This is a genomic window from Azospira oryzae, assembly GCF_004217225.1.
Lineage (GTDB): Bacteria > Pseudomonadota > Gammaproteobacteria > Burkholderiales > Rhodocyclaceae > Azospira > Azospira oryzae.
Genome location: NZ_SHKM01000001.1, coordinates 1 through 55,018 on the forward strand (window position 1 = coordinate 1; position 55,018 = coordinate 55,018).

At 67.1% G+C, this 55,018-nt stretch carries 56 protein-coding genes and 1 other RNA gene (1 of these 57 cut by a window edge); 33 read left to right on the forward strand and 24 right to left on the reverse strand.

Translation table 11 applies throughout. The features are described from left to right. The first annotated feature begins 283 nt into the window (after positions 1-283). The 11 genes from ffs to ybiB all read left to right on the forward strand — a co-directional run bounded on the left by ffs (position 284) and on the right by ybiB (position 11,080). Positions 284-382: signal recognition particle sRNA small type (ffs, locus tag EV678_RS00005), an RNA gene on the forward strand. Positions 383-441: 59 nt separating this feature from the next. After that, complete coding sequence (gene dnaX / locus EV678_RS00010) at positions 442-2,088, forward strand: DNA polymerase III subunit gamma/tau (RefSeq protein ID WP_130458056.1); 1,647 nt, start codon at positions 442-444, stop codon at positions 2,086-2,088. A gap of 15 nt (positions 2,089-2,103) precedes the next feature. Next, positions 2,104-2,427 carry a YbaB/EbfC family nucleoid-associated protein gene (locus EV678_RS00015; RefSeq protein ID WP_014236884.1) on the forward strand — a complete coding sequence of 108 codons (324 nt, stop codon included), beginning with the start codon at positions 2,104-2,106 and terminating at the stop codon, positions 2,425-2,427. Beyond that, positions 2,427-3,029 carry a recombination mediator RecR gene (gene recR / locus EV678_RS00020; protein ID WP_130458057.1) on the forward strand — a complete coding sequence of 201 codons (603 nt, stop codon included), beginning with the start codon at positions 2,427-2,429 and terminating at the stop codon, positions 3,027-3,029. The genes EV678_RS00015 and recR overlap by 1 nt, the downstream gene beginning before the upstream one ends. A 209-nt stretch (positions 3,030-3,238) precedes the next feature. Then, positions 3,239-3,835, forward strand: a complete 597-nt coding sequence (petA, locus tag EV678_RS00025; protein WP_014236886.1) for a ubiquinol-cytochrome c reductase iron-sulfur subunit — start codon at positions 3,239-3,241, stop codon at positions 3,833-3,835. A 3-nt stretch (positions 3,836-3,838) separates the two neighbouring features. Then, positions 3,839-5,143 carry a cytochrome b gene (locus EV678_RS00030; RefSeq protein WP_014236887.1) on the forward strand — a complete coding sequence of 435 codons (1,305 nt, stop codon included), beginning with the start codon at positions 3,839-3,841 and terminating at the stop codon, positions 5,141-5,143. 13 nt (positions 5,144-5,156) lie between these two features. Next, on the forward strand, positions 5,157-5,870 hold the full coding sequence (locus EV678_RS00035; RefSeq protein ID WP_014236888.1) for a cytochrome c1: 714 nt from the start codon (positions 5,157-5,159) through the stop codon (positions 5,868-5,870). An 82-nt stretch (positions 5,871-5,952) separates the two neighbouring features. Then, entirely contained in the window at positions 5,953-6,549 is a 597-nt protein-coding gene (locus tag EV678_RS00040) for a glutathione S-transferase N-terminal domain-containing protein (protein WP_014236889.1), read from the forward strand. Between the two features lie 108 nt (positions 6,550-6,657). Beyond that, positions 6,658-7,077 (forward strand): ClpXP protease specificity-enhancing factor, encoded by a 420-nt coding sequence (locus tag EV678_RS00045; RefSeq protein ID WP_014236890.1) that lies wholly within the window; start codon positions 6,658-6,660, stop codon positions 7,075-7,077. Positions 7,078-7,299: 222 nt separating this feature from the next. Next, entirely contained in the window at positions 7,300-10,065 is a 2,766-nt protein-coding gene (locus EV678_RS00050; protein WP_130458058.1) for a nitrate reductase, read from the forward strand. Positions 10,066-10,096: 31 nt separating this feature from the next. Beyond that, on the forward strand, positions 10,097-11,080 hold the full coding sequence (gene ybiB / locus EV678_RS00055) for a DNA-binding protein YbiB (RefSeq protein ID WP_014236892.1): 984 nt from the start codon (positions 10,097-10,099) through the stop codon (positions 11,078-11,080). A 100-nt stretch (positions 11,081-11,180) separates the two neighbouring features. On the opposite strand, the gene EV678_RS16525 is transcribed toward ybiB, so the two are convergent. Next, complete coding sequence (locus EV678_RS16525; protein ID WP_328590238.1) at positions 11,181-11,603, reverse strand: tautomerase family protein; 423 nt, start codon at positions 11,601-11,603, stop codon at positions 11,181-11,183. A 46-nt stretch (positions 11,604-11,649) separates the two neighbouring features. On the opposite strand from EV678_RS16525, the gene EV678_RS00065 reads away from it, so the two are divergent. Continuing rightward, complete coding sequence (locus EV678_RS00065; protein ID WP_130458060.1) at positions 11,650-12,783, forward strand: ABC transporter substrate-binding protein; 1,134 nt, start codon at positions 11,650-11,652, stop codon at positions 12,781-12,783. Between the two features lie 93 nt (positions 12,784-12,876). Here EV678_RS00065 and EV678_RS00070 read toward each other — a convergent pair whose 3' ends face one another. Continuing rightward, positions 12,877-13,794, reverse strand: a complete 918-nt coding sequence (locus EV678_RS00070) for an alpha/beta hydrolase (RefSeq protein ID WP_130458061.1) — start codon at positions 13,792-13,794, stop codon at positions 12,877-12,879. Positions 13,795-13,919: 125 nt separating this feature from the next. Here EV678_RS00070 and EV678_RS00075 point away from each other — a divergent pair, with 125 nt between their 5' ends. Both EV678_RS00075 and blaOXA read left to right on the forward strand, forming a co-directional pair. Further along, the gene (locus EV678_RS00075) at positions 13,920-14,255 is read left to right on the forward strand and encodes a DUF1294 domain-containing protein (RefSeq protein ID WP_130458062.1); all 336 of its coding nucleotides are present in this window, start codon (positions 13,920-13,922) and stop codon (positions 14,253-14,255) included. 15 nt (positions 14,256-14,270) lie between these two features. Next, on the forward strand, positions 14,271-15,179 hold the full coding sequence (gene blaOXA / locus EV678_RS00080) for a class D beta-lactamase (RefSeq protein ID WP_130458063.1): 909 nt from the start codon (positions 14,271-14,273) through the stop codon (positions 15,177-15,179). A gap of 118 nt (positions 15,180-15,297) precedes the next feature. Here blaOXA and EV678_RS00085 read toward each other — a convergent pair whose 3' ends face one another. Continuing rightward, entirely contained in the window at positions 15,298-17,229 is a 1,932-nt protein-coding gene (locus EV678_RS00085; protein ID WP_165397421.1) for a sensor domain-containing diguanylate cyclase, read from the reverse strand. A gap of 455 nt (positions 17,230-17,684) precedes the next feature. Between EV678_RS00085 and nirB the strand changes: the two genes are divergently transcribed. The 5 genes from nirB (at position 17,685) to EV678_RS00110 (ending at position 22,203) form a co-directional block, all read left to right on the forward strand. Next, entirely contained in the window at positions 17,685-20,123 is a 2,439-nt protein-coding gene (gene nirB / locus EV678_RS00090; RefSeq protein WP_130458065.1) for a nitrite reductase large subunit NirB, read from the forward strand. A 73-nt stretch (positions 20,124-20,196) separates the two neighbouring features. After that, positions 20,197-20,505, forward strand: a complete 309-nt coding sequence (gene nirD / locus EV678_RS00095; protein ID WP_014236900.1) for a nitrite reductase small subunit NirD — start codon at positions 20,197-20,199, stop codon at positions 20,503-20,505. A gap of 211 nt (positions 20,506-20,716) precedes the next feature. Next, positions 20,717-21,085 (forward strand): sirohydrochlorin chelatase, encoded by a 369-nt coding sequence (locus EV678_RS00100; RefSeq protein WP_130458066.1) that lies wholly within the window; start codon positions 20,717-20,719, stop codon positions 21,083-21,085. A gap of 24 nt (positions 21,086-21,109) precedes the next feature. After that, positions 21,110-21,685 carry an ANTAR domain-containing response regulator gene (locus EV678_RS00105; protein ID WP_014236902.1) on the forward strand — a complete coding sequence of 192 codons (576 nt, stop codon included), beginning with the start codon at positions 21,110-21,112 and terminating at the stop codon, positions 21,683-21,685. A 122-nt stretch (positions 21,686-21,807) separates the two neighbouring features. Further along, the gene (locus tag EV678_RS00110; RefSeq protein WP_130458067.1) at positions 21,808-22,203 is read left to right on the forward strand and encodes a hemerythrin domain-containing protein; all 396 of its coding nucleotides are present in this window, start codon (positions 21,808-21,810) and stop codon (positions 22,201-22,203) included. A 45-nt stretch (positions 22,204-22,248) separates the two neighbouring features. Here the strand turns inward: EV678_RS00110 and EV678_RS00115 are convergent, their stop codons facing one another. Further along, the gene (locus tag EV678_RS00115; protein WP_165397422.1) at positions 22,249-22,848 is read right to left on the reverse strand and encodes a Yip1 family protein; all 600 of its coding nucleotides are present in this window, start codon (positions 22,846-22,848) and stop codon (positions 22,249-22,251) included. Between the two features lie 506 nt (positions 22,849-23,354). On the opposite strand from EV678_RS00115, the gene EV678_RS00120 reads away from it, so the two are divergent. From EV678_RS00120 to EV678_RS00130, 3 genes are all read left to right on the forward strand, one after another. Then, complete coding sequence (locus EV678_RS00120) at positions 23,355-24,632, forward strand: CmpA/NrtA family ABC transporter substrate-binding protein (protein WP_130458069.1); 1,278 nt, start codon at positions 23,355-23,357, stop codon at positions 24,630-24,632. A gap of 148 nt (positions 24,633-24,780) precedes the next feature. Continuing rightward, the gene (ntrB, locus tag EV678_RS00125; protein ID WP_014236906.1) at positions 24,781-25,671 is read left to right on the forward strand and encodes a nitrate ABC transporter permease; all 891 of its coding nucleotides are present in this window, start codon (positions 24,781-24,783) and stop codon (positions 25,669-25,671) included. Positions 25,672-25,673: 2 nt separating this feature from the next. Continuing rightward, positions 25,674-26,474, forward strand: coding sequence for an ABC transporter ATP-binding protein (locus EV678_RS00130; RefSeq protein WP_014236907.1), 801 nt, complete (start codon positions 25,674-25,676; stop codon positions 26,472-26,474). 187 nt (positions 26,475-26,661) lie between these two features. Here EV678_RS00130 and EV678_RS00135 read toward each other — a convergent pair whose 3' ends face one another. Both EV678_RS00135 and EV678_RS00140 read right to left on the reverse strand, forming a co-directional pair. Beyond that, positions 26,662-26,931, reverse strand: a complete 270-nt coding sequence (locus tag EV678_RS00135; protein WP_014236908.1) for a hypothetical protein — start codon at positions 26,929-26,931, stop codon at positions 26,662-26,664. Between the two features lie 140 nt (positions 26,932-27,071). After that, a complete protein-coding gene (locus EV678_RS00140; protein ID WP_130458070.1) occupies positions 27,072-28,268 on the reverse strand; it encodes a glycosyltransferase in 1,197 nt (398 codons plus the stop codon). A 242-nt stretch (positions 28,269-28,510) separates the two neighbouring features. Here EV678_RS00140 and EV678_RS00145 point away from each other — a divergent pair, with 242 nt between their 5' ends. Further along, a complete protein-coding gene (locus EV678_RS00145; protein ID WP_232058825.1) occupies positions 28,511-29,656 on the forward strand; it encodes an HD domain-containing phosphohydrolase in 1,146 nt (381 codons plus the stop codon). Positions 29,657-29,665: 9 nt separating this feature from the next. On the opposite strand, the gene EV678_RS00150 is transcribed toward EV678_RS00145, so the two are convergent. The 5 genes from EV678_RS00150 to EV678_RS00170 form a co-directional block, all read right to left on the reverse strand. Further along, positions 29,666-29,992, reverse strand: coding sequence for a DMT family transporter (locus tag EV678_RS00150; RefSeq protein WP_014236911.1), 327 nt, complete (start codon positions 29,990-29,992; stop codon positions 29,666-29,668). Between the two features lies 1 nt (position 29,993). After that, positions 29,994-30,758: a fused MFS/spermidine synthase gene (locus tag EV678_RS00155; RefSeq protein WP_014236912.1), complete on the reverse strand. Its 765-nt coding sequence runs from the start codon at positions 30,756-30,758 to the stop codon at positions 29,994-29,996. Positions 30,759-30,839: 81 nt separating this feature from the next. Then, positions 30,840-31,235, reverse strand: coding sequence for a hypothetical protein (locus EV678_RS00160; RefSeq protein ID WP_014236913.1), 396 nt, complete (start codon positions 31,233-31,235; stop codon positions 30,840-30,842). An 11-nt stretch (positions 31,236-31,246) separates the two neighbouring features. Further along, complete coding sequence (locus EV678_RS00165; RefSeq protein ID WP_130458072.1) at positions 31,247-31,441, reverse strand: hypothetical protein; 195 nt, start codon at positions 31,439-31,441, stop codon at positions 31,247-31,249. A 66-nt stretch (positions 31,442-31,507) separates the two neighbouring features. Continuing rightward, positions 31,508-31,930 carry a hypothetical protein gene (locus tag EV678_RS00170; protein WP_130458073.1) on the reverse strand — a complete coding sequence of 141 codons (423 nt, stop codon included), beginning with the start codon at positions 31,928-31,930 and terminating at the stop codon, positions 31,508-31,510. Positions 31,931-32,799: 869 nt separating this feature from the next. Here EV678_RS00170 and EV678_RS00175 point away from each other — a divergent pair. Then, entirely contained in the window at positions 32,800-33,120 is a 321-nt protein-coding gene (locus tag EV678_RS00175) for a hypothetical protein (protein ID WP_043798011.1), read from the forward strand. A gap of 61 nt (positions 33,121-33,181) precedes the next feature. Here EV678_RS00175 and EV678_RS00180 read toward each other — a convergent pair whose 3' ends face one another. The 9 genes from EV678_RS00180 to EV678_RS00220 form a co-directional block, all read right to left on the reverse strand. Further along, positions 33,182-33,835: a DUF47 domain-containing protein gene (locus tag EV678_RS00180; RefSeq protein ID WP_014236918.1), complete on the reverse strand. Its 654-nt coding sequence runs from the start codon at positions 33,833-33,835 to the stop codon at positions 33,182-33,184. Between the two features lie 11 nt (positions 33,836-33,846). Beyond that, entirely contained in the window at positions 33,847-34,890 is a 1,044-nt protein-coding gene (locus tag EV678_RS00185; RefSeq protein ID WP_014236919.1) for an inorganic phosphate transporter, read from the reverse strand. A gap of 101 nt (positions 34,891-34,991) precedes the next feature. After that, a complete protein-coding gene (locus EV678_RS00190; protein WP_130458074.1) occupies positions 34,992-36,152 on the reverse strand; it encodes a phospholipase A in 1,161 nt (386 codons plus the stop codon). 61 nt (positions 36,153-36,213) lie between these two features. Beyond that, positions 36,214-36,669: an arsenic resistance N-acetyltransferase ArsN2 gene (arsN2, locus tag EV678_RS00195; RefSeq protein ID WP_130458075.1), complete on the reverse strand. Its 456-nt coding sequence runs from the start codon at positions 36,667-36,669 to the stop codon at positions 36,214-36,216. After that, complete coding sequence (gene arsB / locus EV678_RS00200) at positions 36,653-37,708, reverse strand: ACR3 family arsenite efflux transporter (protein ID WP_130458076.1); 1,056 nt, start codon at positions 37,706-37,708, stop codon at positions 36,653-36,655. The genes arsN2 and arsB overlap by 17 nt, the downstream gene beginning before the upstream one ends. A 37-nt stretch (positions 37,709-37,745) precedes the next feature. Then, positions 37,746-38,225 carry an arsenate reductase ArsC gene (locus tag EV678_RS00205; protein WP_130458077.1) on the reverse strand — a complete coding sequence of 160 codons (480 nt, stop codon included), beginning with the start codon at positions 38,223-38,225 and terminating at the stop codon, positions 37,746-37,748. A 3-nt stretch (positions 38,226-38,228) separates the two neighbouring features. Further along, complete coding sequence (locus EV678_RS00210) at positions 38,229-38,612, reverse strand: ArsR/SmtB family transcription factor (protein ID WP_130458078.1); 384 nt, start codon at positions 38,610-38,612, stop codon at positions 38,229-38,231. A gap of 308 nt (positions 38,613-38,920) precedes the next feature. Continuing rightward, the gene (locus EV678_RS00215) at positions 38,921-40,345 is read right to left on the reverse strand and encodes an ATP-binding protein (RefSeq protein ID WP_130458079.1); all 1,425 of its coding nucleotides are present in this window, start codon (positions 40,343-40,345) and stop codon (positions 38,921-38,923) included. Between the two features lie 3 nt (positions 40,346-40,348). Beyond that, the gene (locus EV678_RS00220) at positions 40,349-41,038 is read right to left on the reverse strand and encodes a response regulator transcription factor (protein ID WP_130458080.1); all 690 of its coding nucleotides are present in this window, start codon (positions 41,036-41,038) and stop codon (positions 40,349-40,351) included. A gap of 215 nt (positions 41,039-41,253) precedes the next feature. Between EV678_RS00220 and EV678_RS00225 the strand changes: the two genes are divergently transcribed. The 3 genes from EV678_RS00225 (at position 41,254) to EV678_RS00235 (ending at position 44,458) form a co-directional block, all read left to right on the forward strand. After that, a complete protein-coding gene (locus EV678_RS00225; RefSeq protein ID WP_130458081.1) occupies positions 41,254-41,820 on the forward strand; it encodes a Spy/CpxP family protein refolding chaperone in 567 nt (188 codons plus the stop codon). Between the two features lies 1 nt (position 41,821). After that, positions 41,822-43,135: an alpha/beta hydrolase family protein gene (locus EV678_RS00230; RefSeq protein ID WP_130458082.1), complete on the forward strand. Its 1,314-nt coding sequence runs from the start codon at positions 41,822-41,824 to the stop codon at positions 43,133-43,135. 384 nt (positions 43,136-43,519) lie between these two features. Beyond that, positions 43,520-44,458, forward strand: coding sequence for an EF-hand domain-containing protein (locus tag EV678_RS00235; protein WP_130458083.1), 939 nt, complete (start codon positions 43,520-43,522; stop codon positions 44,456-44,458). Between the two features lie 102 nt (positions 44,459-44,560). Here the strand turns inward: EV678_RS00235 and EV678_RS00240 are convergent, their stop codons facing one another. Both EV678_RS00240 and EV678_RS00245 read right to left on the reverse strand, forming a co-directional pair. Next, on the reverse strand, positions 44,561-44,770 hold the full coding sequence (locus EV678_RS00240) for a 2-hydroxymuconate tautomerase family protein (RefSeq protein WP_014236930.1): 210 nt from the start codon (positions 44,768-44,770) through the stop codon (positions 44,561-44,563). Continuing rightward, entirely contained in the window at positions 44,758-45,657 is a 900-nt protein-coding gene (locus EV678_RS00245; RefSeq protein WP_130458084.1) for a DMT family transporter, read from the reverse strand. The genes EV678_RS00240 and EV678_RS00245 overlap by 13 nt, the downstream gene beginning before the upstream one ends. Before the next feature lie 153 nt (positions 45,658-45,810). On the opposite strand from EV678_RS00245, the gene EV678_RS00250 reads away from it, so the two are divergent. Both EV678_RS00250 and EV678_RS00255 read left to right on the forward strand, forming a co-directional pair. Further along, positions 45,811-46,695, forward strand: coding sequence for a LysR family transcriptional regulator (locus EV678_RS00250; RefSeq protein WP_130458085.1), 885 nt, complete (start codon positions 45,811-45,813; stop codon positions 46,693-46,695). Positions 46,696-46,713: 18 nt separating this feature from the next. Then, on the forward strand, positions 46,714-47,067 hold the full coding sequence (locus EV678_RS00255; protein WP_130458086.1) for a hypothetical protein: 354 nt from the start codon (positions 46,714-46,716) through the stop codon (positions 47,065-47,067). Positions 47,068-47,080: 13 nt separating this feature from the next. Here EV678_RS00255 and EV678_RS00260 read toward each other — a convergent pair whose 3' ends face one another. Next, entirely contained in the window at positions 47,081-48,730 is a 1,650-nt protein-coding gene (locus EV678_RS00260) for a methyl-accepting chemotaxis protein (RefSeq protein WP_130458087.1), read from the reverse strand. A gap of 331 nt (positions 48,731-49,061) precedes the next feature. Here EV678_RS00260 and EV678_RS00265 point away from each other — a divergent pair, with 331 nt between their 5' ends. Next, positions 49,062-49,460, forward strand: a complete 399-nt coding sequence (locus EV678_RS00265) for an Hpt domain-containing protein (protein ID WP_130458088.1) — start codon at positions 49,062-49,064, stop codon at positions 49,458-49,460. A 15-nt stretch (positions 49,461-49,475) separates the two neighbouring features. Here the strand turns inward: EV678_RS00265 and EV678_RS00270 are convergent, their stop codons facing one another. Continuing rightward, complete coding sequence (locus EV678_RS00270) at positions 49,476-50,129, reverse strand: response regulator (protein ID WP_130458089.1); 654 nt, start codon at positions 50,127-50,129, stop codon at positions 49,476-49,478. A 191-nt stretch (positions 50,130-50,320) separates the two neighbouring features. Here EV678_RS00270 and EV678_RS00275 point away from each other — a divergent pair, with 191 nt between their 5' ends. The 3 genes in view from EV678_RS00275 to EV678_RS00285 are tightly spaced (at most 41 nt apart) and all read left to right on the forward strand, a layout consistent with a single transcriptional unit that may run on beyond the window. After that, positions 50,321-51,361 carry an HD-GYP domain-containing protein gene (locus tag EV678_RS00275; protein ID WP_207222124.1) on the forward strand — a complete coding sequence of 347 codons (1,041 nt, stop codon included), beginning with the start codon at positions 50,321-50,323 and terminating at the stop codon, positions 51,359-51,361. A gap of 41 nt (positions 51,362-51,402) precedes the next feature. Continuing rightward, positions 51,403-52,566, forward strand: a complete 1,164-nt coding sequence (locus tag EV678_RS00280; RefSeq protein WP_130458090.1) for an FIST signal transduction protein — start codon at positions 51,403-51,405, stop codon at positions 52,564-52,566. 5 nt (positions 52,567-52,571) lie between these two features. Next, a protein-coding gene (locus tag EV678_RS00285) for a hybrid sensor histidine kinase/response regulator (RefSeq protein WP_130458091.1) crosses the window boundary here: on the forward strand, positions 52,572-55,018 show its 5' portion. It continues 634 nt past the right edge of the window; 2,447 of the gene's 3,081 nt are visible here — the first part of the coding sequence; it begins with the start codon at positions 52,572-52,574; the stop codon falls past the right edge of the window.

The window sequence follows — 55,018 nt, forward strand, 5'->3', positions numbered from 1 at the left end:
AGTTGCGCCGATGATAGTGCATACTTCATGTGCGAAAGTAGGTCACCGCCAGGCTCCCCTTACAACACCCCAGCTACCTCGTGGCTGGGGTGTTTCTATTTGTACCTCACTAAATTCCCCCCCCACTCAAAAACGGCTTAGATGCTCTGCCGCCGGCTCTTGCCGAGTCCAGATATCGGCTTGTGATATCGAGATTTGGCGGATGACTGGTTGCTCGTTCGAGTGACGGAAAAAAAGCGCTGGTGGGCGAGAAACGCCGATCAGCTATGTTAGAATTCGCACCGGCGGGTCTCCCCGCATTGCAGGGTGGTGAACCTGGTCAGGTCCGGAAGGAAGCAGCCACAGCTACTTACTGCAAGTGCCGGGGGTAAGGCTCGCCACTTTCATTTCCGGCAGCCGCCATGGGCGGTCGGGTGCCGCTGTCGTGCGAGACTATTCGGCATGAGCTATCAGGTTCTGGCGCGCAAATGGCGCCCTCGAAGCTTTTCCACCCTGGTCGGCCAGGAGCATGTGGTCCGTGCGTTGACCCATGCCCTCACCGAGCAGCGGCTCCACCACGCGTATCTCTTCACCGGCACCCGTGGTGTCGGCAAGACCACCTTGGCCCGCATCCTGGCCAAATCCCTCAATTGTGAATCCGGTATCTCGGCGACTCCTTGCGGGCAATGTTCTGCCTGCCAGGAAATCGATGCGGGTCGTTTTGTAGATCTTCTCGAGGTCGATGCGGCCACCAATACCCGGGTCGATGAGATGCGCCAGCTGCTCGAGAACGCGGTGTATGCGCCTACCCGGGGCCGCTTCAAGGTCTACGTGATCGACGAAGTGCACATGCTCTCCAATTCGGCCTTCAACGCCATGTTGAAGACCCTGGAAGAGCCACCCGAGCACGTCAAATTCATCCTGGCGACCACCGATCCCCAGAAAATTCCGGTGACGGTTCTTTCCCGCTGTCTGCAGTTCAATCTGAAGCAGATGCCGCCCCAGGCCATCACCGGCCATCTTTCCCACATCCTTGGGGCTGAATCCGTTCCCTTCGAGGCGCCGGCGTTGGCTCTGCTGGCCCGCTCTGCCAACGGCAGTATGCGTGACGCCCTGTCGCTGCTCGACCAGGCGATTGCCCATGGCACAGGCAAGGTGGAGGAGTCCCTGGTGCGCGACATGCTCGGCACCGTGGATCAGGATTACCTGTTCACCCTCTTGGAAGCCATGGCCCAGGGCGATGTCAGTGCCATGCTGAGTGTGGCCGATCTGATGACGGAGCGCAGCCTATCCTTCGACAGTGCCCTGCAGGATCTGGCTGCCATGCTGACCCGTCTGCAGGTGGCCCAGCTGGCCCCGGCCGCCATTGCCGAGGATACGCCGGACCGCAGCCGCTTGCTCGCACTGGCAGGTGCCATCGACGCCCAGACGGTGCAGTTGGCCTACCAGATCAGCGTGCATGGTCGCCATGAACTACCCATGGCGCCCGACCCCCATGCCGGTTTCGTCATGACCCTGTTGCGTCTGCATGCCTTTGCGCCGCGCCAGCCTGGGGAGGGCCCATCCCCGGGAAAAGCGTTGGCCGCCCCGCGGGCGCAGGCTCCCGCGGTTAAGGCGGCTCCTTCCCGAATTTCCGTCCCGGCCCGAGCTGCAGAAGCCCCCGTCGTACAGCCGGTAGCCACTCCTGCGGAGATGATGCCGGCGGCACAGGTTGTCGCCGCTGATAGCGAGGCTCCAGGTGACTGGCAGTCGATTCTTGACAGCTTGCAGTTGTCCGGTATGGCGCGGGCCCTGGCCCAGCACTGCGAGTTGCTGAAGCTGGGCGGGGAGGTGGTGCAATTGCGCTTGCCGCCGGCCCATCGCCACCTGATCATGAAGGCGGCCCAGGATCGGCTGCAGCAGGCCCTGGGCGAATACTGCGGCCGACCGCTGCAGTTGCAGATCGAAGTGGCCGAGGTGAGCACGCTGACGCCGGCGGCGATCCTCCAGCAGGAGCGGGAGGAGCGCCAGGACCGGGCTGTCGCCGCCATCGAGCAGGATCCCTTTGTGCGCGAGGTGATCGACATCTTCGACGCCACGCTGATTGAATCATCCATCAAACCCATCTAGTCGAGGACCACGAAAATGATGAAAGGCGGCATCGCCGGCCTGATGAAGCAGGCCCAGCAAATGCAGGAAAACATGAAGAAGGCCCAGGAAGAGCTGGGTCGCGTCGAGGTGGAAGGTCAGGCCGGTGCCGGCATGGTCAAGGTGCTGATGACCTGTTCCCACGACGTGCGCCGTGTCACGATCGACCCCTCGGTCATGGACGACAAGGAAATGCTGGAAGACCTGATCGCCGCCGCCGTCAATGACGCAGTGCGCCGTGGCGAGGAGCTGAGCAAGGAACGCATGTCCGGCTTCACTGCCGGCCTCAACCTGCCCCCCGGATTCAAGCTGCCCTTCTGATGAGCACCCCATCCAGCCTCGAAGAACTGATCGAGGCCCTCCGCTGTTTGCCGGGGATCGGGCCGAAATCGGCCCAGCGCATGGCCTACCATCTGCTGCAGCGGGACCGCAAGGGCGCCCGCCGCCTGGCAGACGGCATGTCCCATGCGCTGGAGGCCATTCGCCATTGCAGCCGCTGCAACACCTTCACCGAGTCCGATGTCTGCGAGCGCTGCGCCTCCACCAAGCGGGATGCCAGCCTGCTGTGCGTCGTCGAAACGCCGGTGGACATGAACATGATGGAGCAGACCCAGGCCTACAACGGGCTCTACTACGTCATCATGGGGCGCTTGTCGCCGCTGGACGGTGTCGGTCCCCGGGAGCTGCAGCTGGACCGTCTGCTGGCCCGGGCCTGCGATGGCGAGGTCCAGGAGGTCATCCTGGCCACCAATTACACCAACGAAGGCGAAGCGACCGCTCACTACGTCAGCGAACTGCTGCGCAGCAGGGGCATCAAGGTGACCCGGATCGCCCGGGGGGTGCCGGTGGGTGGGGAGCTGGAGTACGTGGATGCCGGCACCCTGGCCCAGGCCATGCGGGAGCGGAAAAACGTGGAAGCCTAGCCCTGGCGGGTCCGATTCTTGACCGGGCTCAGGTTTGGAGCGGCTTTCGACGCATTTGACGACATTGAGTTCCCGGCCCGGTTCCAGTCCGTAGGTGGATTCGAGTATAATCTTCCGGTTTTGTTCGGCCAGGATCATTTTTGCCTCGCCGAAGGCGTTACCGAATTGCTGTTCTGAATTTTAATTTCAACGTTCTAGGGATCTGCGCTATGAGCAAAGAGAACAAAGTGGACTGCGGCAGGCGGCGTCTGATCGTCGCTACCGCGGCCGTGGGCGGGGCCGGGGCGGTGGCGGCACTCGTGCCGTTCGTCGCCAGCATGCTGCCGTCCGAACGCGCCAAGGCAGCCGGCGCTCCGGTGGAAGTGGATATTTCCAAGCTGGAACCGGGTCAGATGATGACCGTGGAATGGCGTGGCAAGCCGGTGTGGATCATCAACCGCACCAAGGACATGCTGGACACCCTGCCCAAGCTGGCCGATGCCGTCGCCGATCCCAAGTCCGAAAAAGAGCAGCAGCCCGCCTACTGCCAGAACGAAACCCGCTCCATCAAGCCCGAAGTGCTGGTGGCCGTGGGTATCTGTACCCACTTGGGCTGTTCTCCTTCCGCCAAGTTCAAGCACGGCGCCGAAGAGGGCATGTCCGGTGACTGGCTGGGCGGCTTCCTGTGCCCCTGCCACGGTTCCACCTTCGACTTTGCCGGCCGCGTTTACAAGGCCAAGCCGGCTCCGACCAACCTGGAAGTTCCGCCGCACATGTATCTGTCCGATACCCGCATCCTGATCGGCGAAGACAAGAAGGGGGCGTAAGGAATGGCTGCCAATACCAATTTCGAAAAGTACAAGTCCGACGGTTCTATCGGCGGCAACGTGCTGGAGTGGGTCGATGCCCGCTTCCCCGCCACTTCCATGTGGAAGGGCCACCTGTCCGAGTACTACGCACCGAAGAACTTCAACTTCTGGTACTTCTTCGGCTCCCTGGCCCTGCTGGTCCTGGTGCTGCAGATCGTCACCGGCATCTTCCTGGTGATGCACTTCAAGCCGGATGCTTCCCTGAACGCCGCCGGCGTGCCCGTGGCCTTCGCCTCCGTCGAGTACATCATGCGCGACGTGCCCTGGGGCTGGCTGATCCGCTACATGCACTCCACCGGCGCTTCCGCCTTCTTCATCGTCGTCTTCCTGCACATGTTCCGCGGCATGCTCTACGGTTCCTACCGCAAGCCCCGCGAGCTGATCTGGCTGTTCGGCGTCGGCATCTTCCTGTGCCTGATGGGCGAAGCCTTCTTCGGCTATCTGCTGCCCTGGGGCCAGATGTCCTTCTGGGGCGCCCAGGTGATCGTGAACCTGTTCTCCGCCATTCCCCTGATCGGACCGGACCTGTCCGTCTGGCTGCGCGGTGACTTCGTGGTGGGCGATGCAACCCTGAACCGTTTCTTCTCCTTCCACGTGATTGCCATGCCCCTGGTGCTGATCGGCCTCGTCGCCGCCCACATCCTGGCCCTGCACGAAGTCGGTTCCAACAACCCCGACGGCGTCGAGATCAAGAAGCTGAAGGACGAGAACGGCCATCCCCTGGACGGCATTCCCTTCCATCCCTACTACACCGTCAAGGACATCGTCGGCGTCGTGGTCTTCCTGATGGTCTTCTCCTGCGTGGTGTTCTTCGCACCCGAAGGCGGCGGCTACTTCCTGGAATACAACAACTTCATTCCGGCCGATCCCCTGAAGACCCCGCCCCACATCGCTCCGGTGTGGTACTTCACCCCCTTCTACTCCATCCTGCGCGCCATGGTGTGGCCGATCCTGGGTCTGGATGCCAAGTTCTGGGGTGTGGTGGCCATGGGCGCTTCCGTGGTGATCTTCGCCTTCCTGCCCTGGCTGGATCGCAGCCCGGTCAAGTCCATCCGCTACCGCGGTCCGATCTACAAGACCTTCCTGACCCTGTTCGTGATCTGCTTCGTGATCCTGGGCTACCTCGGTACCCAGCCGCCCTCCTACTGGGGCGAGAAGGTCTCCCAGGTTTGCTCCCTGATCTACTTCGGCTTCTTCCTGCTGATGCCGTGGTATTCCAAGGTGGACAAGTACACGCCGGAACCCGAGCGTGTGACCATGAAATAAGGACGAGAGCGACATGAAAAAACTGCTTACTGCATTGCTCTTCGCGCCCCTGATGGCGCTGGCCAGCGGCGCCGCCGTGCATCTGGACAAGGCTCCGGACGTTTCCGGCGACAACGCGGCCCTGCAAAACGGCGCCAAGCTGTTCGTGAACTACTGCCTGAACTGCCACGGCGCCTCCTTCATGCGCTACAACCGGCTGACCGGCATCGGTCTGACCGAGCAGCAGATCAAGGACAGCCTGCTGTTCACCGCCGACAAGGTGGGCGAACCCATGCGCGTCGCCATCCGTCCGGACGAAGCCAAGCAATGGTTCGGCGCCACCCCGCCCGACCTGACCCTGATCGCCCGTGCCCGCGCTTCCGAAGCCGGTCCCGGCGCCGACTGGCTCTACACCTACCTGCGTTCCTTCTACCGTGACGACAAGCGTCCCACCGGCTGGAACAACGTGGTGTTCGAGAACGTCGGCATGCCGCACATCCTGTGGGAACTGCAGGGTCAGCAAGTGCTGAACCACGAGACCCACAAGCTGGAACTGGCCGTGCCCGGCAAGCTGTCCGCCGCCGAGTACGACAAGCAAATCGCTGACCTGGTCGGTTTCCTGGTGTACATCGGTGAACCCGTTTCCGGTCTGCGCAAGCAGCTGGGCATTGCCGTCCTGCTGTTCCTCGGCGTGCTCTTCGTCGTTGCTTACGCTCTCAAGCGCGAGTACTGGAAAGACGTGCACTAATCCGCCTGACATTCAGGCTACGGCATCGCCGATCGGGGCTTTTCCCGGCGGCGGTGCCGATTCCTTTTTGAGGTAACGAGTCATGATGAACCTCTACTCCGGCACCACCGATCCCTTCAGCCACCGCTGCCGCATCGTCCTGTTCGAAAAGGGCATGGACTTCCAGGTGATTGATGTGGACCTCTTCAACAAGCCCGAAGACATCGCCGTCATCAACCCGTACAACCGGGTGCCGGTGCTGGTCGAGCGCGAGTTGATCCTGTACGAACCCAACATCATCAACGAATACATCGATGAGCGTTTCCCCCATCCCCAGCTCATGCCGGCCGACCCCATCATGCGGGCCCGGGCGCGCCAGCTGCTGTCCACCATGGAACGGGAAATCTTTGCCTACATCGAGCCCCTGGAAAAGAACGCCAAGACCGCCGACAAGGCGCGGACCGAAATCCGCAACCGCCTGACCGAGCTGGCTCCCATGTTCGCCAAGCAGAAGTTCATGCTGGGCGACGAGTTCTCCATGCTCGACGTGGCCATCGCCCCCCTGCTGTGGCGCCTGGACCACTACGGCATCGACCTGCCGAAGACTGCCGCGCCGCTGATGAAGTACGCCGAGCGCATCTTCAGCCGTCAGGGCTTCATCGATGCCCTGACGCCTTCCGAAAAGGTGATGCGCAAGTAACGAACTGACTGGGGCGCCGCCACGGTGTCCCCGTCTTTTCTCCAGGCCGGCGCCTGCGGTGCCGGTGCGTCGGCCGGACCGGTCGGCGCCATTCAGCGGAAGACTGTCATGCAACTGCCCTCCACCAAGCCCTACCTGATCCGCGCCATTTACGAATGGTGCGTGGACAACGGCTTTACCCCCTACATCGCAGTGGCCGTGGATGACCGGACCCTGGTGCCCCGCGAGTACGTGCGGGACGGCCAGATCGTCCTCAACATCAGCGGCGACGCCACTTCCCACCTCAACATGAGCAACGAGCTGATCAGCTTTGCCGCCCGTTTCGGCGGTGTGGCCCGGGATCTGTCGGTGCCGGTGGGCAATGTGGTGGCCATCTACGCCCGTGAAAACGGGGCCGGCATGGCCTTCGAGGTGGATGAAGAAGGTGAAGGCGAGGGCGAAGTGGTGGCGGATGCCGGCGACGAGACCCCGCCGGAGCCGCCGGCCGCACCGCCCAGCGGCCGTCCCCACCTGCAGCGGGTGAAGTGAGCGGGGGTTTTCCTTCTTAGGTACTCCCCGCCGCTCCACCGGAAACCGCCTCGCGCCCCAAGCCGAGGCGGTTTTTCTTTGGCGCACCAAGCTGGCGCGGGATGCGCCAAGCTGGGGCCGAAATCCAGCCGTTCTCCTGGCGGATTCGCTGTCGTTTATTGGTAACCCATTGATTATTAATGGTGGCATGGCTGTTGCTGTGTTGGGGCAGGAGCCCAGACCATGCCAAATGAAAGCCACTTTCCCCCCAGTGTCACCCCTTCCACCTGCTGCTACTGCGGCACCGGCTGCGGCGTCCTCATCGACAGCCGCGACGGCCGCATCACCGACGTGCGCGGCGACCCGGAGCACCCGGCCAACCAGGGGCGCCTCTGCGCCAAGGGGGCGACCTTGCACCTCACCGCCGCCCCCGGCACCCTTCAGGCCAACCGGGCCCTCTATCCGGAAGTGCGCACCCGCCGCGACCAGCCGCGCCAGCGGGTGAGCTGGGAGCAGGCCATGGCCGTGGCGGCCCGCCGTTTCGCCGCCGTCATCGCCGAGCACGGACCGGAGGCGGTGGCCTTCTACGTCTCCGGCCAGCTGCTGACCGAGGACTACTACGTCTTCAACAAGCTGGTGAAGGGCTTCATCGGCAGCAACAACATCGACACCAACTCCCGCCTCTGCATGTCCTCCGCCGCCTCCGGCTACAAGCTGACCCTGGGCGTGGATGCGCCGCCCAACTGCTACGAGGACATCGGCCTGGCCCAGTGCCTGTTCATCACCGGCGCCAATCCGGCCGCCGCCCATCCCATCGTCTTCCGCCGCATCGAGGATGCCCGGGCGGCCAATCCCGAACTCAAGATCATTGTCGCCGACCCCCGCCGCAGCGAGACGGCCGCCATCGCCGACCTGCACCTGGCCCTGAAGCCCGGCACCGACATCGCCCTCTACAACGCCATGCTGCACGTGCTGCTGGCGGAGAACCTGGTGGACCGGGACTACATCGCCGCCCACACCGAAGGCTTTGCCGCCCTGGAAGCGATTGCGGCGGACTACAGCCCCGCCGTGGCGGCCCAGATCTGCGGCATCCCGGCCGAGGACATCGTCCAGGCGGCGCGCTGGTTCGGCCTCTCCAAGGCCAGCCTGTCCCTCTGGTGCCAGGGCCTCAACCAGTCCCGCCACGGCAGCCACAACAACGCCGCCCTGATCCACCTGCACCTGGCCACCGGCCACATCGGCCGGCCCGGTGCCGGCCCCTTCTCCCTCACCGGCCAGCCCAACGCCATGGGCGGCCGGGAAGTGGGGGGCATGGCCAACCTGCTCTCCGCCCACCGGGATCTGGGTAGTGCCGAACACCGGGCCGAAGTGGCCCGCTTCTGGGGCGTGCCCGAAGTGCCGGCCAAGCCCGGCCTCACCGCCGTGCAGCTGTTCGAGGCCGTGGGCCGGGGCGAGGTCAAGGCCCTGTGGATCGCCTGCACCAACCCGGCCCATTCCCTGCCGGACCAGGCCCGGGTGCGGGCCGCCCTGGAGACGGCGGAATTTGTGGTGCTGCAGGAAGCCTACGGCGATACCGACACCGCCGCCTACGCCGACCTGCTGCTGCCCGCCGCCAGTTGGGGCGAGAAGGAGGGCACGGTGACCAATTCGGAGCGCCGCATCTCCCGGGTGCGGGCCGCCGTGGCGGCGGCCGGTGAGGCCCGGGCCGACTGGGCCATCGCCGTCGATTTCGCCCACCGCCTGGGGGATGAACTGGGCCGGGGCGAAGAGGCCCGCCGCCTGTTCCCCTACCGCCGCCCCGAAGCCATCTTCAACGAGCACCGGGACAGCACCCGGGGCCGGGACCTGGACATCACCGGCCTCTCCTACGGCCTCCTGGAGCAGCGCGGGCCCCAGCTGTGGCCCTTCCCCGAAGGGGCCGAGGCCGGCCTGCCCCGGCTTTACGCCGACGGCCGCTTCCCCACGCCTTCCGGCCGCGCCCGCTTCGTCCCGGTGCAGCACCAGGAGGTGGCCGAGCCCACCGATGTGGATCAGCCCATCAGCCTTCTCTCCGGCCGCCTGCGGGACCAGTGGCACGGCATGAGCCGTACCGGCACCGTACCGCGCCTGTTCCACGGCGCCGAGGAGGCGGTGCTGGCCATGCATCCCTGCGACCTGCGCCACCGGGGTCTGGAGGACGGCGACCTGGCCCGGGTCAGCAACGGCCGCGACAGCCTGGTGCTGCGGGTGGCCGCCGTGGCCGGCCTGAAGAAGGGCCGGGCCTGGCTGCCCATGCACTGGGGCAGCCGGTTCATGCACGGCGCCGGCGTCAACGCCTTCACCGGCCCGGCCTGCGATCCCATTTCCCTGCAGCCCGAGCTGAAGCACGCCCCGGTGCAGGTGGAAAAGGCCGACCTGCCCTGGCCCCTGGCCGTGGTGCGGGCCGGAGAGGGGCCCGACGCCCTGGCCTCCAGCCTGGCCCTGCTGCAAAGGGCGCGCCGCCTGTTGCCCCGCTTCCCCTACGCCAGCGTCGGCCTCTATGGCCGCGGCCAGCCCCTGGTGGTGTTCCGCGCCGCGGCAGAGGCGCCCCTGGACGAGGCCCAGATCCGGGAGATCGACGCCCTCTTCGATCTGGAGCGGGAGGAGGGCGCCATCGTCTACGCCGACCGCCGCCGCCACATCGGCAAGCGGGCCCTGGCCCGGGACGGCCACCTGCTCGGGGTGCGCCTGGCCGGCGAGACCCAGGCCCTGGCCTGGCTCAAGGACGCCATCTCCGACGACGTGCTGGACCCGGACCTGCTGCGCTGGGCGGTGGCCCCCATCAGCACGCCGCCGGCCAAGCTGCTGCGCGCCAGCCCGGTGGTGTGCAAGTGCGCCGACATCACCCAGGCCCAGATCGAGGCCGGCATCGCCCGGGGCCTGGACCTGGACGGCCTGCAGAACGAGCTAAAATGCGGAACCTTCTGTGGCGGCTGCCTGCCCGAAGTGAAGAAAATCATCGTTGCCAAGACATCTCCCCAGGCTGCCTGAGGGAAAGACAAGGAAAACCGGGGAGACGCCCATGAATTACGCCCACTTCATCAAAGAACTCGGCCGCGGCGCCGAGGGCGCCAAGGACCTGACCCAGGAGGAGGCCCAACTGCTCTACGGCGCCATGCTCGATGGCGGTGTGCCCGAACTGGAACTGGGGGCCATCACCATCGCCCTGCGGGTCAAGGGCGAGAGCGCCGAGGAAATGATCGGCTTCCTGGCCGCCGCCAGCGAGCGGGTCCATGCCCTGCGGCCGCCCCCCGGGCGCATCCGGCCGGTGGTCATTCCCAGCTACAACGGCGCCCGCAAGGGGGCCAACCTGACGCCCCTGCTGGCCCTGCTGCTGCAGCGCTTTGGCGTGCCGGTGCTGGTGCACGGCCTGCTTGAAGGCTATGGCCGGGTTACCTCGGCCCACGTCTTCCGCGAACTGGGCCTGATGCCCTGCGCCAGCCACAGCGCCGTGCAGCAGGCCATGGACGGCTACGGCGTGGCCTTCGTGCCCCTCAACGTGCTCAGCCCGGGGCTGCACAACCTGCTCTCCCTGCGCAGCCGCCTGGGCCTGCGCAACAGCGCCCACAGCCTGGTGAAGATGCTCGACCCCTTCAAGGGCGGCGGCGTCCTGCTGGGGGCCGCCACCCATCCGGCCTACATGGACCTGATGCGCGACATCCTCTCCTATGGCGGCGGCCGGGCCCTGCTGCTGCGGGCCTCGGAAGGGGAGCCCTTCGCCAACCCCAAGCGCCGCCCGCGCATCGAGTACCTGCACGAGGAGCAGTGCGAGGTGCTGTTCGAGGCCGAGCACGAAAGCCTCAAGGCCCTGCCCAACCTGCCGGAGGAGTGCGACGCCAAGGTCACCGCCCAGTGGATCCGCAAGGTGCTGGACGGCCAGGCCAGCCTGCCCCTGCCCTTGGCCAACCAGCTGGCCTGCTGCCTCTACGCCAGCGGTTATGCGGAAGACTTCAACCAGGCCAAGGCCATCGTGGCGGTGGAAGGCAACGGCCTGACCACTGTCTAGACCGTCCCGGCCCTGGCCGTGGCGCGATTGCGCCACCGGCCGCCGCCGTGGGGCCGCGCCCCGCCCGAACCCGCCGCCAGGCGGGTTTTGTTTTGGGGGCTCAGCCCTGGCGCCGCTTCCAGTCGTCGGTGAGCAGGCCGGCAAAGCCCCAGTTTTCCTCGGCGATTTCCTGGATCACGATGTGGGTGTGTTCCGGCTTTTTGCCCAGCACCCGCACCAGGCTGTCGGTGACTTCCGCCACCAGGCGGGCCTTCTGTTCCCGGCTGGCGCCGGCGGTGATCTGGATATTGACGTAGGGCATGGGATCTCCTCGGGTCGGTTGGGGGCCGGCCATGGTGCCATGGAAAAGGCGTCGGCGGATGCTCCGGTCATCGCCGCCGGGCCTTGCCGGCCTCCTGCCGCCCGCCGCCGATGCAGGCCAGGCGGGGCCTGGGGCCAATTGTCGTGCAGATGACAATCTCCCGCTGCGTCCCTTCCTAGACTGTGGCCAGCCCGTCAGCGAACGAGGCCCGAACCGGAGCATACCGGTCCCCTACCAGGCGGCATCGAGACACCAAAGGAGATTGTGGATGAAGGCGCTACGGCGAGCCCTCACGGGGCTCTATTTCGTTTGTGGGGCCCTGCTGGCGACGTCGCTTCATGCCCAGCAGGGCAATGTCGTCAAGCTGGGCCAGTCCCTGCCCCTCAGCGGGCCCCTGGCCGAACTGGGCAGCGAGTACCGGGACGGGGCCCAGGCCTATCTCAAGTGGATCAACAGCAAGGGCGGCATCCACGGCCGCCGTATCGAGCTGGTGACCCTGGACGACGGCTACGTGGTGGAAAAGAGCGTGGAGAACGCCAAGCAGCTGCTGGACAAGGAGGGCGTCTTCGCCTTTCTCGGCATGTTCGGCAGCGCCAACTACACGGCCCTGATGCCCCTGGTGAACGAACGGGGCGTGCCTTCGGTGGCGCCCTACACCGGGGCCGACGAGCTGCGGGAGCAGGCCTCGCCCCAGACCTTCTGGCTGCGGGCCAGCTACGGCGACGAGACGGAAAAGATCGTGGACCAGCTGACCACCCTGGGCATCAACCACATCGCCGTCTTCTACCAGAACGACGCCTTCGGCAAGGCCGGCCTCAAGGGCGTGGAGGTGGCCCTGAAGAAGCGCAACCTGAAGGTCATCGCCAGCGGCAGCTTCGACAAGGTGAAGAACGACGTCACCGAGGCGGTCAAGACCATTGCCGCCGCCGACACCCAGGCCGTGGTCATGATCAGCACCTACAAGCCCACCGCCCTGTTCGTCAAACAGATGCGGGCCACCGGCAAGCAGCCCCAGTTCTTCGCTCTTTCCGTGGTGGGCTACAAGGCCCTGCAGGCGGAGATGGGGGCGGAGGCGGCGGGCATCGCCATCTCCCAGGTGACGCCCTATCCCTGGAGCGCCTCCAGCGGCGTGGTGCGGGAGTTCGACGCCCTGCCGCCGGCACTGAAGCCCAAGGGCGGCATCACCTACACCAACCTGGAAGGCTTCATCGCCGCCAAGGCCATGGTGGAAGGCCTGCGCCGGGCCGGGCCCCAGCCGACCCGGGAAAAGCTGGTGAGTGCCCTGGAATCCATGGCGCCCTGGGATGCGGGGGGCTTCCTCCTGGATTTCTCCGGCAAGCACCTGGGCTCCCGCTTCTCCGAAGTGACCATCGTCGGCAACAGCGGCCGGCTGCTGCGCTGAAACAGGGCCTGCCCTGGCAGCCAGCAGGGACGGGCTTGAACGACAAGGGGCGGCTGCAAAGGCCGCCCCTTCTGCGTTTCAGACCGGTGCCCCTTAGCCCCTGGCGTACTGGCGGATGAAGGCGCAGCAGTCGGCCAGGGCCGCCGTGGCTTCGGGGAACAGGGGCGCCACCGCCGGGTAGCAGTGGAACATGCCTTCCCCCAGCTCCAGCCGCACCTCCACGCCCGCCGCCCGGGCCTTGGCGGCGAAGCTGATGGCGTCGTCGCGCATGATCTCGGCGCCGCCGGCATGCAGCAGCAGGGGCGGCAGGCCCTGCAGGTCGCCGAAGAGGGGCGAGATGAGGGGCTCGCGCCGGTCCCGCTCGCCGGCGTAGTAGCGGCTGAAGACCTCCCAGCAGCCGTCCGGCGCCAGGGGGTCCGATTCCTGGTAGGAGGGGCCGCTGCTGGTGAGATCGGTCCACGGCGACAGGGCCACCGCCGCCGCCGGCAGGGGCCGGCCCTTGTCGCGCAGGGCCAGCAGGGCCGCCAGCAGCAGGCCGCCGCCGGCCGAATCGCCGGCAAAGACGGCCCTGGCCGGGTCCTGGCCCCGGGCCAGCAGCCACTCCCAGGCCGCCAGGGCGTCGTCCAGGGCGGCCGGGAAGGGGTGCTCCGGGGCCAGCCGGTAATCGAAGACCAGGGCCGGCACGCCGCTGCCGGCGACGAACTTGGCCACCGCCGCCCGGTGGGAGCGGTGGGAGCCCATGACGTAGCCGCCGCCGTGGAAATAGAGCATGGCGCTGCCGCCGGCGTCGTCCCGGGGGCGGATCCACTCCAGGCTCATGCTGCCCAGGTTGAAGCTGTCCACCACGATGTCGGGGGGCAGCTTGCCGAAGATCACCCCGGATTTTTCCACCTGGGCCCGCAGGGCCGGGATGGAGGTGTCGAAGGTGACGGTCTCGTGCCGGGCCTTGAGGCGGAACCAGTGGCGGTGCTTGAGCAGGAAGATGACGGCGCGGGCTTTGAGGCTGGGCATGGCGGATCCGGTGGGCAGGGTGCGGCGGTGGCCTCCCGGTTGTGCGGGAGGGGCGGGAAGGCGCATTATCCGCCAGTTTTCCCGGCGTCATGCGCCCCATGCCGAACCCTTGCCGCGAGCCTGCCTTGTCATCCGCCCCGATCCTCTTCCTGCTGCCGCTCCATTACGCCGCCCTCAGCCTGCTCACCCTGCTGGTGTATGCCTGGGACAAGTCGGCGGCCCGGCGCCGTGCCTGGCGCATCAGCGAGGCCACCCTGCATGGCCTGGCCCTGCTCGGCGGCTGGCCGGGAGCCTGGCTGGCCCAGGCCTGGCTGCGTCACAAAAGCCGCAAGCAGCCCTTCCGTAACTGGTTCTGGCTGACGGTGGCAGCCAATCTGGCGGTTTTGGCCCTGCTGCTGTGGTGGCTGGGCCAGGACCGCGGCTTTCCCTTTTCCATGCCGGCCATCCCCGTGCCGGGCTGAGGTCGTGAGGCGCCCATGATGAAATTCCATGTAGTCCGGTCCCTGGTTTTCTGCCTGCTCCTGCTGGGGGGCGGCGTTGCCGCCCGGGCGGAAACCGCGGACGAGCGGCCCGAGTGGGGCGCCTTCTTCGCCGCCGCCGAGGCCCGCGGCACCATGGTGGTGGCGGACCGGCGCGGCGGCGGCCACCGCCTGTGGCGCTACGATGCGGAACGGGCGGCGCGGCGCTATGTGCCCGCCTCCACCTTCAAGATCGCCCATGCCCTGATGGCCCTGGAGAGCGGCGTGCTGCGGGACGAATTCCAGGTCCTGCCCTGGGACGGGGTACAGCGCTCCATCCCGGCCTGGAACCGGGACCAGGACCTGCGTTCCTCCATGCGCGCATCCGTGGTCTGGGTGTACCAGGGCTTTGCCCGGCAGATCGGCGAGGCCCGGGCCCGGCGCCTGCTGCAGGCCATGGACTACGGCAACGCCGAGCCGTCCGGCGGCGAGGACGGCTACTGGCTGGACGGCAAGTTACGCATTTCCGCCGAGGAACAGGTGGCCTTTCTCGAGCGCCTCTACCGCAACCAGCTGCCGCTGGCCCTGGCCCACCAGCGGCTGGTGAAGGACGTGATGATCGTGGAGGCCGGCCGCGACTGGATCCTGCGGGCCAAGACCGGCTGGGACGGCCGCATCGGCTGGTGGGTGGGCTGGGTGGAGTGGCCCCAGGGGCCGGTGTTCTTCGCCCTCAACCTGGATACGCCGGGGCGGATGGCGGATTTGCCGAAGCGGGAAGGGGTGGCCCGGGCCATCCTGGCGGCCATCGGCGCCCTGCCGGCGGCGGCGCCGGTTTTGCCGAGTGGGGCGAGCGGGGCGAATGCCTCGGGTGCGATGACCGGGGCCGTGTCTCCCACCCCGCCCGGCACCGCCCTGCCAGGAAAATAGGCCCTGCCTGCGGGGTCTGCCATGGCGGTGAGGCCCGCGGGATAAGGCTCCCGGCGATGCCGTCGCCGTCAGGCCCGTCCCGCCTGGTTCCCAGCCGGGTGCTGCCCGAGCCGACGGTTTACAGCCCCAGGCCCTGGCCCAGAGTCGTTTCCCCCACCACGTGCCGGTAGCGCCGGTAGCCGTTGCGGCCGCCGGACTTGGCCTGGTACATGGCCCAGTCGGCGTGGCGCAGCAGGGTTTCCGCGTCCTTGCCGGCTTCCGGGTAGAGGGCGATGCCGATGCTGGCGGAAACGTGGCCCTCGCCGTTCGGCAGGGGGAAGGGCCGGTTCATGGCGGCGACGATCTTTTCCGCCACCTGTTCCGCATCCTCGGCCCCCGCCACCTCCGCCAGGAGCACGGCGAATTCGTCGCCCCCCAGGCGGGCCACCGTATCGGCCTTGCGCAGGCAGCCCCGCAGGCGGGCCGCCGCTTCCTGCAGCAGCCGGTCGCCGGCGGCGTGGCCCAGGGTGTCGTTCACTTCCTTGAAATGGTCCAGGTCCACGAAGAGCAGGGCGAAGGCCCGCTCCTGCCGTTCCGACTGGGCCAGCAGCTGGCCCAGGAGGTCGTTGAAGAGGACCCGGTTGGGCAGGCCGGTGAGGCCGTCGTGCAGGGCCTGCTGGCGCAGCTTTTCCTGGTAGGCCTGGCGCTCGGTGACGTCCCGGGCCAGGGTCAGGATCAGGCGGCGGCCGCCGGAGGCGAAGGCGCCGATGCGCATCTCCACCGGGAATTCGTGGCCCAGGCGGTGGCGGTGGCGGCCTTCCTGGGTCACCGGGGCGTTGGTGTCTAGGTTGTGCCACAGCTGGTGCAGTTCGGCGGCGGGAATGCCGACCTCGAAGGCGTCCATGTTGCTGCCGATCAGCTCCTCCCGGGGCAGGCCCAGGCTGTCGCAGGCCTGCTGGTTCACGTCCTCGATGCGGCCATCGGGGTCGTGCAGGAAAAGGGCGTCGCCGGCCCGTTCCACCAGGTTGCGGAAGCGCCCTTCGCTTTCCCGCAGGGCCCGGGCCTGTTCCTCCAGGCGCTGCAGCTGGCGCCAGATGAGGCCGATGAAGAGGGAGCAGAGGACGATGCTGCCCAGGCCCATGAGGATGATGTGCAGGGTGGTGGCGCGCCAGGGGCGCAGCAGTTCGCTTTCCTCCTGGGAGACGGAGACCAGGATGGGATAGCGCTTGGCCTCGCGGAAGCTTTTCAGGCGCTGGCGCCCGTCCATGGAGCTGGTTTCCAGCAGGGTGCCGCTGGCGCCGCGGCCGGGAGTGCGCAGGAACAGGTCCTGTTCCGGGTAGGCATGGCCCAGGCTGTCGGGCATTTCCGGGTAGCGGGCGAGCAGGGTGGCGTTGCTGTGGTAAAGGGCCACGGCGCCGCCGGGCAGGTGCAGCACGGAGCGGTAGAAGGAGACCACATCGGCCAGGCTGACGCTGGCCAGGATGACGCCGGAGAAATGGCCCCGGGGCCCCACCAGACGGCGGGAGAAGATGAGCCGCTGGGAGCCGTCGAGCAGGGTGCGGGTGGGGGGCGAGATGAGGGGCTCGGCTTCGGCCGTGTCGCGCAGGCGGCGGAAGTATTCCCGCTCCCGCACGTTCATGGCGGGTACCGGGTGGCGGGCCGAGTGGGCCAGCACATTGCCCTGGGCGTCCACCAGCACCAGGTTGGTGACGAAGGGGGTGGCGGTGACCTGGCTGCGCAGCAGCTGGTGCAGGCGCCGGGCCTGCTCCTCGCGCCGGGCCGGGTTTTTCTCCGCCACCAGGGGCGGCATGGCGGCCACTTCCTGGCGGGCGTTGAGCAGGGCCTGGTCAGTGGCGGTGATGGCCCGCTCCATCTGTTCCAGCAGGGCCAGGTTGAGGGTGCTGAGGTTGTCCCAGGCGGCGTTGTAGAGGCGTTCCCGGGTTTCGCCGATTTCCCGGAAGACCAGGCCGATGATGATGGCCACCAGGAGCAGCCAGCCGATCAGCAGGCTGCGTCCGGGACGCACCAGGGGCGGGCGGTTGGGGGGGGCGGTACTGTTTTCGGGAGCCATGGCGTTCTCCATTGGGATGGGGCGCACGAAGCACTCGTCTGTCGGCCCATTCTGGCATGGGCCCGGACTTCCTCAAATAGGCCTTTGGGCCAGCAGGGGACCGGCGGCGGGCGGCAGCCGAGGGACGGTGCCGGGCGCCCGCTGGCGGGGCAGGGCGGGGCGGCGATGCACCAGTTGTGTGCAGCGGCGCCGGCGGCGGGTTTGGTGTTATCCCATTGAAATCATGTGCTTACGGAATGGCATGGCGATTGCTAAATCTCAGGCGTACTCCTGTCGCCTGGGCGGCGGGACTGCCGGTGGTGTGGCCCTCGGGGTCAACGTGAAGCACTGCCCTTCAATGTTTTCTCTCGCTGCCTGATGGCGTTGCGGGAGGGCACGACGGCGTACCGCAATGGCGCGGGCGCAGTCCGAGGCCCGTCCCGCACCCCGGAAGCCGGCGACCGAAGGAGTGCTTCATGAACAAACCCAAACTGGTGCTGGTGGGCAACGGCATGGCCGGCGTGCGCACCCTGGAAGAGCTGCTGAAGATCGCCCCGGACCACTACGACATCACCGTCTTCGGCGCCGAGCCCCATCCCAACTACAACCGCATCCTGCTTTCCCCGGTCCTGGCCGGCGAGATGACGGTGCCCGAGATCGTCCTCAACGATCTGCAGTGGTACGCCGACAACGGCATCAAGCTGCACCTCAACAAGAAGGTGACCAAGGTGGACCGGGTCAAACGCCAGGTCGTTGCCGAGGACGGCACGGTGGAGTCCTACGACCGCCTGCTGCTGGCCACCGGTTCCAACCCCTTCATGCTGCCCATTCCCGGCAACGACCTGCCGGGGGTCATCGCCTACCGGGACATCGCCGACACCGACGCCATGATCGAGGCGGCCAAGACCCATCGCCACGCGGTGGTCATCGGCGGCGGCCTGCTGGGCCTGGAAGCGGCCAACGGCCTCAAGCTGCGGGGCATGGACGTGACCGTGGTGCACGTCGGCCCCTGGCTGCTGGAGCGCCAGCTGGACGAGGTGGCCGGGCGCATGCTGCAGCAGTCCCTGGAGGAGCGGGGCCTGAAATTCCTGCTGCAGAAAAATACGGAAGCCCTCATTGCCGGCGAGAGCGGCCGGGTGGCGGCCATCCGCTTCAAGGACGGCATGCAGATTCCCGCCGATCTGGTGGTGATGGCGGTGGGCATCCGCCCCAACACGGCCCTGGCCGAGTCTTCCGGCATCCACTGCAACCGGGGCATCGTCGTCTCCGACACCCTGCAGACCTACGATCCCAAGATCTACGCCGTGGGCGAGTGCGTCAGCCACCGCGGCATCGCCTACGGCCTGGTGGCGCCGCTGTTCGAGCAGGCCAAGGTCTGCGCCAACCACCTGGCGGGCTACGGCATCGGCCGCTACCAGGGCTCGGTGACCTCCACCAAGCTGAAGGTCACCGGCATCGACCTTTTCTCCGCTGGCGACTTCATGGGCGGCAGCGACACCGAGGACATCGTCCTGCACGACCCGGCCGGCGGCGTGTACAAGCGCCTGGTGCTGAAGGACAACAAGCTGGTGGGCGGCGTGCTCTACGGCGACACGGCGGACGGTTCCTGGTACTTCCAGCTGCTGCGGGAGGGCAAGGACGTCAGCCAGATCCGCGACCACCTCATGTTCGGCCAGAGCAACCTGGGGGACACCGGCCACCAGGGCCACAACAAGGCCGCCGCCATGGCCGACAGCGCCGAGGTGTGCGGCTGCAACGGCGTCACCAAGGGCGTCATCGTCAAGGCCATCAAGGAGAAGGGGCTGTTCACCCTGGACGAGGTGCGCAAGCACACCAAGGCTTCCGCCTCCTGCGGCTCCTGCACCGGCCTGGTGGAGCAGATCCTGGCCTCCACCGTGGGCGGCGCCTACCAGGCCGCCAGCAGCGCCGAGAAGCCCATGTGCGGCTGCACCGAGCACAGCCACGGGGCCGTACGCCAGGCCATCCGGGAGCGGCACCTGACCTCCATTCCGGCGGTGATCGAAGCTCTGGCCTGGAAGAATCCCAACGGCTGCGAGAAGTGCCGCCCGGCCCTCAACTACTACCTCATCTCCACCTTCCCCCACGAGGCCAGGGACGATCCGCAAAGCCGCTTCATCAACGAGCGGGCCCACGCCAACATCCAGAAGGACGGCACCTATTCGGTGGTGCCGCGCATGTGGGGCGGCGTCACCACGCCCAACGAGTTGCGGGCCATCGCCGACGTGGCGGACAAGTACCAGGTGCCCATGGTCAAGGTCACCGGCGGCCAGCGCATCGACCTGCTGGGGGTGAAGAAGGAGGACCTGCCCCACATGTGGGCCGATCTGGCCCAGGCCGGCATGGTCTCCGGCCACGCCTACGGCAAGTCCATCCGCACCGTGAAGACCTGCGTCGGCAGCCAGTTCTGCCGCTTCGGCACCCAGGACTCCACCGGCATGGGCATCGAGCTGGAGAAGATGCTGTTCGACATGTGGAGCCCCCACAAGGTGAAGCTGGCCGTCTCCGGCTGCCCGCGCAACTGCGCCGAATCCGGCATCAAGGACGTGGGCATCATCGCCGTCGATTCGGGCTGGGAAATCCACGTGGCCGGCAACGGCGGCATCAAGACCGAGGCGGCCCAGTTCCTGTGCAAGGTGGCCACCGCCGAAGAGGTCAAGGAATACTCCGGCGCCTTCCTCCAGCTCTACCGGGAGGAGGGCTTCTACCTGGAGCGCACCGTGCATTACGTGCAGCGGGTGGGCCTGGACCACGTCAAGCGCCTGGTTGTGGAGGACGAGGACAACCGCAAGGCCCTGCACGCCCGTCTGCTCGATTCCCTGAAGGACGCTGCCGATCCCTGGGCCGAACATCAGGAAACGCCGGCACGCCGCGAATTCGAGCCCCTGACCTTCTGAGCCGGCAGGCCGGCACGATTCTCTCGGTGTTCTCTGTGCCCTCTGTGGCAAAACCGGTTTTAAGGAACGAAAAATGAGCCAATGGAAAAACCTCTGCGCCCTGGAAGACATCCCCCTACTGGGTTCCCGGGTGGTGCAGCACCCGGGCGGCGATATTGCCGTGTTCCGCACCGACGGCGATGCCGTCTTCGCTCTCCACGACAAGTGCCCCCACAAGGGCGGGCCCCTCTCCCAGGGCATCGTGCACGGCCAGCGGGTGACCTGCCCCCTGCACAGCTGGAACATCGAGCTGGCCAGCGGCGAGGCGGTGGCGCCGGACCAGGGCTGTACCGCCCGCTTCCAGGTGAAGGTGGAAGACGGCCGGGTCTGGCTCCAGGCCTGACAGGGAAACGGCCATGCCAGGAGAGGCAGAAGGGACGGGCCTGACGGCCATGCCATGGCGGAGAAGTCCGTCCCTGCTGCCTCCTGGCGATGGCATGGAACCAATGGCCGTTCCGGCGGCCGAAGCAGGGGACGTCGCGGCCTTTGCCGGCTGCGGCAAAAGGCGATATCGATCAATTCCCTCGCCCCTTGCCTTCACCCATAATCCAGACATGACCCAAACTGCCCTCATCCTTTTCGGCCACGGTGCCCGGGACCCCCAGTGGGCCGAGCCCATGCAGCGCGTGCAGCGCGCCATCCAGGCGCGGGAGCCCCAGCGCCGCGTCGCCCTGGCCTTCCTCGAATTCATGGAGCCGACCCTGGAACAGTGCGTTGCCCAGCTGGCCGACGAGGGCGTCACCAGCATCCGCCTGGCGCCCATGTTCATGGCCCAGAGCGGCCACCTGAAGCGGGACCTGCCCCTGCAGGTGGAAGCCGCGGCACGCCAGCATCCCCAGCTCAGCATCCACATCGCCGGCGCCATCGGCGAAGCCCCGGGCGTGATCGACGCCATGGCCGAGCACATCCTCGCCCTCGACTAGGCCCTTTCAGGAATCCACCGACCCATGCTGCGCGTTCTCGTCATCGATGAATCCCAGAGCCGGGCCGCCGACATCTGCGCCGGCCTGGTCAAGGCCGGCCACCAGGTGGCGGCCGTGCTGGCCTCGTCCCTGGACCTGGCGGGAAGGGTGGAGGAACTGAAGCCCGACGTCATCCTCATCGAAACCGACAGCCCCAGCCGGGACACCCTGGAACACCTTTCCGCCATGAACCGGGACATGCCCCGGCCGGTGATCATCTTCGCCAACGACGACGATTCGGGCCTGATCCGGGAGGCCATGAAGGCCGGCGTCTCCTCCTACGTGGTGGATGGCCTGGACCCGGCCCGCATCAAGCCCATCGTCGAGGTGGCCCGGGCCCGCTTCGAGGAAACCCTGGCCCTGCGCCGGGAGCTGGCGGAAACCACGCAGAAGCTGTCCGACCGCAAGATCATCGAGCGGGCCAAGGGCCTGCTCATGAAGACCCGCAAGATGGAAGAGGAAGAGGCCTACCACGCCCTGCGCCGCCTGGCCATGGACCGGGGCCAGAGCATCTCCCGGGTCTCCCGGGACGTCATCGAGATGGCCAAGGTCCTGCTCTGAAGGCCGGGCCGCCGGCCCACCCCTGGCTTTGACCCGGGTGATGCCGGGTTTGATTTGCATCCTGGCCCCGGTTCCCCGTCCGGCGCCATACTGTCTCCCATCACCCTTTCCGGGAGTCCGCCATGAAACGCCATCCCGCCCTGTTGCAGTTGTCCCGCGAACACCACACCGCCCTCAAGCTGTCCCTGGATTGCCGCAAGGCCGTGCTGGCGGCCGACCAGGGGGCCATGAGCGCCCTGGCAAGCCAGATGTCGAGCCTCTTCGCCGCCGAGCTGGAACCCCACTTCCAGCGCGAGGAAGAGGAATTGCTGCCCTGGCTGGAAGCCGCCGGCGAGCACCAGCTGGTGGCCCGTACCCTGGCCGAGCACGCCCAGCTGCGGGGCCTGGCCGAGCGCATCGGCCGGGGCGACCGGGGCGCCCTGGAAGCCTTCGCCACAGCCCTGAGCGACCACGTGCGTTTCGAGGAACGGGAGTTGTTCGAGAAGGCCCAGGAATATCCGGCTTTCGCCGTCGGCTGACGTCGTGCCGGGGCGCGGCCCCGGCGGGGGCGATGGCGCCCTGGTCTAGTGGATCAGGACCAGGGCCAGGATGACGGTCCACGCCGGCAGGGCGCAGACCATGATGACGCCGCAGAAGAGGGTGGCCAGGCAGTCGTCCTCCACCGCCAGCAGGCGGCGGATGCAGCGGTACATGGCGTAGCTGGAAAGGGCCAGGGCGACCATGCCGGTGATGAGGATGAAAATCAGGCTGGGCACGGCCAGGGCCAGGGAGGCCAGCCATAGGGGAATGGTGCTGAGGGTCACTACCAGGAAGGCCTGGCGCCGGTTCACCGGCACCTGGAAGAAGCGCCCGGCCAGGTGGGCGACGCCCGCCAGCAGGGGCACCATCAGCAGTTCCCAGGCCAGGATGAGCAGCAGGCGTTCCCAGCTGGGGGCAATGAAGCCGGCGATGATGCGGTTGCCGTAGGCGTTGCCGGCGAAGTTGGCCATCACCGGCAGCAGCAGGGAGAGGGGCAGGGCGATGAGGAGAAAACTGACGGCGGCGGAGGGCAGATGCTCCACGTCGTCCCAAAGGATGTCGTGGTTTTCCTGCGTGCCTGCACTGCCCATCATCCAGCCCGACAGTAAACGCGGGGCTTCCATGGGCTGTTGCTGGATATCCATGTTTCCCTCCCGCTCCCGATACGTGCGGGAGCATTGTTTTGTGTTGCATGCCATCAACAACCCGATAATCATAAGAACATCGGATGCCAGTGTCTTTAGGCGTTTGGTCATAGATGGGGGCGGCGCTTTCGCCGTTCCCCTTTCCTCCCCCGCCGTCGCTCCCCATTCCGCTGTCGTTGTACCCGTCGCCCCGGGTTCCCCCTTCTTGTGCGGCGGTCACGCCATGGCGCACCGCAGCAGTGCGCTCCGGTGCTGTGGATGTATTTTTCCGGGGCGGTGAAAATCTATCTATCTTTATGAATTGAAACTGTATTTTCGATATTTTCGTTGCCTGGCACGGTGGTTGCTGAACTAGGTCGTAAGTCGGACCAATGGCGGTTCGAGCAACGCCGGGCAGCGCAGTGAAGCCCTGACCGGCAAACGGACAAAGGCGTCCATCCGCGTGTTCTCTCTCCTCTCACGCGGGTGTGACGCCTTTTCTTTTTTCTGAGGTCAAGGAGCATGGAATGTCCAAGCATAAGCAATTCGAGGCACCCGATGCCGTGGCGGCGGAACGCCGCGAGTTCGTCAAATCCGCCGGCCTCCTGGGCCTGGGGGCAGCGCTCATGGGCCTGACTCCCGGTCTGCGTGCCGCCGCCTTTGCCGCCGGTTCCGACGCACCGGAAAAGACCGAGGTGAAGATCGGCTTCATTCCCCTGACCGACTGCGCCTCCGTGGTCATGGCCGCGGCCAAGGGCTTCGACAAGAAGTACGGCATCAAGATCGTGCCCACCAAGGAGGCCTCCTGGGCCGCCGTGCGCGACAAGCTGGTGAATGGGGAACTGGATGCGGCCCACGTGCTGTACGGCCTCATCTACGGCGTGCACCTGGGCATCGGCGGGCCGAAGAAGGACATGGCCAGCCTCATGACCCTCAACAACAACGGCCAGGGCATCACCCTCTCCAGCCAGCTGAAGGACAAGGGCGTCACCGACGGCGCCGCCCTGAAGAAGCTGATCAGCAGCGAGAAGCGGGAATTCACCTTTGCCCAGACCTTCCCCACGGGCACCCACGCCATGTGGCTCTACTACTGGCTGGCGGCCCACGACATCAACCCCATGAAGGACGTCAAGACCATCACCGTGCCGCCCCCCCAGATGGTGGCCAACATGCGGGTGGGCAATATGGACGGCTACTGTGTCGGCGAGCCCTGGAACGCCCGGGCCATCATCGACAAGGTGGGCTTCACCGCCGCCACCACCCAGGACATCTGGACCGACCATCCGGAAAAGGTGCTGGGCACCACCGCCGACTGGGCGGCCAAGTACCCGAAGACCGCCGTGGCCGTCACCGCCGCCATCCTGGAGGCATCCCGCTGGATCGACGCTTCCCTGGCCAATCGCCGGGAGACGGCCGAGACCATCGCCGCCAAGGCCTACGTCAATACGGATGTGGATGTGATCCTGGACCGCATGCTGGGCCGCTACAGCAACGGCATCGGCAAGACCTGGGACGACAAGAACCACATGAAGTTCTTCAACGACGGCCAGGTGAATTTCCCCTACCTCTCCGACGGCATGTGGTTCCTCACCCAGCACCGCCGCTGGGGCCTGCTCAAGGACGATCCGGACTACCTGGGCGTGGCCAAGGCCATCAACCAGGTGGGCCTGTACCGCCAGGCGGCGGAGAAGGCCGGGGTGGCCGTGCCCAAGAGCGACCTGCGTTCCTCCAAGCTGATCGACGGCGTGGTGTGGGACGGCAAGGACCCGAAGAAATACGCCGCCAGTTTCAAGGTGCGCGCCTAAGAGCAACCGGCGGCCGTCCCGGCGGGGCCGGGGGCCGCCTCCATCCGTGCATGGGGGAATGATCATGACGACGATGACTTTGATTCAGGGCAACACCGCGCTGGCGGCCAGCCCGACGAACGATGCAACAGACCAGGGAGCAGCCGCCATGGCCATGAATGACAGCAGTGTGGGGAGCGGCCCGGCCGCCTCCGTGACGGCGGCCCCGGTGCCGCCATCGGCGCAGGAGCCGGCCCGGGCTGCCGCCGGCCGGCGCAGCAACGAGGCCCTGGTGGGTGTGCTCAAGGTGGTGCTGCCGCCCCTGATCGGCCTGGCCGTCTTCGTCGGCCTCTGGTACCTGGTCTCCATGACCAGCCCCCAGCTGCCCGGCCCGGCCAAGACCTGGGCCTCGGCGGTGCAGCTCTTTGCCGATCCCTTCTACCAGAACGGGCCCAACGACATGGGTATCGGCTGGAACATCCTCAACTCCCTGCAACGGGTCGGCATCGGCTTCGGCATGGCCGCCCTGATCGGCATTCCCGCCGGTTTCCTGCTGGGCCGTTTCGATTTCCTCAACCGCATGATGTCGCCCATCATCAGCCTGCTGCGGCCCGTCTCGCCCCTGGCCTGGCTGCCCATCGGCCTGCTGGTGTTCAAGGCGGCCAACCCGGCGGCCATCTGGGTCATCTTCATCTCCTCCATCTGGCCCATGATCATCAACACCGCCGTGGGCGTGCAGCGCATTCCCAAGGACTACCTGAACGTGGCCCGGGTGCTGGACCTGCCGGAGTGGAAGGTGTTCACCAAGATCCTCTTTCCCGCCGTGCTGCCCTACATGCTCACCGGGGTGCGCCTTTCCATCGGCGTCGCCTGGCTGGTGATCGTCGCCGCGGAAATGCTCACCGGCGGCGTCGGCCTGGGCTTCTGGGTGTGGGACGAGTGGAACAACCTCAACGTCGAACACATCATCATCGCCATCTTTGTCGTCGGCCTGGTGGGGCTCCTGCTGGAGCAGGCCCTGGTGCTGCTGGCCAACCGCTTCAGCTACGAGGAGAAGTAAGCATGGAAAAATTCGTCCAGATCGAAGCCGTCGGCCAGACCTTCGACACCAAGAAAGGCAAGTTCGTCGCCCTGCGCGACGTGGATCTGTCCATCCGCCAGGGGGAGTTCATCGCCCTCATCGGCCACTCCGGCTGCGGCAAATCCACCCTGCTCAACCTCATCGCCGGCCTCACCCGGCCCACGGATGGTGCTCTCATCTGCGACGGCCGGGAGATCGCCGGCCCCGGGCCGGAGCGGGGGGTGGTCTTCCAGAACCATTCCCTGCTGCCCTGGCTGACCTGCTTCGACAACGTTTATCTGGCGGTGGAGCGGGTCTTCGCCGCCAAGGAGGGCAAGGCCAAGCTGAAGCAGCGCACCCACGACGCCCTGGCCCTGGTGGGCCTGACCCACGCCGAGACCAAGTTTCCCCACGAGATTTCCGGGGGCATGAAGCAGCGGGTGGGCATTGCCCGGGCCCTTTCCATGCAGCCCAAGGTGCTGCTCATGGATGAGCCCTTCGGCGCCCTGGATGCCCTGACCCGGGCCAAGCTGCAGGACGAGCTGATGAAGATCTGCGATGCCACCCAGGCCACCGTGGTCATGGTCACCCACGATGTGGATGAAGCCGTGCTGCTGTCGGACCGCATCGTCATGATGACCAACGGCCCGGCCGCCACCATCGGCGAAATCCTCAGCGTGGACCTGCCGCGGCCGCGCAATCGCCTGGCCCTGGCCAACGACCCGAAATACATCGCCGCCCGGGCGGCGGTGCTGGAGTTCCTCTACGAGAAGCAGGCCCACAAGGAAGTGCTGGCGGCCTGAAGCGTGGCCCCGGGTCTCTGCCGCCGGGCGGCGATCCGGGGCTCACGGGCCGGATCGCCGCTGCCGGCGCAGGTGGGTGGAAGCGGCGCAAGGACTGCCGCAGGGTGCAGGAAGAAGGTGGGATTCGGTCGCCGGGGAGAGTCGAAGGCGCCGAATCCCGGCCGGCTTGGGGCCGGTCAATAGCGCCTCAGGCTCTGGGCGCCAAAGGATGGCTGGTCTGGAAGTGCTGGTAGGTGCGGGATAGCTCGTTGGCCCGTTCCACTTCCCCGTGTTCCAGGGCGGTGGCGATGTTGTCCAGGAGCATGGAGTGCAGATCGCGCACCCCTTCTTCCGTATGCAGCAGGGTGTCGCACAGCTCGGCGGCGACGATGACGGGAATGTGCTCGTGTTGGGCGATGGCAGAAATTTCTTCTTGCTCCATGTCGCAGAAGTCGAGGCAGTCTTTTAAGGACAGCATGGGATTCTCCTCCTGTGTTGCTAAGACGGTCTGTCGGGCTCGGCCCCGGTGTTGCCGGTCGGGCGGCCAGGAAAGCATTTTGTTGTTGTAGGACCGTCCCCCCTTTGTGCGGGTGTAATGGGTGGGAGAACACCCTCATGTTAGTCCACTGGCGAAGATGTGCAAGGGGTCAGGGGCCCTGTATTCATGCGGCTCTGCAGCAATTCCGCCAGGGCCTGGCGCAGGCGCCCGGCACAGGCCGGGGCCGACCATTCCTGCACGTATTCCCGGGCTTCCCGGGCCAGCCGCTGGCGTTGTTCCGGGTTCTGCAGCAGGTTGGCCAGGGCCTCGGCGAACTCCGCCGGATCGTCGGGCGGCGAGACGGCGCCCCGCGCCGGCATGAGGATGTCCCGGGTGCCCATGATGGAGAGGGCTACCACCGGCACCCCCTCGGCCATGGCCTCCAGCAGTACCAGGCCCTGGGTCTCGGTGCGGGAGGCGAAGACGAAGGTGTCGGCCGCCGCATAGCAGGCCGGCAGCTCGGCCCGGCGGTGCAGGTAGCCGACGAAACGGACCTTGTCGCTGGTGCCCAGGGTCTCCGCCAGCCGCCGCAGACCCGCCAGGGCCGGGCCCTCGCCGGCCACCACCAGATGCAGTTCCGGCAGGCGCAACAGGGCCAGGCGGTGGGCCTGAAGGAGGAAGTCGATATTCTTTTCCCCCGCCACCCGGCCGACGAACAGGGCCACCGGCGTTTCCGGCGCCAGGCCTAGGCGCTGGCGGAAGGCGGCGCCGTCGCCCTGGCCGAACTGTTGCAGGGGAATGCCGGTGGGCACCACCCGCAGAGGCGTGGTGACGCCGTAGCTTTGCAAGCGCTCGGCCATGGCGGTGGAGGGCACGATGACCCCGTCCAGGGCATTGCACTGGCGCCGGGAAAAGCGCCGGGTCAGCCCCCGCAGCATGCCCTTGGGCAGGAAGGGGATGTAGTGGTGGAAATATTCCTCGAACAGGGTGTGGTAGGTCTCGACGCAGGGAACCCCCAGCCGCTTGGCCAGGGCGGTGCCGGCGTAGTGGGCGACGAAGGGGGTCTGGATGTGGATCAGGTCGATGTCCATGCCCCGAAGTTGTTCCTCGTGGGCCAGGATGGTGCGCAATTCCATGCGCCGGTCTTCCGGGTCCAGGGGCAGGCGATGGGAGGCGATGCGGATGATGCCGGGCTCGGCCTGGGCGCCCGGGTAGTCGGGCACCATGAGGGTGACCCGGTCCCCGGCGGCCTCGAATTCCCGGCGGAAAGTCTCGATGGAGGTGGAAACCCCGTTGATGCGCGGGAAATAGACATCGGAAAGCATCAGTACGTGCATGGCGTCTTCCCAGGGAAAAATCCGACCATACGATGCGGGGGTTACGCTGCCGTTTCCGTTTTGTGGCAGGTTTTTTGCTGCATTTTTTTCCCAGCGCCTGTCTGCTTGCGCCGGTTAATCCGGCTTGTCAGCAACCCGTCATATTGCGGCTTGATGATTATGATTCGTATAATGCCTTTCGCTCTGTGTGGTGGTATCCGACCGTGACCGTGGTTTCTTCCCTTGTCCAGCCTCCAGCGCTGTTGCCGGACCTGCCTGTCTTCTCCCATGAAGACGGGCTGGACCTGTTGCACCAGTCCCTGCCCCTGCAGGAGAAGCTGGAACGGATTCACGACCACCTGCGCCAGTCCCTGCCATTCATCGACCGTATCGCCGTCGCCTCCTACGAGCCCCTGACGGACAACCTGAAAACCTTCCTCCATTCCAGCGACGGGGAAGCGCCCCTTTCCTTCTACGAGAGCAAGCTGTCGGCCTCCTCGTCCCTGACGGAAATCGCCACCTCCCGGCGCCCCCGGGTCATCAACGACATGGACGTGCTGTCCCAGGATCTGGTGCGGGAGCATTCCCGGCGGGTGCGCAGCAGCGGCTACGGCGCCAGCTACACCATGCCGGTGGCCCATAACGGCGCTCTCTACGGCTTTCTCTTCTTCAATTCTCGGCAGAAGTGGGTGTTCGACGCCCAGGCCCTGCACCACCTGAATATGGTGGGGCACCAGCTGTCCCTGGTGGTGGTCAACGAACTGGCCTGCCTGCGCACCCTGATGGCCTCGGTGCGCACCGTGACCCAGATCGCCCAGATCCGGGATTTCGAGACGGGGGCCCACCTGGAGCGCATGGCCCACTACTCCCGCATCATTGCCCAGGAAGTGGCGCCCCGCTTCAAGCTGGACGATGCCTTCGTCGAGTACCTGTACCTTTTCGCGCCCCTGCACGACATCGGCAAGGTGGCGGTGCCAGATTCCCTGCTGCTCAAGCCGGGTCGGCTGGAACCCGAGGAGTTTGTGCAGATCCAGCAGCACACGGTGAAGGGGCGGCAGATCGTCGATTCCATGCTGGAAAATTTCGGCATCCAGGGCATGCAGCGTTCGGAAATGCTGCGCAACATCGTTCTGCATCACCATGAGTCCCTGGACGGCAGCGGCTATCCCCATGGCCTGCGGGGCGACGACATCCCGGTGGAGGCCCGCATCGTCGCCGTGGCCGACGTCTTCGATGCCCTCACCAGCGAGCGCCCCTACAAGGAGGCCTGGAGCAACGACCAGGCCTTTTCCATGCTGGCCGAAATGGCCGGGCGCAAGTTCGATCACGACTGCGTCGATGCCCTGCTGCGCAACCGCAGCGAGATCGACCGCATCCAGGGCCAGTTCGCCGAGGACTTCCTCGGCTGAGGGGCCGCCCTAGTGGGCGGTGCGGGAGAAGAGCTGGATCACGGCGACGCCGGCGACGATCAGGCCCATCCCCAGCAAGGCAGGAGCGTCCAGACGCTGGTCGTACACCAGCCAGCCGATGAGGGAGACCAGGGCGATGCCCACGGCCGACCACACGGCATAGGCGACGCCCATGGGAATGACCCGGAGGGTCAGGGAGAGAAAATAGAAGGCGAGGCCGTAGCCGGCCACCACCACCAGGGAGGGCAGGGGCCGGGTAAAGCCGGCGGCGGCTTTCAGGGCCGAGGTGGCGATGACTTCGGCGACGATGGCGATGGCCAGGTGCAGCCAGTGCATGTCACAGACTCAGGCGTCCGCCGGCCAGGCTGCCGGCCATCTGCAGGCGGGTCACGGTGGGCAGCAGGTTGAGCCCGGTTTCCCGCTTCAGCGTTTCGGCCCGGGTCCGCAGTTCGTCCAGACCGACGGCGACCGGATTGCCGGATGCGGCGAAGGCGATGGCGTTGCCGCTGTCGCAGGAGGGGAAGACCAGGGCGCGGCCGTCGAAGGCCTGGCGCAGGCGTTCGGCGCTGGCGGCAAAGCCCCGGTTGCGTCCCAGCAGGTTGATGCTGAGCAGGCCGTCGGCCGTCAGCCGTTCCCGGCAGTGCTGGTAGAAGGGGGCGGTATCCAGGCCACCGGCCCGGGCGTCGGGATCGAAGCCGTCCACCAGGATCAGGTCGTACTGTTCCTGGCTGGCGGCCATGAAGGCGGCGCCGTCATCGATGTGGATGGTCAGGCGAGCCGGGTCCTGGGGCAGCTTGAAGTGGAAACGGGCCACCAGCTCCACCTCGGGATTGATCTCCACCACGGTGATGCGGGTCTGGGGCAGATGGCGGTAGATGTATTTGGTCAGGGAGCCGGCGCCCAGGCCGATCAGCAGGGCGTGGCGGGGCCAGGGCGTTTCCTGTCGCAGCAGCAGGCCGGCCATCATTTCCCGGGTGTAGGCCAGTTCCAGGTTCCACGGCCTGGCGATGCGCATGGCCCCCTGGACCCAGTCGGAACCGAAATGCAGATAGCGGACGCCGGCTTCTTCGCTGACGTCGATGTCATGACGCGGATGGCTCATGGGAGTGGTCGCTGGTCAAAGGGGCCACATCTTGGCCCGGATGGCCGCTTTTGGCTAGTCCCGGCGGGGAGCCGTTCCGCCTCAGTTGATCCGGGGCAGGCCGGTGCTTTGCACGGTGCGGGCCAGGGGCGGCGAGAGCTGGGAGAGGAAGTGGACCTGGATCAGCAGGCCTTCACCCGCCGTACTGACGGCCAGCATGATGTCCCGGTAACGGGGGCCTTCGGGGCCGTTGAGAGGGTTCTCGTCGAAGACGCACAGGTCGATGCCGCTGCCCGGGGAAAAATCCTCCCGGTTCCTGGTCAGGGGGCCGAAGATGCGGGACTTGATGCCCATTTCCGCCAGCAGGGCCACCGCCCGGTTGGCCGCGGCGGCACTGCGCTCACGGCAGAGCCGGTTGCGGTACTGCTGCCGCTTGTCGCCCGGGCCAAAGTCGCCGCCGGGCAGGGCTTCCTGAATCAATGGTGCCGGAGAGGTCATGGTGGTATCGCCTAGTTGAGCATGGCCATGGCCGAGAGGGTGAAAAAGGCTCCCCCCAGGGCCAGTAGGACCAGCCAGGTGCGGCGATAGCTCTTGTTCAGCAGCGCGTCGATTTCGGCAAAGTCGAACAGGTGCCCGTCCTTGCCGGTGGCGACCGTTTCATTCCCTTTTCTGCCTTGCCGGTGGCGGCTCCGGTGTTTGGCCATGACTCCCTCCCGTATCTGTGGCGGATGAATCCATAACTGGGTACTCGAACTGCCAGAAGTGTCGTTTTAAGGTGAGTTGCAGGGGCTGTCATTGCCTGCGCCCAGGCTGCTGCGGCCGTGCTCGAGGATGTGCAGGCGCATCTTCGGCGTCAGCTGCTCCAGCCACAGGACGCGCACGCCCAGGGGGCCGGCCACGTCGCGGATGGTCTGGCCGACGGTGGAGGCCAGTTCCCCGTCCGCCGCCGCCGGCTCCACGATGCAAAGTTCGATGGGGGAGGGATAAGGCAGTTTTTTGCCGGGCTGGGTCAGTTTTCCGAAAACCCGGGCGGAAACGCCAATATCCTTGAGGGCGTCCAGGGTTTGGTTGGCGGCCACCCGGCAACGCGCGTGGTGGATGCGGTCCCGGTAGGCCAGCACCTGGTCGATCTTGATCACCAGGGGTGAACCCTGGTCGTCCAGCCCCGTCAGTCTTGCGCTTGTGACTGGCATCGGCCGGCTCCTAGCGGAGAACAAAAAGCAGGGACATCAGTCCAAAAGAGGCGAGAAAGCCCGCGATCATGTACCAGGTGTGGCGGATGCACTGCCGCACCATGAGCTCCACCGCCTCCGGGTCCAGAGGGGGATGGGGAAGCTGCTGCGGTTTTGTCGCGGAGGGCGGACTGCTGTTCTGCCTGGCGTTCATCGCGGGGACCTCGACCTGTCGAAATGTTCTTTTGATCCTGATCTGCGTTCGTTGGTGGCTGGTGGCCTGTTGCTATAATCGATTGCGAATATTCATCTGCCGCTTCCGGTCATCTTTTTCCGTGTTATATGCCGAAGAAATTGGGGAAGCAGTGCCCCGTCTCCCATCGCTGGAAACTGTCGCAACAGTGTGATTCAGGGGAAAAGCCCGTGTTTCTTCGGGATTACCTAAGGTTTACCCGAGTTGTTGGGCGGGGGAAAAAGGCGATACATTGAACTGCCTGCGGAGGCGCAGCGCCGGAGGCCGGCAAACTAGGCTGGCCGGCCTTCCTGTCTGTGCTCCCTTGAACAGTCTGGGAATCGGTGTTGCCGATTCTTGCTGTCTTGCTCTCCCGGTGCCCAGGTAACCCTTGTGCGAAAAGTCGGCATGGGCCGATTTTCCTGATAACAAAGGATAACTATGACCACGATAGTATTTAATGCCAAATATGGAATGTTGTCAATGCCATATTTGGATGCATACGGGTTGGCGCCCGGGGCCTTCATTAATTGTTAACAATCTGATTTATAAAAAGATAATAATGGCTCCTGGAATATTGCTTGGGCAAAGGTTGAAGGAAGTGCGGGCAGTCTTAGGCCTGAAGCAGGTCGAGATATGTTCCATATCTGGCATTCCTTTGAGCACCTACCGCAAATACGAGATCGAACTGGCTCTGCCCGGCGCCGAAGCCATCGCCGGCCTGATCCGCGCCGGGATCAATGCCAACTGGCTGCTTACGGGCCAGGGCTCGATGCATCTGAACGACCAGTCGGTGCCGCCAGAATCCCTGCGCCTGGCCCGGGCCATACAGTCCGTGGAGGAGCGGCTGGCGGTCCTGGGGGCCACCATCCCGCTGCAGAAGCGGGTGCATCTGATCCTGCTGGTCTACGACCTGCTGGGGGAGGATGGGGAATTGAAGCCGGAGCGGGTCAACAGCCTGGTCGAGCTGGCCGTGTGAGGGGACAGCCGGCAGGCTGGGTTGCCGACAAGGGCCGGCTGGGGGCCGGCCCGGGGCGCCGTCAGGTGATCTTCACCACGATGTCGTGCAGGGTGTTGGCGCAGTTGGCCATGCGATCGGCAGCGTTGGAGAGGTGGCGGTAGATTTCCCGCCGCTTGAACATGGTGATGTAGTCGTCGCCCTGGAAGAGGGCGGCGATGGCGCGGCGGTAGGACTTCTCCGCCTTGCGCTCGGCCTTGCGCGCCATGTCCGCATCGAGGGCGGCGGCGCCGGGCTGGGTGGCCAGCTTGGTGAAGCCGGCGACCAGGGCATCCACCCCTTCCTTCAGGTGCAGGGCCATTTCCAGGTCGAACTTGTCCGGCGTCACTTCCAGCACGCTCATTTCACTGACCGTGGTCTTGCAGTAGTTCACCACCTCGTCCATGTCCAGAATCGCCCGGTAGATGTCTTCCCGGTCGATGGGGGTGGAAAAGGCTTCGTTCAGGGTGTGCAGGTTGCGGATCTTCAGCCGGTCCGCCTCGTGCTCGTCCTGGCGGATCTGCTGGCCGATAGCCGCATCGCCGGTCTCCATGTATTCCACCAGCAGGTTGGCCGTGTGGTTCACCTGGATCGCCTGTTCTGCCAGCAGGCGGAAGAAATCCGGCACCTTGGGAAAGACCCGGTCGAAGAGGCGGCGGAAGATGGGCTTCTGGCGGTCGTCGTCGTTGCTGTCCATGGTGGTTCTCCTTAAGCCGGCCCGAGGAACAGGCGCAGCACGGCGTAGATCAGGATGGCGGCCAGCGCGGCGCCGGGGATGGTGATGACCCAGGTGGTGGCGATTTCCTTGGCCTTGTTCCAGCGCACCGCCCGGGGCCGCTCCGAGGCGCCGATGCCCATGATGGAGGTGGCCACCACGTGGGTGGTGGAGACCGGGGCGCCGGCCAGGGAGGCGGCGAAGATGACGGCGGCCGAGGTCAGCTGGGAATTGAGGGCGTGCAGGGGGCGCACCCGGTAGATGGCGAAGCCCAGGGTGCGCACGATGCGCCAGCCACCGGAAAGGATGCCCAGGGTGATGGCCGAGGCGCAGGCCAGGATGACCCAGAAGGGCACCGTGAAAGTGGGGATGAAGCCGCCCAGGAGAAGCACCAGGGTGAGGATGCCCATGCTCTTCTGGGCGTCGTTGGCGCCGTGGGAGAAGGCCAGGCCGGCGGCGGTGAGGAACTGGGCGCCTTTCAGGCCCCGGTTGGCGGCAGGCTTGGCCGCCAGCAGCAGGGCGTGCATCAGGCGCTGCACGGCGTAGCCGCACCAGAAGCCGATCAGCGGGGAGAGCAGCAGGGCCAGCAGGACCTTCATCACGCCGCTGACGTGGCCGTTGTGGAACAGTTCGCGAAAGCCCCACACCACCTGGTCGGCGCCGGCGGACACCACCACCACGCCCACCAGCCCGCCCACCAGGGCGTGGGAGGAGGAGGAGGGAATGCCGCGCCACCAGGTCAGCAGGTTCCAGACGATGGCGCCGAGCAGGCCGCACAGCAGGATGGTCAGGGCGCTGGCCGGATCGATGCCGTCGAGGCGGACGAAGGAGCCGATGGTGTTGGCCACCGCGGTGCCGCCCAGGAGGGGGCCGAGGAATTCGAAGATGCCGACGATGATCACCGCCTGGGCCGGGGTCATGGCCCGGGAGGCGATGACGGTGGCGACGATGTTGGCGGCGTCGTGGAAGCCGTTGGTGTAGTCGAAGCAGAGCACCACCACGACGGTGGCGACGGCGAGCCAGAAGAGGAGGTCCACGTTGTTGTTCTCATTGTGTCGGTGGTATGACGGACATTACCCCAGGATGGCCGTCCTGCAAATCCCCCGACCCGGTGCTGCGCCGCACCAGAAGCCGATCTTCAGCGCACGATGGAGAAGCCGACGCGGACCTGGGTCTCCCGTTCCCGGTTGTAGTCCAGCAGGCTCTCGCCGTAGCCGGAGAAGAGCTGGAAGTGGAGGAAGCCGCCGGCCCGGGCGAAGATGCTTTCCCGCAGCGGGTAGGAGAGGTCCAGCTGGGCGTTGCCCTTGCCCGCCGTGCCGCGTCGCACCTGGGCCGCCAGCATCCAGCCGTCGTCCTTGCCGTAGCGGGCGATCCAGTCGGCGTGGCCCCGGTAGCGGGCGATGTCCGGGTTGTCTTCCTTGTCCAGGTAGCCGTAGAACTTGGGCGAGAAGCTGAGGCTGGTGCCGCCGTTGAAATCCCAGCGCCAGGTGGGCTGGGCGAAAAGCATGTCGATGGAGCGGGAACTGCTGCCGTCCTTGCCGTTGGATTCGTGCTCGTAGCCGGCCCGCAGGCGGGCGGGGCGCAGGCCCGAATTGCCTTCCCCCAGGTTCCACTGCCAGAACAGGCTGGGGCGGTAGCTGGTGTCGCGGAAGGGCTTGGATTCCTCCGCCAGGTCCCAGATGGAAGTCTGGGTGTAGCCGAAGTGCAGGTTGCGCAGCCAGGGCAGGGCCTGGCCGATGGCGCCGTCCGGCTCCACCAGGCGGTACTTGAAGCTGAGCTGGAAGCGGGCATTGACGCCGCCGCGGCTGCCCAGCACCAGGTACATGGGCTCGTTGGCGGAGATCACCGGCTCGTCCGGATAGTCGTTGGCGGCTACGTCTTCAGGCTGGGTTTCCGCCGCCGGTGCCGGCGTGCCGGGGGCCGGTGCCGCCGCCAGCAGGGCCAGGCGGTTGGAGTCCCGGTCCGCCAGTTCGACCCGCACCAGGCCGGCGATGTCCTCCGGCAGCTGGGCCAGGTAGGGGCGCCGGGCACCGTCGGGCGAGACGGCGCCGGCCGGCCGCAGGGGCAGGTTGAGGATGCGTTCGCCAACCACCAGGCGCAGGCTCATGGCGCCGGGCCAGCCTGCAGCCGCTGCCGGCTTGGCGATCTCCAGGCGCAGCGCCCGGCCGGCGGTGGCGTTTTCGTCGTCGCTGGCGATGAGCCAGGCGGGCGCCGCCTGGAGCGGGCCGGCGGCCGCCAGGGCGGCCAGCAGGAACAGGCGGGGAGCGGCGCTCATCTTCTTGGGGCGGCGGGAAGTCATGGCCGGATGATGGCAGAGGATGGCCGTCGGGCAAAGCCCCGACTGCCGTAAAAGCAGGTAATCAGGCCAGCGGCGGCAGGCGCTTGTGCATCAGCACGGCGCTGCTCGGGCAGGTGCTGCGAAACTGGGCGTGGGCGGCGATGCCGGCGGGGGCCTGGCTGCGGGGCGCCACGCTGTAGCCGCGGGCGGCGAACCAGTCCCGGGCCGTGGTGGTGAGGAGATAGACATCGGTGATGCCGTCCTGGGCCGCCTCGGCCTCCAGGCGGCCTACCAGGGCCTTCGCCAGGCCAGTGCCCCGGGCCTCCGGGCGGACGGCCAGGGAGCGCAGCAGGGCTGCCTGCTGCCGGTATTCCATGGCGCCGCAGGCCAGCAGCTCCTGGCCCCGACGATAGAGGCGGAAGGCCGGCATGAGGTCCGGGCCGAGATCGTCCGCGGCCAGGCCGCAGGCCTGCAGCAGGGCTCGCACCGACTCCAGGTCGGGCTCGCCGCCGCGGCGGAAATCAGCTGCGGCGCTCATACCAGTCCTTGCTGCCGTTGGCGATGCGCACCACCAGCAGCATCACCGGCACTTCGATGAGCACGCCCACCACCGTGGCCAGGGCGGCGCCGGAGGCAAAGCCGAAGAGGCTGATGGCCGCCGCCACCGCCAGTTCGAAAAAGTTGGAGGCGCCGATGAGGGCCGAGGGACAGGCGATGCTGTGCTTTTCTCCCAGGGCCCGGTTGAGGCCGTAGGCCAGGGCGGCGTTGAACAGCACCTGGATCAGGATGGGCACGGCGAGCAGGGCGATGACCAGGGGCTGGGCCAGGATGGCCTCGCCCTGGAAGGAGAAGAGCAGCACCAGGGTGGCCAGCAGGGCGGCCATGGACCAGGGGCCGATGCGCGCCATGGCCGCGTCGAAGGCCGCCGGGCCCCGGGCCAGCAGGGAACGGCGCCAGGCCTGGGCCAGCAGCACCGGGATGACGATGTAGAGCACGACCGAGGTGATGAGGGTGGCCCAGGGGACGGTGATGGCGGAGAGGCCGAGGAGAAAGGCCACCAGGGGGGCGAAGGCCAGCACCATGATGCTGTCGTTCACCGCCACCTGGGACAGGGTGAACAAGGGGTCGCCGTTGGTCAGGCGGCTCCAGACGAAGACCATGGCGGTGCAGGGGGCCGCCGCCAGGAGGATGAGGCCGGCGATGTAGCTGTCGATCTGTTCGGCCGGCAGCAGGGGGGCGAACAGCTGGCGGATGAACAGCCAGCCGAGAAAGGCCATGGAGAATGGCTTGACCAGCCAGTTCACCAGCAGGGTGACGCCGATGCCCCGCACGTGCTGGCGCACTTCGCCGAGGGCGGAGAAATCCACCTTGACCAGCATGGGGATGATCATGACCCAGATCAGCAGGCCCACCGGCAGGTTCACCCGGGCCACCTCCAGCCGGCCGACGGCCTGGAAGAACTGGGGCAGGGCCTGGCCGAGGAGAATGCCGGCGACGATGCACAGGCCCACCCACAGGGTCAGGTAGCGTTCGAAGAGGTTCATGGCTGGCCGGGGGGCCAGGCAGGGCTGGTTCATGGCGGTGCTTTCGTTGATGGGGCGGGGCTGGCGGCGGTCAGGGGAGGAGCTGGCCGATGCGTTGCAGTTCGGCCTTGAAGCGTTCCGGATCGGTCGCCAGTTGCTGCAGGGGCAGGGCGAAAAAGGCTTCGATGCGGTGGCGCAGGATGCGATAGGCCGTGGCGAAGGCGGCCTCGATTTCCGCCTCGCTGCCGCTGGCATGGGCCGGATCCTCCACCCCCCAGTGACAGCGCAGCGCCGGCCCCAGGTAGGCCGGGCAGGTCTCGCCGGCAGCACTGGCGCAGACGGTGATGACCAGGTCCGGCACTTCGGGCAGCTGCTCCCAGGACTTGCTGTGGCAGGCGGCGGTTGGGATGCCTTCCCGGGCCAGCAGGGCCAGGGAGCGGGGATGGACCTGGCCGGTGGGCTGGCTGCCGGCGCTCATGGCCCGCCAGCCGGCCGGGGCCAGATGGTTGAAGGTGGCCTCCGCCAGGATGGAGCGACAGGAATTGCCGGTGCAAAGGAAAAGGACGTTCATGGCTCAGGCTTGCTCCTGGTCGTTGGGCGGTTGCCCCTGCAGGGCCGGCAGCAGGGCGGGGGAACAGCCGGCCGCTTGGCCCAGGGCGGCGCACTGTTCCGGGTGGCCGCCGCAGCACTCGGCGGTGAGGTAGGCGATCAGTTCCAGCATCAGGGGCAGGTTGGCCCGGTAGCGCTGGAAGCGCCCTTCCTGGGTGACGCTGACCAGCCCGGCCTGGGCCAGGCCCTTGAGATGGAAGGACAGGTTGTTGGGCGGCAGCCCCAGGGTGGCGGCAATTTCCCCCGCCACCATGCCGGCGGTGCCCTGCTTCACCAGCAGGCGGAAGGCCTCCAGGCGGATGCCGGAGGCCAGGGATTCGAAAACAGTGGTGGCGATGTCCTGGTTCATGCTGCAATTGTACAAGAACTATTGAAATGTATGTGTGACGGTGGCAATGAAGGCGGCAGGGGCCGACGGTGAATGGCCCGTGCCGGCGGGCGGCGCAGGAGGAAAGATGGCCGGCAACTGGCTCGGCAGCCGGCCCCGCAAGCGGGGCGAGCAATGGGCCGGCAAGTGATCTGCTAGTTGGGCTGGGGCAGGGCTGGAGCAGCAGGCGTCTGGGGAAAAAAGTGCGGAAATCGGTGACGGGTCACCGGCCACGCCAGGGGCCTTGCTGCGGATGCTCCGACGGCACAGGGGCCGTCGGGGCGAGGGGTTCAGGCCGGGATGGGCTGCAGGGGCAGGCGGATTTCCACCTGGAGTCCGCCGTCGGGGCGGTTGCTGGCCCGGATGCTGCCGCCGTGGGCCTGGATGGCGCGGCGGGCGATGGCCAGGCCCAGGCCGTAGCCCCGCTGCTGCTCCCGGTCGGTGCCGCGGAAGAAGGGGACGAAAATGGCGTCCAGTTCCGCTTCGGGCACGCCCGGGCCGGCATCGGCGACGCGGATCCGGAGGCTGTCCCCGTCCCGTTCGGCCTCCACCGTGACCCGGGTGCCGGGGGCGGTGTACTTGATGCCGTTGCGGATGACATTTTCCAGGGCCCGGCCGAGCAGTTCCGGGCGGCCGCGGATGAAGGCAGGGGCCTCGCCGCAGCGGTCCTGGAAGTCCACGTGGCGGCCCTGGGCTTCGGCCTCGAAGGCGGCGTCGTCCACGATGCTGTGCAGCAGGGCCGGCAGGTCGATCTCGTCTTCCAGGGGACCGGAGGTGCCCGAGTCGAGGCGGGCCAGGGTCAGCAGTTCATCCACCATCTCGTCCAGGCGCTGGGTTTCCCGCTCGATGCGCTCCAGGGCGCCTGCGATGCGGCTGGGGTCCTGGTGCACCAGGCCCACCGCCGCCTGCAGGCGGGCCAGGGGGGAGCGCAGCTCGTGGGAGACGTCGTGGAAGAGGCGGCGCTGGGTGGCCATCAGGGCTTCCAGCTGCTGGGCCATGGCGTCGAATTCCTGGCCCAGTTCGCCGATCTCGTCCTTGCGCTTGGCGAACTCCTGTCCCAGGCGGGTTTCCAGGCGGCCGGCGGCGACGGCGCGGAAACCCTGGCGCAGGCGGCGGATGGGGCCGACGATGGTCCACGCCAGGAGGGCGCTGAAGGCCAGGCTGGCCACCAGGCCGGTGGCGATGAGCAGCCAGGGCAGGGGGGGCTTGGGACCCATGTTCCGGTGGGGCGGCGGCGGGCCGCCGGGTTCCCCCAGCAGGTGCGCTTCCGGCGGGCCGCCGCCGGGGCCGAAAAGGTCCTCCGGGCGGAAGGGGCCGCCGGGCATGAAGAGGAGAATGGGGGAACTCATGGAGCGCTGCGCCAGGCGCCAGGGGCCGGGCTGTCCGTCACGGATGCCCTGGCGGGCCTTGTCCAGCGCGCCTTCCGGGACCGGCCGGCCGAGGAGGTCCATCCCCTGGGCGTCTACGGCATAGATAGGTTCCGGATGGCTTTGCTGCCAGTCCCGCAGCAGCTGCTTGAGGGATTCCTCCCCGTCGTGCTGCAGCAGGCTGGCGGCGACGCCGAGCATGAAGGTCGGCGGCTGGCCGGGCCGGCTGCCCTGCTGCTGCTCGAATTCGGCGGAACGGTGCAGCCAGATGAGACCGCCGACGATGATGTTGGCGGTGAGCAGGGTCAGCCAGAAGGTGACGAAGAACTTCCAGAAGAGGCGGCTCAAACCCTACTCCCGGGTGAGCTGGTAGCCGATGCCGCGCACCGTCTGGATCCAGGTGCGGCCGTCGTCCCGCAGGCCCAGTTTGTGGCGGATGCTGCTCATGTGCACGTCGATGCTGCGATCGAAACGGCTCAAGGGCCGGCCCATGGCCTGCTCCGAGAGGTCCGGCTTGCTCACGGCCTTGCCGGCGTTGCGGGCCAGGACCTGGAGCAGGTTGAATTCGGTGCTGGTCAGGGTCAGGGGCGCCTCGCCCCACTGGGCGGCGCGGCGGGCGGGCCACAGGGTCAGGGGGCCGACCCGGATCTGGGCGGGAATGTCGTCCGCGCTCTCCCTGGTCTGGAAGCGGCGCAGTACCGCCCGGATGCGGGCCACCAGTTCCCGCGGCGTGCACGGCTTCTGCACGTAGTCGTCGGCGCCCATCTCCAGGCCGATGATGCGGTCGATGTCGTCGCCCTTGGCGGTCAGCATGATCACCGGCATGTCGCTGGCGGCGCGGATGCGGGAGAGGGCGTCCATGCCGCTGGCCTTGGGCATCATCACATCCAGCACCGCCAGGGCGTAATCGCCGGAAAGGGCGGCGGCGGCCCCCGCTTCGCCGTCGTGGGCCAGGGTGACGGAAAAGTCCTCTCGCTCCAGATATTCCCGGAGCATGTTGGCCAGTTCGGTGTCGTCGTCTACCAGTAGCAGCTTGGTCATGCTTGTCTCGAATTAACAGGGGATTACGGACGCCATGATAGCCGCCGCAAGTGCCTCTCCGGCCTTGCGGTTACAAGTTTTACCAGCCTTTACAGTGGGCGAACCGCCCTTTACCGCCGCCGGTACGACCATGGCTCCACGTCGAGACCGCCACCTCCGTCACGGAGCAGCCAGCTTCCCGACCTTCCCACCGTTTTCCCCTGAGGAGTCCGATCATGAATCTGCGATCCACCGTTGTCTCGGCCCTGCTGGCGCTCAGCCTGGCCGCTTCCTTCTCCGCCCGCGCCGACGGCCCCATGGGCGGGCCGGGGCATTGCCCCATGCAGCCGCCCGAGGGCGAACACCGCCATGGTGATGGCCAGGGCCCGGGGGGCTTTCCCGGCGCCGATTTCGGCCCGGCCATGCCCTTCCCCCGGGAGATCCAGCTGAGCGAGGCCCAGAAGGACAAGCTGTTCGACCTTTTCCTCAACCAGGCCCGGGTCATGCGCGACAAGGGCAAGGCTTTGCAGAAGGCCGACGCGGACCTGCGCGCCGCCGCCGGGGGCGACGAAGGCCGCCTGCGTAGCCTGGTGGATGCCCGGGCCAAGGCCTGGGCGGAAGTGACCCTGCTGCGCCTGCGCGGCGAACGCCAGGCCCTGGAGGTGCTGACGCCGGAACAGCGGCGCCAGGTCGAGGAACTGCGGCAGAAGCGGGAGCGGCAATGGGAATCCGGTCGGGGCGGCGAGCCTGTCTCTCCGCGCGACGGTCGTCCCGAATCCCGGCCCGAACCCCGCCGGAGCTGACATGGCCTTGCGCAATCCTCCCTTCGTGCCGCGCCGGCGCTTCCTCTCCCTTGGTGGCGGTGCCCTGCTGCTGAGCATGCTCGCCGCCTGCGGCAATTCCCGGCCCCGGCCCGACGACAGCGCGGAACGGCGCCTGGCCGAGCGGGGTTATCGCCCGGAACGGCATTTCGGCAGCGAAAGCCTGCGCCAGACCTGGTTCCTGGAGGAGGACAGCGTCGATGTGGCCCTGCTCATGCCCAGGGAAAGCGGCCCCTTCCCCCTGCTGCTCTACATGCCGGGCCTGGGGGAGAGTGCCGATGCCGGCCTGGCCTGGCGCCAGCAGTGGGCGGAGGCGGGCTATGGCGTGCTCTCCCTGCAGGGTGAAGCGCAGGGGCCGGCGGCCCTGCGCAGCGAACGGGCGCGCAATGCGGATTTCCAGAACCTGGCCCGGGAAGCCTTTGCCCAGCCTGCCCTGCAACGCCGGGCGCGCCTGGTGACGCGGGTGCTGGCCGAAGTCCGCCGGCGCCAGGGCGCCGGTCAGGGGCCCTGGACCCGCCTCGATACGGGCAGCCCGGTGCTGGCCGGTTACGACCTGGGCGCCCAGACGGCCCTGGCTTTGGCCGGGGAACGGGGGCGCAACGGCACCGCCCTGGTGCCGCCCCTGGAGCGGGTGGCGGCGGTGCTGGCCCTGAGCCCCCATGTGGACGGCCTGGCCGGCGGCTTCGCCCAGCGCTACGGGGCGGTAACCGCGCCGGTGCTGCTGGTGACCGGCTCCGACGACAGCGACAGCTATGGCCTGATGACCAATCCGGCGGCACGGCAGGCGCCCTTCCGCTATTTGCCGGAAGGCCGGGCCACCCTGCTGCTGCTCTACGGCGCCAACCACCGCCTCTTTGCCGGTGGTGCGGATGACGCTGGGGCAACGGCTGGCAAGGGGGCTCCCGATGGCGCATCCGGCGGTGCCGGTGGTGGCATGGGCGGCGGACGGGGCGGCGGCATGGGTGGCCCCGGAGGCGGCATGGGGGGCGGCATGGGCGGTCCCGGTGGCGGTATGGGTGGCGGTATGGGTGGCGGTATGGGTGGCGGTATGGGTGGCGGTATGGGTGGCGGTCCTTCCGGCGGCATGGGTGGGCCGGGGGGCAGCATGGACGGTGGCGATCGCGGCGGTCCGGGCATGGGCGGCGGCAACAACGGCAAACGCCAGCGCCTCTACGTTCAGCACGTCAGCACCGCCTGGCTGGACGAGCAGGTGCGGCAGGACCCCATCGCCCGGGAATGGCTGGAACGCAATGCCCCCGCCTGGCTCGACGAAGCCGCCCGGCTGCAACGGCGGTGAGCGGCAATATTCTCCAGCCATTCGGCAAGTATTGCCGTTTATGTACGATGGTCTGGTTTTGTCGATTGTTAAATTTTGTTAAGCATTTCAATTTATTGATTTATAAAGAATCGTTGTTTTTGTTAGTCGTATCCGAGTGGCTAGGTAGAAGCCTTTTCCGGCGCTTCAATCTTTCAAATACTCACGGTTTTTCGACGCTCGGATTTCTCTTGACCATTCTTAACCATAATTTACCTTTTTAGGCCTAAATTCAGGCCTTTTCAGGCCGAATCCTTGCGTAGGAACTGTAGCGACGGAACTCCCGGTGGCAGTTGTTCTTTGCCCATGACGGCGAGGCCGTCCATTGCATGAATCCGCTTGAGTCATTCCCTGAAAGGAACTGTCATGTCCAGCATTTCCAGCGTAGGCAGCAGCGCGGCGCAATACGCCGGCGTCAGCAGCCATCGGCGTCCCGATCCGTCGAAGATGGTCGAGGATATTTTTTCCAAACTCGATACCAAGGGGCAGGGTTACCTGGAGAAGAGCGATCTGGAGTCCGCCCTCAGCGGTCTCGGTTCCGACTCTTCGGCCAGCGTGGACGACGTCTTCAGCACCCTGGACGGCGACGGGGACGGCAAGGTCACCAAGGACGAGATGTCCTCCACCCTGCAGAAACTGGCCGACGAACTGGACAGCCAGTTCAACGCCAGCCGCATGAGTGCCGCCCAGGGCGGCGGCATGCGCCCGCCGCCGCCTCCGCCTGCAGAAAGCGAAGAAGACGAGGGCTACACCCAGGACGAACTGAGCGCCATCGCCAGTGCCACCGACGACAGCAACCTGTCGGAACTGATGAACAGCCTGGCCGCCAATTTCGATGCGGCCGATGCCAACGGCGACGGCAAGGTGACCCAGCAGGAAGCCATGGCCTACCAGGAGTCCGCCGATGCAGCCGGTTCCGGTAGCGCCACGGCTGCGGCCAACGGCATGCCGCCCCCGCCTCCCGGTGGTCGCGGTGGCGACGAAGGCCTGACTCTGGATCAGGTGAAATCCATGGCCAGCGACACCTCCGACAGCAAGCTGTCGGAACTGCTCAACACCATCTCCAGCAACTTTGATGCGGCCGATGCCAATGGCGACGGCAAGGTGACCCAGCAGGAAGCGATGGCCTACCAGGAGTCCACCCAGACCTCCAGCGACAGCTCCTCCTCCGGCGATTCCAGCAGCACTTCGGCCTCCAACGAAGCCGCCGTACTGAAGCGGATCATGGACCTGGTGCAGTCCTACGGCAGCGGCAGTGGCAGCAATTTCTCACAGCTGCTGAGTTCCATTTCCACCTCTGCCTGAGCGGCCTGCTGCCGCAAAAAAAGGGCGCCCCGGTGGGCGCCCTTTTTTCATGGAGTGTTCCATCCCCGGCGAGCAATTCTGTCGCCATGGGACGGGCCCGCCTCAGCCCTGCCTTTCCCGGGCCCGGCGCACGGTGACGCTGTCGCCGCCGATGCCCCAGTTGTCCGTGTCCACCTCGTCGATGGTGACCACGGTGGTTTCCGGGTTCTTGCCCAGAATGTCCCGCAGCAGCAGGGTGACGCCCCGGATCAGGGTGGCCTTCTGTTCGGCGGTGGCACCCTCCCGAGTGATCTTGATATTTACGTAGGGCATACGGCGTTCCTTCTGACAAAAAAACGGGTCTGGCTGCCGACCCAGGCGCCCAGGCTGACCAGCACCAGGCCGGCCATCAGCCAGGGGGACAGGGGCTCGCCCAGGAGCGGGGCGGCGGCGGTGCCGGCGATGGCGGGAATGAGGGCCATCAGGGTGCCGACCTTGGTGGGGCCCAGGATGGCCACGGCGCGCATGAAGAACATCATGGCCACGATGACCGCCAGGACGCCCTGGTAGGCAGCCTGCAGGGCAATGGTGGAAAGGCTGGCGGCGGCCAGGTTGTGGGGCAGCCACAGCACGTAGACCGGCAGGTAGAGGGCGGCCGAGACCAGGCCGACGCCCAGGGTGGCATCCCAGGGGGCCACCTGCCAGCGCCGCACCAGCACCGTGTAGATGGCCCAGGAGAGGCTGGAGGCCAGGATCAGCAGGTCGCCGCGCCAGTCGCCGACGCTGCTGCCGAAGCTGTCCGTGGCCAGGCAGGCGATGCCGGCGGCGATGCCCACCAGGCCGAGCCAGCGCTGGGGCGAGGGGCGTTCCCCCAGCACCAGCCAGGCCATCAGGGCCACCAGGAAGGGCAGCATGCCGGGCAGCAGCACGGCGCCGTGGGCGGCGGAGGTGAGCTTGAAGCCGGCATAGACCAGGACGCCGTAGCCGCAGCCGCCGGTGACGGCCAGGATCACCATGCGCCAGCTGAAGTTCAGCCGGGGTCGCCGCCACAGCCACACGGGCAGGAGGATCAGGGCGGCGGTGCCGAAGCGCAGGGCGGTCACGTCCCAGGCGGTGAGGGGGCTCTTGCCGCCCAGGCGCGAGACGAGGATGAAGCCGGACCAGACGGCGACGGTCAGGGCGGCGTAGAAATAGCCGCGCCGGAGATGCTGGTTGTCCATGGGTTGTCTCCTGGGGTTGGGGTGTTTTTATGGTCTTGCCAGGAGCACTGTAGCGGCGCATCATGTTCTTGAAAAATGAATTATTAAGATTTTTATATTCTTCTTTTGAGATTTGAATCGTGGCCCCGGACAAAGGGGCAAGGAGCGGCGTTCATGGAACTGGCAGACCTGCACATCTTTCGCACCGTGGTGGCGGAAGGCGGCATCACCCGGGCGGCGGTGCGCCTCAACCGGGTGCAGTCCAACGTCACCACCCGGGTGCGCCAGCTGGAGGCGGACCTGGGGGTGGAACTGTTCGTGCGCGAAGGGCGGCGCCTCAACCTCTCCGCCGCCGGCCGCCAGTTGCTGGCCTATGCGGAGCGCCTGCTGGACCTGGCCGAGGAGGCCCGCCATGCGGTGCAGGACGCCACGCCCCGGGGCCGCCTGCGCCTGGGCTCCATGGAGAGCACGGCGGCGGTGCGCCTGCCCGGGCCCCTGGCCGGCTTCCACCGGGCCTATCCGGAAGTGCGTCTGGAACTGAGCACCGGCGACACCCGCCGCCTGGTGGCCCAAGTCCTGGCCGGCGAACTGGATGCCTGCCTGGTGGCCGAGCCGGTGGACGATCCACGGCTGGAGAAGCGGGCCCTGTTCGAGGAAGAACTGGTGATCGTCACCGAGGCCGGCCACGGCCCGGTGCACTCGGCCCGGGACCTGGCGGCCAGCACCATCATCACCTTTGCCCCCGGCTGCGCCTACCGCAAGCGCCTGGAAGACTGGTTGGCCCGGGACGGCATCCTGGCGGAACGGGTGGTGGAGGTTTCCTCCTACCACGCCATCCTCGGCTGCCTGGTGGCCGGCATGGGGGTGGCCCTGCTGCCCCGGGCGGTGCTGGAGAACTATCCCGGCGCCGACCTGCTGGCGGCCCATCCCCTGCCCGGGCGCAGCGGTCTGGTGAATACGGTGGCCCTGTGGCGGCGCGGCGCCGCCATCCCCGCCGTCAGCGCCCTGGTGGAGCAGCTGGCCGGCAGCGTTGATCAAAGTCTGGAACAGGCCGCCTGAGGCGGCCGGGAGTCGGAAATGAGCGGTTTTGAAAACTTTCAGAGCGATGCCAACGAGCTGGAGACGGAAATCGTCCGCCGCGGCATCGTCCTCGGCATCGACTGGAACAACGAGACCCAGGTGCGCCTGCTGGCCCGGGAGGCCCTGGACCATGCCCGGGATGCCAGCCGGGCGGCAGCCGCCTGCTGCAACCACCAGGAACAGGCCAAGGCCGAGCTGTTCGCCTTTGCCGCCCTGATGCTGCGCACCATGCAGGAAAGCGCCGAAGAGGGTGTGCTGACCCACGGCGGGCCGGCCTGGAAGGCCTTCGCCCGGGCCCTCTGGGCCGAGTCGGGCCAGGGCAACCGGGCGGGCGGCCAGCCGCCGGCCTGAGGCAGTTGCCGCCCTAGGTGCGGAAGCGCTGCACCAGGGCGTCGAGGCGACTGGCGATCTGCTCCACCGCCTCCGCCGTTTCCGCCGTGTTCTTCATGGCGGCGCTGGTTTCCTCCACCATCTGGGCGACCTGCTCCACCCGCTGGGCAATGCTGGTGCTGGCGCTGCTCTGTTCCATGGTGGCCTCGGCCACGTCGCGCACCCGGTGCAGGGTCAGCTCCGACCCTTCGCGGATCTGGCGCAGGGACTGGGCCGCCTCCTCGGCCAGGGCGACGCCGCTCTCCACCTGGGGCAGGGCCGCCCCCATGGCCTGCACCACCATGTCCGTGTCGGTCTGGATGTGGCTGATCATCTGTTCGATCTCCACCGTGGCCTTGGCCGTCCGTTCCGCCAGCTGCCGCACCTCGTCGGCCACCACGGCGAAGCCCCGGCCCTGTTCCCCGGCCCGGGCTGCCTCGATAGCGGCGTTCAAGGCCAGCAGGTTGGTCTGGGCGGCGATGGCGCTGATCACCGAAGCGATGCCGGAGACTTCCCGGGTCTGGGTTTCCAGGTCCCGGATACGGCCCGAGGCGTCGCTGACGGTGCCGGCGATGGCCTTGATGGCGCCGCTCGCATTGGCCACCCGGGTTTCCCCCTCGGCCGCCAGCTGGGCCGATTCGCTGGAATTGCGTTCCGTATCCCGACTGTTGTCGGAGATGTGATTGATGCTCACGGTCAGTTCCTCGATGGCGGCGGCCATGGCGGACGTGGCGTCGGACTGCTGTTCCCCGGCCAGGGATACTTCCCGGGCGGCGGTGCTGATGCGCTCGGCGTTGTGGGTCAGCTGGCTCGAATTGCTGCCGATCTCCTTCACCACCTGGCGCAGGGAGGCCACCATGTGGCTGAAGGAAGCCAGCATGGACCCGGCCGGCGCCGTCTCGACCCGGACCGTCAGGTCGCCGTCGGCCGCCTGGCGCATGAGGTCGATGGCCACACCCGGTTCGCCCCCCACCTGCTGCAGCACGCTGCGGCCCACCAGGTAGGTGCCGGCGGCGACCAGGGCGAGCAGCACCAGCGCCATCAGGGAATCCTCGAGGGTCCGCTGGCGCACTTCGGCCTGCACGTCGTCCAGGTAGATGCCGCTGCCGACCACCCAGCCCCAGGGGGCGAACAGCTTCACGTACTGCAGCTTGTCCACCGCCTTCTCCGCCGGCTGGCCGGGGTGGGGGAAGAGGGTCTCGACAAAGGCGCCGTCCGGCTGCTTGATGGCGCCGTCGATGATGTTGCGCAGGGTCGGTCGGCCCTTGACGTCCCGGACCTCCCCTGTGACGTCCTTGCCTTCCCATTCGGGGCGGATCGGGTGCATCACCGTCACCCCTTCCGGGGTCCAGATGTGGAAATACTCGGAGCGCCCGTCGGCGCCGCCGTAGCGGGCCATGCGCACGCTTTCGGCGGCGGCCTTCTGGGCCTCGCTGCGGCTCATCTTGCCGGCCTTCTCCAGGGCCTGGTAGCCGGCGATGATGTTGTAGGCCGCTTCCACGGCGGCCCTGACGGTCTGTTGGTGGCCCTCGTGGAGGTCCCGGCTGACGCCCAGGGCTCCGAGGATGGTGATGGTGCCCATGCCGAATACCGCCAGGGCGATCAGGATGAACATCCGGCTCTTCAGGCGCAGATTGGCAAACACGATGGTAGTCTCCTCCGGTGGGACTGCAGGACGGCGTCCCCGTGGCGGGGATCTTGTCGATGCGGTGGAGGATGCCAGCGGAAAAGGCGCTTGCCAGCTCGGGTAACGCCCCGGTTAGGCCCTAGGTGATACCCCAGTTCCCCTGCTATTCATCTTTGGCAAAACTGCACGAACTTGTCGCAGGAGCGTCGCGAATGGAAGGACGGACCGTTGTACCCGTCCCCGGCCGGGCCGGAGACGCCGGTTTGCGGCATGGCCGGTAAGGCCTGCCGTCGCCCTGATGCCGTTGCCGTAAAATTCCGAGCGCACCCCGCTTGCTGGAGCCCATGCCATGACCGATTCCGTTGCCCCCCCGTCTTCCTCGCCGGCCTGCGATCCGGAAGGGCTGTTGCGCATGCTCAACGGCGACCGGGACAGCGTGCGGGATCTGGTGCAGACCTTCCTCGACAACTTCCCCCAGTTGCTGGGCGAACTGGATCAGGCCCTGGCCGAGTCGGCCGAGTCCGGCATGCCGGAGCCGTTGCGCCGCACGGTGCATCGCATCAAGGGGGTTTGCGCCATTTTCGCCACCGGGCGCATCGTGGCGCGGGCGCGGGAGATCGAGGCCCTGCTGCTGGCCGGGGCGGTGCCGGCCGGGGTGGATGAAAGTGCCCTGTGGCGGGAGGAGCTGCAGCAGGTGGCGGCGGAAATGACCGCCTTCAACCGCTCCCTGGCAGCCGGGGACGACTGAGGGGCGGCCGCGCTTTCAGGAGACCATGCCGTGCTGCATCGCATAGCGGGTCATGCCCGCCACATCCCGCACGCCGAGGCGCTCCATCAATTGGGCCCGGTGGAATTCCACGGTCTTGGGGCTGATGCTCAGTTCCCGGGCGATTTCCTTGGTGGTGCGGCCCAGAGCCACCAGCCGCAGGATCTGCTCCTGGCGCGGCGTCAGCTGGGGCGGCTGCAGCATTTCGCGGCGGTCCGTGCGCATGGCGTCCAGCAGTTGCTGCTGGATTTTGGGCGACAGGTAGCAGCTGCCGTCCATCACCTTGTCCAGAGCCAGCTGCAGCTCGGCGAGGACGAAATCCTTGAGCAGGTAGCCGTGGCACCCCGCCTCCAGGGCCGCCTCCACCACCTCGCGGCGGTCGATGCCGGAGAGCACCATCAGCTTGGTTTCCGGCGAGACCGTGCGGATCTGGCGCATGGCCTCGATGCCCGACAGGTTAGGCATGTCGATGTCCAGTACCGCCACGTCGGGTTTCAGGGCCTGGGTCCGTTCCAGGGCTTCCAGGCCGTCGGCGCATTCGGCCACCACCACGTATTCGGGCAGGGTCTGGATCAGGGAGCGGATGCCGGCACGCACCAGCAGTTGGTCGTCGGCGAGCAGCAGGCGGATGGCAGGCGTTGTGTCCGTCATAGGGGCTGGCAATCGGATGGGGGCCGTTGGAGGGATGGGAACCTGATGGCCAAGTGTAGCATCCTGTCAGGTGCCCGGCATGTTCCCACAGGCCGCGGCGGCCCGGCAGGAACTTATGCACAATCGGCCCGAGGCCTCGGTTCCATAATGGGCGCATCTGCCATCGCCAACGTCGCCGGGAAGGTCGCGCCGTGGAGCTGAATCTGGTCGTCATCGACGATTCCGAAATCAACCTGACCCTGTTCCGCGTCCTCGCCGAACGGATCGAGGGGGTGCGGGTCCATGGCTTCCTTTCCTCCAGCGAGGCCCTGGCCTGGTGCGAACAGGGGCAGGCGGACGTGGTTGTGGTCGATTACATGATGCCGGCGCCGGACGGCCTGGAATTCATCCGCCACTTCCGCCAGCTGCCGGGCATGGCCGAGGTGCCGCTGATCATGGTCACCGCCAACAACCTGCGGGACGTGCGCTGCCGGGCCCTGGAGCAGGGCGCCTCCGATTTTCTCAACAAGCCGGTGGACAAGGACGAGTTCCTCGCCCGGGTGCGCAACATGTGCGCCCTGCGCCGCAGCCAGCGGCAGCTGGCGGACCGGGCGGCCTGGCTGGCCGAGGAGGTGGCCAAGGCCACCGCCGGCCTCCTGGAGCGGGAGCGGGAGACCATCGTCTGCCTGGCCAAGGCCGCCGAATACCGGGACCCGGAGACGGGCGCCCACATCCTGCGCATGGCCCACTATTCGGTGCTCATCGGCCGCCAGCTGGGGCTGTCGCCGGCGGAGCTGGAGATGCTGCTGGAAGCGGCGCCCATGCACGACGTGGGCAAGGTGGGGACGCCGGACCTGATCCTGCTCAAGCCCGGGCGCCTGACCCCGGCCGAGTTTATGATCATGCAGCAGCATGCCGAGCAGGGTTACGAGATACTGCGCCAGGCCCGTTCCCCGGTCCTGGCGATGGCGGCGGTGATCGCCCGGGCCCATCACGAGAAGTGGGACGGCAGCGGCTATCCCCAGGGACTCAAGGGCGAGGCCATTCCGCTCCTGGGGCGCATCGTGGCGGTGGCGGACGTCTTCGACGCCCTGACGTCGCCCCGTCCCTACAAGCAGGCCTGGCCCCTGGCCCAGGCCCGGGAATACCTGGAGCAGAATGCCGGCAGACATTTCGACCCCCGCTGCGTCGAAGCCTTCCTGGTGGCGTGGGACGAAGTGCTGGCAATCCGGGAGCGTTTCCAGGACCAGTAGCATCGAGAGAAGACAAGAAAAGAGCAGAGGAGGAATCAGTCATGCGCGTTCTTCAGATCCACCTTCCCGTGGCCCGGGAGCCGGCCCACATCCGGGCCGCCCTGGCGCCCCTGCAGGCCATCGAGCCCCAGCTGCTGCTGGTGTTCTTTGCCGCCGAACGTCTGGCCGATGGCGCTTTCACCGCTCTCCTGGCCGAAGTCTTTCCCGGGGCCCTGCGCATCGGTTGCAGCACTGCCGGCGAGATCGTCGGCGAGGAAGTGTGCGAAGGCAGCATCGTCGTCACCGCCGTCCATTTCGACGCCACCACGGTGCGGGAAGTGACCACGGAGCTGGCCTGCATGGCCGATTCCGGTGCCGCCGGCGAGCGCCTGGCGGCCCAGTTGCCGGGAGAGGGGCTGCGGGCGGTGCTGGTCTTTGCCCAGGGCGTGGCCATCAACGGCAGCGCCCTGGTGGCCGGCATGAGCCGCCAACTGCCGCCCGGCGTGGCCGTCAGCGGCGGCCTGGCCGGCGATGGCGGCGCCTTTTCCCGCACCTGGGTGCTGTCGTCCCAGGGCGTGGCCGAGCACCGGGTGGTGGCGGTGGGGCTCTACGGCCAGGCCCTGCGGGTGGGCCACGGCTCCTTCGGCGGCTGGGAGCCCTTCGGCCCGGCGCGCAAGGTCACCCGCTGCGAGAACAACGTGCTCTACGAACTGGACGGGGAGCCGGCCCTCGACATCTACAAGCGCTACCTGGGCGAATACGCCCGCGACCTGCCGGCCTCGGGCCTGCTCTTCCCCTTTTCCATGGCCGACAAGGACCGCTCCAGCGTCGGCCTGATCCGCACCATCCTGGGGGTGGATGAAGCCTCCGGCAGCCTCATCCTGGCCGGCGAAATCGATCCGGACGGTTACCTCAAGCTCATGCACGCCAATCCCAATGCCCTGGTGGACGGGGCCCAGCGGGCGGCGGAAATGGCCCGGGCCATGGTGCCCGGGGAGGCCCTGGCGATCCTGGTCAGCTGCGTCGGACGCAAACTGGTGCTGGGCGGCCGGGTGGACGAGGAGGTGGAAGCGGTGGCCGACGTTTTCGGCCGCAACTGCACCCTCACCGGCTTCTATTCCTACGGCGAGATCAGCCCTTTCAATGCGGCCCCCGGCGCCGTTGGCCCCGATTCCTGCCGCCTGCACAACCAGACCATGACCATCACCCTGCTGACCGAGGTCTGAGGGCCATGCACCGCCTGCTGCTGCGCCAGTTGAAAGGCTCCCTCGGGGTGGCGGGCGAGGCGGAACTGCAACCCCTGTGCGACAAGCTGCTGCACCTGGCGGCCCGGGAGGACATCGCGCCGGATGTGGCGGTGGCCCTGGCGGGCCTGCCGGCCTTCCTGCGCCGGGTGGGGGAGGCCTATGCCCAGGCGGAGCGGGACCAGGCCCTGCGTACCCGCAGCCTGGAACTGTCGTCGGAGGACCTGAACCGGGCCTATGCCCGCCAGGAGCAGGAACTGGTGGCACGGGAGCAGTCCATCGCCTCCCTGCGGGAAACCGCCAACCGCCTCCTCGGCCAGATGGGACTGCCGGCCCTGAGCCCGGAGGATGCCAGCCTGGAATCCCTCTCCCAGCTGATGGACACCCTGGTGCGGGAGCGGGAGTCGAGCCGCATCCGCCTGCACCAGGCCCATTCCAGCCTGGAGCAGCAGAAGTTCGCCCTGGACCAGCACGCCATCGTCAGCGTCACCGACGTGGAAGGCTTCATCATCGAGGCCAACGACCGCTTCTGCGAAATCAGCGGCTATTCCCGGGAGGAGCTGGTGGGGCGCAACCACCGGGTGGTCAAGTCCGGCATCCATCCCCCCGCCTTCTACCAGGAGATGTGGGACACCATCGTCCATGGCCGGGTGTGGCAGGGCGAGGTCTGCAACCGCAGCAAAGACGGCCGCCTGTACTGGGTCAGCGCCACCGTGGTGCCCTTCTTCGACGACCTGGGCGTGCCCTACCAGTACATCGCCATCCGCACCGACATCACGGCGCGCAAACTGGCCGAGGCGCGTCTGGACGAGCAACTGCACTTTTCCCGCCAGGTGCTCGACACCTTGCCGGTTCCCCTCTATTTCAAGGACATCCAGGGCCGTTACCAGGGCTTCAACAAGGCCTTCGCCGATTTCTTCGGCATCGAGCCGAGCCTCTGGATCGGCCGCCACGTGCGGGACCTGCTGCCGCCGCAACTGGCCGAGCAGCACGTGGCCCGGGATGAGGAGGTGTTTGCCCGGGGCGGGCGGCAGAGCTACGAGATCGAGCTCATCACCCCTGCCGGCGCCCGCTACGACACCCTCTACAACAAGGCGGCCCTGACCCGGCCGGACGGCAGCGTGCGCGGCCTGGTGGGCACCATCATGGATATCTCCGAGCGCAAGCGCTGGGAGGCGGAAATCCTGCGGGCGAAGGAGGCGGCCGAGAATGCCAATCGGGCCAAGAGCGACTTCCTGGCCAACATGAGCCACGAAATCCGCACCCCCATGAACGGGGTCATCGGCATGACCGAGCTGGCCCTGGATACGGAGCTGACCGAGGAACAGCGGGACTATCTGGAAGCGGTGCAGATGTCCGCCAACGCCCTGCTGTCGATCATCGACGACATCCTGGACTTCTCCAAGATCGAGGCCGGGCGGCTGGATGTGGAACAGATTCCCTTCGACCTGGAAAAGGTCTGCGCCGACGCCCTGCGCACGGTGGCGGTGCGGGCCGACCAGAAGGGCCTGGAACTGCTGGCCCGGCGCGGTCCCGGGGTGCCGCGGCGATTGCTCGGCGATCCGGGGCGCCTGCGCCAGATCCTGCTCAATCTGCTGGGTAACGCCATCAAGTTCACCGAGCGGGGCGAGATCGAGGTGGCGGTGGAACTGGCTGAACCCGGGGCGGCGGGGCAGGTGCTGCACTTTTGCGTCAGCGACACGGGCATCGGCATTGCCCCGGAAAAGCAGGAGCACATCTTCGAGGCCTTCGCCCAGGAAGACAGTTCCACCACCCGGCGCTTCGGCGGCACCGGCCTGGGGCTGACCATCTGCAGCCGCCTGTGCGAACTGATGGGGGGGCGCATCTGGGTGGACAGCGTGCCCGGCCAGGGCAGCGCCTTCCATTTCACCCTGCAGCTGCCGACGGACGGGGCGGCCGCGCCAGAACCGGAACGCCGCCTGTCCGGCAAGCCGGCCCTGCTGCTGGTGGTGGCCAATGCCCGCCAGCGTTGTCGCCTGCAGGGGCTGCTGGCGTCCTGGGGGGCGACGGTGGTGGCTGCGGCCAGCGGTGCCGAAGGGCTGGCCTTGCTGGAACAGGGGCAGTGGGACGGCGTGGTGGCCGATTCCCGTCCGGCCGACGGCGACGCTGGGGACCTGCTCGGGCACCTGGCCCGGAGTCCCGGCCGGGTGCCGTTGCTGATGCTGCTCAGCCCCAGCCGCATGCGCCAGGAAATCGCCCGTTGCAAGGCTTTGGGCGTGGGGAATTATCTCGGCAAGCCGGCCCTGGCCGACGAGCTATGGCGCAGCCTGCAGGCATTGCTGGAGCCCGCCGTGGCCGGGGTCCCCGCCACGGTGGCGGAGGCTGCCGGCACGCCACCGGCAGGCCTGGAGGTGTTGCTGGCGGAAGACCACCCGGTCAACCAGCAGCTCATGCGCAACATGCTGGAACGCAT

Excerpts from the sequence above, each read along its gene's own strand:
- EV678_RS00050 (WP_130458058.1), top strand. The coding sequence starts at position 7,300 with ATGCCAAATGAAAGCCACTTTCCCCCCAGTGTCACCCCTTCCACCTGC.
- nirD (WP_014236900.1), top strand. The coding sequence starts at position 20,197 with ATGAGCCAATGGAAAAACCTCTGCGCCCTGGAAGACATCCCCCTACTG.
- EV678_RS00170 (WP_130458073.1), bottom strand. The coding sequence starts at position 31,930 with ATGCCAGTCACAAGCGCAAGACTGACGGGGCTGGACGACCAGGGTTCA.
- EV678_RS00240 (WP_014236930.1), bottom strand. The coding sequence starts at position 44,770 with ATGCCCTACGTAAATATCAAGATCACTCGGGAGGGTGCCACCGCCGAA.
- EV678_RS00220 (WP_130458080.1), bottom strand. The coding sequence starts at position 41,038 with ATGACCAAGCTGCTACTGGTAGACGACGACACCGAACTGGCCAACATG.
- EV678_RS00190 (WP_130458074.1), bottom strand. The coding sequence starts at position 36,152 with ATGACTTCCCGCCGCCCCAAGAAGATGAGCGCCGCTCCCCGCCTGTTC.
- dnaX (WP_130458056.1), top strand. The coding sequence starts at position 442 with ATGAGCTATCAGGTTCTGGCGCGCAAATGGCGCCCTCGAAGCTTTTCC.
- EV678_RS00150 (WP_014236911.1), bottom strand. The coding sequence starts at position 29,992 with ATGCACTGGCTGCACCTGGCCATCGCCATCGTCGCCGAAGTCATCGCC.
- EV678_RS00280 (WP_130458090.1), top strand. The coding sequence starts at position 51,403 with ATGCGCGTTCTTCAGATCCACCTTCCCGTGGCCCGGGAGCCGGCCCAC.
- EV678_RS00155 (WP_014236912.1), bottom strand. The coding sequence starts at position 30,758 with ATGAGCCATCCGCGTCATGACATCGACGTCAGCGAAGAAGCCGGCGTC.
- EV678_RS00205 (WP_130458077.1), bottom strand. The coding sequence starts at position 38,225 with ATGAACGTCCTTTTCCTTTGCACCGGCAATTCCTGTCGCTCCATCCTG.
- EV678_RS00230 (WP_130458082.1), top strand. The coding sequence starts at position 41,822 with ATGGCCTTGCGCAATCCTCCCTTCGTGCCGCGCCGGCGCTTCCTCTCC.
- EV678_RS00045 (WP_014236890.1), top strand. The coding sequence starts at position 6,658 with ATGCAACTGCCCTCCACCAAGCCCTACCTGATCCGCGCCATTTACGAA.
- ntrB (WP_014236906.1), top strand. The coding sequence starts at position 24,781 with ATGGCCATGAATGACAGCAGTGTGGGGAGCGGCCCGGCCGCCTCCGTG.
- EV678_RS00085 (WP_165397421.1), bottom strand. The coding sequence starts at position 17,229 with ATGGCTCCCGAAAACAGTACCGCCCCCCCCAACCGCCCGCCCCTGGTG.
- EV678_RS00265 (WP_130458088.1), top strand. The coding sequence starts at position 49,062 with ATGACCGATTCCGTTGCCCCCCCGTCTTCCTCGCCGGCCTGCGATCCG.
- arsN2 (WP_130458075.1), bottom strand. The coding sequence starts at position 36,669 with ATGAGCGCCGCAGCTGATTTCCGCCGCGGCGGCGAGCCCGACCTGGAG.
- petA (WP_014236886.1), top strand. The coding sequence starts at position 3,239 with ATGAGCAAAGAGAACAAAGTGGACTGCGGCAGGCGGCGTCTGATCGTC.
- EV678_RS16525 (WP_328590238.1), bottom strand. The coding sequence starts at position 11,603 with ATGCTCCGGTTCGGGCCTCGTTCGCTGACGGGCTGGCCACAGTCTAGG.
- EV678_RS00180 (WP_014236918.1), bottom strand. The coding sequence starts at position 33,835 with ATGGACAGCAACGACGACGACCGCCAGAAGCCCATCTTCCGCCGCCTC.
- EV678_RS00135 (WP_014236908.1), bottom strand. The coding sequence starts at position 26,931 with ATGCTGTCCTTAAAAGACTGCCTCGACTTCTGCGACATGGAGCAAGAA.
- EV678_RS00255 (WP_130458086.1), top strand. The coding sequence starts at position 46,714 with ATGAGCGGTTTTGAAAACTTTCAGAGCGATGCCAACGAGCTGGAGACG.
- EV678_RS00270 (WP_130458089.1), bottom strand. The coding sequence starts at position 50,129 with ATGACGGACACAACGCCTGCCATCCGCCTGCTGCTCGCCGACGACCAA.
- EV678_RS00030 (WP_014236887.1), top strand. The coding sequence starts at position 3,839 with ATGGCTGCCAATACCAATTTCGAAAAGTACAAGTCCGACGGTTCTATC.
- EV678_RS00015 (WP_014236884.1), top strand. The coding sequence starts at position 2,104 with ATGATGAAAGGCGGCATCGCCGGCCTGATGAAGCAGGCCCAGCAAATG.
- EV678_RS00140 (WP_130458070.1), bottom strand. The coding sequence starts at position 28,268 with ATGCACGTACTGATGCTTTCCGATGTCTATTTCCCGCGCATCAACGGG.
- nirB (WP_130458065.1), top strand. The coding sequence starts at position 17,685 with ATGAACAAACCCAAACTGGTGCTGGTGGGCAACGGCATGGCCGGCGTG.
- EV678_RS00065 (WP_130458060.1), top strand. The coding sequence starts at position 11,650 with ATGAAGGCGCTACGGCGAGCCCTCACGGGGCTCTATTTCGTTTGTGGG.
- EV678_RS00120 (WP_130458069.1), top strand. The coding sequence starts at position 23,355 with ATGTCCAAGCATAAGCAATTCGAGGCACCCGATGCCGTGGCGGCGGAA.
- EV678_RS00245 (WP_130458084.1), bottom strand. The coding sequence starts at position 45,657 with ATGGACAACCAGCATCTCCGGCGCGGCTATTTCTACGCCGCCCTGACC.
- blaOXA (WP_130458063.1), top strand. The coding sequence starts at position 14,271 with ATGATGAAATTCCATGTAGTCCGGTCCCTGGTTTTCTGCCTGCTCCTG.
- EV678_RS00070 (WP_130458061.1), bottom strand. The coding sequence starts at position 13,794 with ATGCCCAGCCTCAAAGCCCGCGCCGTCATCTTCCTGCTCAAGCACCGC.
- EV678_RS00040 (WP_014236889.1), top strand. The coding sequence starts at position 5,953 with ATGATGAACCTCTACTCCGGCACCACCGATCCCTTCAGCCACCGCTGC.
- EV678_RS00165 (WP_130458072.1), bottom strand. The coding sequence starts at position 31,441 with ATGGCCAAACACCGGAGCCGCCACCGGCAAGGCAGAAAAGGGAATGAA.
- EV678_RS00115 (WP_165397422.1), bottom strand. The coding sequence starts at position 22,848 with ATGGATATCCAGCAACAGCCCATGGAAGCCCCGCGTTTACTGTCGGGC.
- EV678_RS00035 (WP_014236888.1), top strand. The coding sequence starts at position 5,157 with ATGAAAAAACTGCTTACTGCATTGCTCTTCGCGCCCCTGATGGCGCTG.
- recR (WP_130458057.1), top strand. The coding sequence starts at position 2,427 with ATGAGCACCCCATCCAGCCTCGAAGAACTGATCGAGGCCCTCCGCTGT.
- EV678_RS00130 (WP_014236907.1), top strand. The coding sequence starts at position 25,674 with ATGGAAAAATTCGTCCAGATCGAAGCCGTCGGCCAGACCTTCGACACC.
- EV678_RS00250 (WP_130458085.1), top strand. The coding sequence starts at position 45,811 with ATGGAACTGGCAGACCTGCACATCTTTCGCACCGTGGTGGCGGAAGGC.
- EV678_RS00110 (WP_130458067.1), top strand. The coding sequence starts at position 21,808 with ATGAAACGCCATCCCGCCCTGTTGCAGTTGTCCCGCGAACACCACACC.
- EV678_RS00225 (WP_130458081.1), top strand. The coding sequence starts at position 41,254 with ATGAATCTGCGATCCACCGTTGTCTCGGCCCTGCTGGCGCTCAGCCTG.
- arsB (WP_130458076.1), bottom strand. The coding sequence starts at position 37,708 with ATGAACCAGCCCTGCCTGGCCCCCCGGCCAGCCATGAACCTCTTCGAA.
- EV678_RS00235 (WP_130458083.1), top strand. The coding sequence starts at position 43,520 with ATGTCCAGCATTTCCAGCGTAGGCAGCAGCGCGGCGCAATACGCCGGC.
- EV678_RS00210 (WP_130458078.1), bottom strand. The coding sequence starts at position 38,612 with ATGAACCAGGACATCGCCACCACTGTTTTCGAATCCCTGGCCTCCGGC.
- EV678_RS00160 (WP_014236913.1), bottom strand. The coding sequence starts at position 31,235 with ATGACCTCTCCGGCACCATTGATTCAGGAAGCCCTGCCCGGCGGCGAC.
- EV678_RS00105 (WP_014236902.1), top strand. The coding sequence starts at position 21,110 with ATGCTGCGCGTTCTCGTCATCGATGAATCCCAGAGCCGGGCCGCCGAC.
- EV678_RS00100 (WP_130458066.1), top strand. The coding sequence starts at position 20,717 with ATGACCCAAACTGCCCTCATCCTTTTCGGCCACGGTGCCCGGGACCCC.
- ybiB (WP_014236892.1), top strand. The coding sequence starts at position 10,097 with ATGAATTACGCCCACTTCATCAAAGAACTCGGCCGCGGCGCCGAGGGC.